The organism is Lysobacter soli (assembly GCF_009755585.1).
Lineage (GTDB): Bacteria > Pseudomonadota > Gammaproteobacteria > Xanthomonadales > Xanthomonadaceae > Lysobacter_J > Lysobacter_J soli.
The window spans coordinates 3235141-3292811 of sequence record NZ_CP046603.1; the positions used below are offsets into that span (position 1 = coordinate 3235141).

46 protein-coding genes, 1 pseudogene and 1 riboswitch (2 of these 48 only partly in view) are annotated in these 57671 nt (G+C 67.7%); of the genes and pseudogenes, 26 read left to right on the plus strand and 21 right to left on the minus strand.

Annotated features, from left to right (window positions below):
- Nucleotides 1-579 carry the 5' portion of a pyridoxamine 5'-phosphate oxidase gene (pdxH, locus tag GOY17_RS14800; RefSeq protein WP_157030971.1) on the minus strand. 24 nt of this gene lie to the left of the window's left edge, so 579 of the gene's 603 nt are visible here — the first part of the coding sequence; it begins with the start codon at nucleotides 577-579; the stop codon falls past the left edge of the window.
- A gap of 17 nt (nucleotides 580-596) precedes the next feature.
- On the opposite strand from pdxH, the gene GOY17_RS14805 reads away from it, so the two are divergent.
- The 5 genes and pseudogenes from GOY17_RS14805 (at nucleotide 597) to hemE (ending at nucleotide 4664) form a co-directional block, all read left to right on the plus strand.
- A complete protein-coding gene (locus GOY17_RS14805; RefSeq protein WP_157030972.1) occupies nucleotides 597-1403 on the plus strand; it encodes a kinase in 807 nt (268 codons plus the stop codon).
- Between the two features lie 22 nt (nucleotides 1404-1425).
- Nucleotides 1426-1950 (plus strand): annotated as a pseudogene (locus GOY17_RS14810) (shikimate kinase); the annotation flags it as partial.
- Between the two features lie 113 nt (nucleotides 1951-2063).
- Entirely contained in the window at nucleotides 2064-3170 is a 1107-nt protein-coding gene (gene aroB, locus GOY17_RS14815; RefSeq protein WP_157030974.1) for a 3-dehydroquinate synthase, read from the plus strand.
- Between the two features lie 38 nt (nucleotides 3171-3208).
- Nucleotides 3209-3463, plus strand: a complete 255-nt coding sequence (locus GOY17_RS14820) for a WGR domain-containing protein (protein WP_115842577.1) — start codon at nucleotides 3209-3211, stop codon at nucleotides 3461-3463.
- 130 nt (nucleotides 3464-3593) lie between these two features.
- Nucleotides 3594-4664, plus strand: a complete 1071-nt coding sequence (hemE, locus tag GOY17_RS14825) for a uroporphyrinogen decarboxylase (RefSeq protein ID WP_157030975.1) — start codon at nucleotides 3594-3596, stop codon at nucleotides 4662-4664.
- A 789-nt stretch (nucleotides 4665-5453) separates the two neighbouring features.
- Here hemE and GOY17_RS14830 read toward each other — a convergent pair.
- The gene (locus tag GOY17_RS14830; RefSeq protein WP_157030976.1) at nucleotides 5454-8990 is read right to left on the minus strand and encodes a ligand-binding sensor domain-containing protein; all 3537 of its coding nucleotides are present in this window, start codon (nucleotides 8988-8990) and stop codon (nucleotides 5454-5456) included.
- A gap of 182 nt (nucleotides 8991-9172) precedes the next feature.
- On the opposite strand from GOY17_RS14830, the gene GOY17_RS14835 reads away from it, so the two are divergent.
- The 4 genes from GOY17_RS14835 to GOY17_RS14850 all read left to right on the plus strand — a co-directional run bounded on the left by GOY17_RS14835 (nucleotide 9173) and on the right by GOY17_RS14850 (nucleotide 11888).
- The gene (locus tag GOY17_RS14835; RefSeq protein WP_425482275.1) at nucleotides 9173-9916 is read left to right on the plus strand and encodes a YceI family protein; all 744 of its coding nucleotides are present in this window, start codon (nucleotides 9173-9175) and stop codon (nucleotides 9914-9916) included.
- Nucleotides 9913-10506, plus strand: a complete 594-nt coding sequence (locus GOY17_RS14840; protein WP_157030977.1) for a cytochrome b — start codon at nucleotides 9913-9915, stop codon at nucleotides 10504-10506. Before GOY17_RS14835 ends, GOY17_RS14840 begins: the two co-directional genes overlap by 4 nt.
- Nucleotides 10506-11075 carry a YceI family protein gene (locus GOY17_RS14845; RefSeq protein ID WP_157030978.1) on the plus strand — a complete coding sequence of 190 codons (570 nt, stop codon included), beginning with the start codon at nucleotides 10506-10508 and terminating at the stop codon, nucleotides 11073-11075. Before GOY17_RS14840 ends, GOY17_RS14845 begins: the two co-directional genes overlap by 1 nt.
- Before the next feature lie 570 nt (nucleotides 11076-11645).
- Nucleotides 11646-11888: a hypothetical protein gene (locus GOY17_RS14850; RefSeq protein ID WP_157030979.1), complete on the plus strand. Its 243-nt coding sequence runs from the start codon at nucleotides 11646-11648 to the stop codon at nucleotides 11886-11888.
- Nucleotides 11889-11910: 22 nt separating this feature from the next.
- Here the strand turns inward: GOY17_RS14850 and GOY17_RS14855 are convergent, their stop codons facing one another.
- Nucleotides 11911-12165: a glutaredoxin family protein gene (locus tag GOY17_RS14855; RefSeq protein ID WP_157030980.1), complete on the minus strand. Its 255-nt coding sequence runs from the start codon at nucleotides 12163-12165 to the stop codon at nucleotides 11911-11913.
- A gap of 104 nt (nucleotides 12166-12269) precedes the next feature.
- Here GOY17_RS14855 and GOY17_RS14860 point away from each other — a divergent pair, with 104 nt between their 5' ends.
- From GOY17_RS14860 to GOY17_RS19095, 3 genes are all read left to right on the plus strand, one after another.
- Nucleotides 12270-13667, plus strand: a complete 1398-nt coding sequence (locus GOY17_RS14860) for an L-serine ammonia-lyase (protein ID WP_157030981.1) — start codon at nucleotides 12270-12272, stop codon at nucleotides 13665-13667.
- 286 nt (nucleotides 13668-13953) lie between these two features.
- A complete protein-coding gene (locus GOY17_RS14865) occupies nucleotides 13954-16350 on the plus strand; it encodes a bifunctional diguanylate cyclase/phosphodiesterase (protein WP_157030982.1) in 2397 nt (798 codons plus the stop codon).
- A gap of 440 nt (nucleotides 16351-16790) precedes the next feature.
- Nucleotides 16791-18887: a glycosyl hydrolase family 18 protein gene (locus GOY17_RS19095; protein ID WP_332310583.1), complete on the plus strand. Its 2097-nt coding sequence runs from the start codon at nucleotides 16791-16793 to the stop codon at nucleotides 18885-18887.
- Between the two features lie 118 nt (nucleotides 18888-19005).
- Here the strand turns inward: GOY17_RS19095 and GOY17_RS14875 are convergent, their stop codons facing one another.
- Nucleotides 19006-19329, minus strand: coding sequence for a winged helix-turn-helix domain-containing protein (locus GOY17_RS14875; RefSeq protein WP_198173704.1), 324 nt, complete (start codon nucleotides 19327-19329; stop codon nucleotides 19006-19008).
- A 178-nt stretch (nucleotides 19330-19507) separates the two neighbouring features.
- Here GOY17_RS14875 and GOY17_RS14880 point away from each other — a divergent pair, with 178 nt between their 5' ends.
- Nucleotides 19508-20515, plus strand: coding sequence for an alpha/beta fold hydrolase (locus GOY17_RS14880; protein WP_157030984.1), 1008 nt, complete (start codon nucleotides 19508-19510; stop codon nucleotides 20513-20515).
- 353 nt (nucleotides 20516-20868) lie between these two features.
- Here GOY17_RS14880 and GOY17_RS14885 read toward each other — a convergent pair whose 3' ends face one another.
- Genes GOY17_RS14885 through metX form a run of 3 tightly spaced genes read right to left on the minus strand, consistent with a single transcriptional unit; the run spans nucleotide 20869 to nucleotide 24205 of the window.
- Nucleotides 20869-21957, minus strand: a complete 1089-nt coding sequence (locus GOY17_RS14885) for a homoserine dehydrogenase family protein (RefSeq protein WP_157030985.1) — start codon at nucleotides 21955-21957, stop codon at nucleotides 20869-20871.
- On the minus strand, nucleotides 21954-23147 hold the full coding sequence (locus GOY17_RS14890) for an O-succinylhomoserine (thiol)-lyase (protein WP_157030986.1): 1194 nt from the start codon (nucleotides 23145-23147) through the stop codon (nucleotides 21954-21956). Before GOY17_RS14890 ends, GOY17_RS14885 begins: the two co-directional genes overlap by 4 nt.
- The gene (metX, locus tag GOY17_RS14895; RefSeq protein WP_157030987.1) at nucleotides 23144-24205 is read right to left on the minus strand and encodes a homoserine O-succinyltransferase MetX; all 1062 of its coding nucleotides are present in this window, start codon (nucleotides 24203-24205) and stop codon (nucleotides 23144-23146) included. Before metX ends, GOY17_RS14890 begins: the two co-directional genes overlap by 4 nt.
- A gap of 73 nt (nucleotides 24206-24278) precedes the next feature.
- A riboswitch (SAM riboswitch) is annotated at nucleotides 24279-24404 on the minus strand.
- A 119-nt stretch (nucleotides 24405-24523) separates the two neighbouring features.
- Here metX and GOY17_RS14900 point away from each other — a divergent pair.
- The 3 genes from GOY17_RS14900 to GOY17_RS14910 all read left to right on the plus strand — a co-directional run bounded on the left by GOY17_RS14900 (nucleotide 24524) and on the right by GOY17_RS14910 (nucleotide 27415).
- Nucleotides 24524-25636, plus strand: a complete 1113-nt coding sequence (locus GOY17_RS14900; RefSeq protein WP_115842591.1) for an NHL repeat-containing protein — start codon at nucleotides 24524-24526, stop codon at nucleotides 25634-25636.
- A 4-nt stretch (nucleotides 25637-25640) separates the two neighbouring features.
- Nucleotides 25641-26570, plus strand: a complete 930-nt coding sequence (locus tag GOY17_RS14905) for a peptidoglycan DD-metalloendopeptidase family protein (protein WP_157030988.1) — start codon at nucleotides 25641-25643, stop codon at nucleotides 26568-26570.
- A gap of 389 nt (nucleotides 26571-26959) precedes the next feature.
- A complete protein-coding gene (locus GOY17_RS14910) occupies nucleotides 26960-27415 on the plus strand; it encodes a hypothetical protein (protein ID WP_157030989.1) in 456 nt (151 codons plus the stop codon).
- Between the two features lie 173 nt (nucleotides 27416-27588).
- Here GOY17_RS14910 and GOY17_RS14915 read toward each other — a convergent pair whose 3' ends face one another.
- Nucleotides 27589-28671 (minus strand): HDOD domain-containing protein, encoded by a 1083-nt coding sequence (locus GOY17_RS14915; RefSeq protein WP_232338444.1) that lies wholly within the window; start codon nucleotides 28669-28671, stop codon nucleotides 27589-27591.
- 355 nt (nucleotides 28672-29026) lie between these two features.
- Here GOY17_RS14915 and GOY17_RS14920 point away from each other — a divergent pair, with 355 nt between their 5' ends.
- Complete coding sequence (locus tag GOY17_RS14920) at nucleotides 29027-30631, plus strand: peptide chain release factor 3 (protein WP_115843358.1); 1605 nt, start codon at nucleotides 29027-29029, stop codon at nucleotides 30629-30631.
- A complete protein-coding gene (locus tag GOY17_RS14925; RefSeq protein WP_157030991.1) occupies nucleotides 30631-30909 on the plus strand; it encodes a DUF1294 domain-containing protein in 279 nt (92 codons plus the stop codon). Before GOY17_RS14920 ends, GOY17_RS14925 begins: the two co-directional genes overlap by 1 nt.
- Before the next feature lie 10 nt (nucleotides 30910-30919).
- Here the strand turns inward: GOY17_RS14925 and GOY17_RS14930 are convergent, their stop codons facing one another.
- Nucleotides 30920-31564 carry an aspartyl/asparaginyl beta-hydroxylase domain-containing protein gene (locus GOY17_RS14930; RefSeq protein WP_157030992.1) on the minus strand — a complete coding sequence of 215 codons (645 nt, stop codon included), beginning with the start codon at nucleotides 31562-31564 and terminating at the stop codon, nucleotides 30920-30922.
- A gap of 2 nt (nucleotides 31565-31566) precedes the next feature.
- Entirely contained in the window at nucleotides 31567-32190 is a 624-nt protein-coding gene (locus GOY17_RS14935) for a sulfotransferase family 2 domain-containing protein (RefSeq protein ID WP_157030993.1), read from the minus strand.
- A gap of 162 nt (nucleotides 32191-32352) precedes the next feature.
- Here GOY17_RS14935 and trhA point away from each other — a divergent pair, with 162 nt between their 5' ends.
- Together trhA and GOY17_RS14945 are read left to right on the plus strand one after the other, a co-directional pair.
- Nucleotides 32353-33087 carry a PAQR family membrane homeostasis protein TrhA gene (gene trhA, locus GOY17_RS14940; protein ID WP_115843366.1) on the plus strand — a complete coding sequence of 245 codons (735 nt, stop codon included), beginning with the start codon at nucleotides 32353-32355 and terminating at the stop codon, nucleotides 33085-33087.
- A 141-nt stretch (nucleotides 33088-33228) separates the two neighbouring features.
- A complete protein-coding gene (locus GOY17_RS14945; protein WP_425482276.1) occupies nucleotides 33229-35193 on the plus strand; it encodes an AsmA family protein in 1965 nt (654 codons plus the stop codon).
- A 24-nt stretch (nucleotides 35194-35217) separates the two neighbouring features.
- On the opposite strand, the gene GOY17_RS14950 is transcribed toward GOY17_RS14945, so the two are convergent.
- The 3 genes from GOY17_RS14950 to mtgA form a co-directional block, all read right to left on the minus strand.
- Nucleotides 35218-35646, minus strand: a complete 429-nt coding sequence (locus tag GOY17_RS14950; RefSeq protein WP_157030995.1) for a CBS domain-containing protein — start codon at nucleotides 35644-35646, stop codon at nucleotides 35218-35220.
- Nucleotides 35647-35758: 112 nt separating this feature from the next.
- Nucleotides 35759-36772 carry a glycosyltransferase family 2 protein gene (locus tag GOY17_RS14955; RefSeq protein WP_157030996.1) on the minus strand — a complete coding sequence of 338 codons (1014 nt, stop codon included), beginning with the start codon at nucleotides 36770-36772 and terminating at the stop codon, nucleotides 35759-35761.
- A 35-nt stretch (nucleotides 36773-36807) separates the two neighbouring features.
- Nucleotides 36808-37551 (minus strand): monofunctional biosynthetic peptidoglycan transglycosylase, encoded by a 744-nt coding sequence (gene mtgA, locus GOY17_RS14960; RefSeq protein WP_232338445.1) that lies wholly within the window; start codon nucleotides 37549-37551, stop codon nucleotides 36808-36810.
- Nucleotides 37552-37666: 115 nt separating this feature from the next.
- Between mtgA and hslO the strand changes: the two genes are divergently transcribed.
- The 6 genes from hslO to GOY17_RS14990 all read left to right on the plus strand — a co-directional run bounded on the left by hslO (nucleotide 37667) and on the right by GOY17_RS14990 (nucleotide 50257).
- Nucleotides 37667-38587, plus strand: coding sequence for an Hsp33 family molecular chaperone HslO (hslO, locus tag GOY17_RS14965; RefSeq protein ID WP_157030997.1), 921 nt, complete (start codon nucleotides 37667-37669; stop codon nucleotides 38585-38587).
- Between the two features lie 141 nt (nucleotides 38588-38728).
- Nucleotides 38729-39553 (plus strand): XOO1806 family protein, encoded by an 825-nt coding sequence (locus GOY17_RS14970; RefSeq protein WP_198173950.1) that lies wholly within the window; start codon nucleotides 38729-38731, stop codon nucleotides 39551-39553.
- Between the two features lie 281 nt (nucleotides 39554-39834).
- Nucleotides 39835-42849 carry a TonB-dependent receptor domain-containing protein gene (locus GOY17_RS14975; protein ID WP_157030999.1) on the plus strand — a complete coding sequence of 1005 codons (3015 nt, stop codon included), beginning with the start codon at nucleotides 39835-39837 and terminating at the stop codon, nucleotides 42847-42849.
- Between the two features lie 342 nt (nucleotides 42850-43191).
- Nucleotides 43192-46248: a TonB-dependent receptor domain-containing protein gene (locus GOY17_RS14980; RefSeq protein WP_157031000.1), complete on the plus strand. Its 3057-nt coding sequence runs from the start codon at nucleotides 43192-43194 to the stop codon at nucleotides 46246-46248.
- Nucleotides 46249-46479: 231 nt separating this feature from the next.
- The gene (locus GOY17_RS14985) at nucleotides 46480-49488 is read left to right on the plus strand and encodes a TonB-dependent receptor domain-containing protein (protein ID WP_157031001.1); all 3009 of its coding nucleotides are present in this window, start codon (nucleotides 46480-46482) and stop codon (nucleotides 49486-49488) included.
- A 109-nt stretch (nucleotides 49489-49597) separates the two neighbouring features.
- Nucleotides 49598-50257 (plus strand): putative 2OG-Fe(II) oxygenase, encoded by a 660-nt coding sequence (locus GOY17_RS14990; RefSeq protein ID WP_157031002.1) that lies wholly within the window; start codon nucleotides 49598-49600, stop codon nucleotides 50255-50257.
- A 93-nt stretch (nucleotides 50258-50350) separates the two neighbouring features.
- On the opposite strand, the gene GOY17_RS14995 is transcribed toward GOY17_RS14990, so the two are convergent.
- The 8 genes from GOY17_RS14995 to GOY17_RS15030 form a co-directional block, all read right to left on the minus strand.
- Nucleotides 50351-51268: a DUF4097 family beta strand repeat-containing protein gene (locus GOY17_RS14995; RefSeq protein WP_181902841.1), complete on the minus strand. Its 918-nt coding sequence runs from the start codon at nucleotides 51266-51268 to the stop codon at nucleotides 50351-50353.
- Between the two features lie 71 nt (nucleotides 51269-51339).
- Nucleotides 51340-51861, minus strand: a complete 522-nt coding sequence (locus tag GOY17_RS15000) for a hypothetical protein (protein WP_157031003.1) — start codon at nucleotides 51859-51861, stop codon at nucleotides 51340-51342.
- Nucleotides 51858-52460 (minus strand): RNA polymerase sigma factor, encoded by a 603-nt coding sequence (locus GOY17_RS15005; RefSeq protein WP_232338446.1) that lies wholly within the window; start codon nucleotides 52458-52460, stop codon nucleotides 51858-51860. The genes GOY17_RS15000 and GOY17_RS15005 overlap by 4 nt, the downstream gene beginning before the upstream one ends.
- A 26-nt stretch (nucleotides 52461-52486) precedes the next feature.
- On the minus strand, nucleotides 52487-54067 hold the full coding sequence (locus GOY17_RS15010; protein WP_157031004.1) for a tetratricopeptide repeat-containing sulfotransferase family protein: 1581 nt from the start codon (nucleotides 54065-54067) through the stop codon (nucleotides 52487-52489).
- Entirely contained in the window at nucleotides 54064-55095 is a 1032-nt protein-coding gene (locus tag GOY17_RS15015) for a hypothetical protein (protein WP_157031005.1), read from the minus strand. The genes GOY17_RS15010 and GOY17_RS15015 overlap by 4 nt, the downstream gene beginning before the upstream one ends.
- A 34-nt stretch (nucleotides 55096-55129) precedes the next feature.
- On the minus strand, nucleotides 55130-55714 hold the full coding sequence (locus tag GOY17_RS15020; protein WP_115843392.1) for a 2OG-Fe(II) oxygenase: 585 nt from the start codon (nucleotides 55712-55714) through the stop codon (nucleotides 55130-55132).
- 7 nt (nucleotides 55715-55721) lie between these two features.
- Entirely contained in the window at nucleotides 55722-57530 is a 1809-nt protein-coding gene (locus GOY17_RS15025) for a phosphoenolpyruvate carboxykinase (GTP) (RefSeq protein ID WP_157031006.1), read from the minus strand.
- 57 nt (nucleotides 57531-57587) lie between these two features.
- Nucleotides 57588-57671, minus strand: the 3' portion of a protein-coding gene (locus GOY17_RS15030; RefSeq protein ID WP_115843397.1) for a TetR/AcrR family transcriptional regulator. The gene runs 579 nt beyond the window's last position; 84 of the gene's 663 nt are visible here — the last part of the coding sequence; the start codon falls outside the window, past its right edge; its stop codon occupies nucleotides 57588-57590.

Genomic DNA, 57671 nt, shown 5'->3' on the forward strand with positions numbered 1-57671 from the left:
CCAGTCGCCGGCGACGTCGCGCTCGTACGCCTGGCGCTCGTGCAGGCGGAAGTTCGCGCCGTACCAGAACTCGATCGTGTCCGGCTTCACGCGCAGTCCCGTCCAGCGCGGCGGACGCGGCACGTCGCGGCCTTCGAATTCGCGTTCTGCCTGCGCAAGTCGCTCCTCGAACTGCTCGCGCGCTTCCAGCGTTTCCGATTGCTTCGACGCCCATGCGCCGAGCTGGCTTCCGCGCGGACGCGATGCGAAGTACGCGTCGGCTTCCTCGTCGCTGACGATTTCCACCGGCCCTTCGATGCGCACCTGCACGCCGTCGCGCACGCGCGGCCAGTGAAACAGCAGCGCGGCGTGCGGATTGGCCTGCAGTTCGCGCCCCTTGCGCCCGTCCAGGTGCGTGTAGAACACGAAACCGCGCGCATCGTGCGCCTTGAGCAGCACCGTGCGCGCCGACGGTCGCGCGTCGAGGCTGGCGGTGGCGACGGTCATCGCGGTGCGGTCGGGCTCGCCGGCGCGTTGCGCTTCGTCGAACAGGGCATCGAACGTGGCGAGGGCTTCTTTGAGCAGGTCGGGCGTGTCCATTGCGCTATTGTGGGCCGATGCCGCCCCGTGTGCACCCCGCCGCCGGATTCGACGCTGCGCTGGTGGCGGACCTCCTCGCCGATGCGTTGGCGCCCGGCGTGAAGGTGTACGGCATCTGCGGCCTGCAGGGCTCGGGCAAATCCACGCTGGCCGCGCAGCTCGCCGCGATGGCGCGTTCACGCGGGCTGCGCGTCGCGGTGCTGTCGGTGGACGACCTGTACTTCGGGCGTGGCGAACGCCGGCGCCTCGCGCGACGCGTGCATCCGCTGCTCGCCACGCGCGGGCCGCCGGGCACGCACGATGTGACATTGGGCTGCGCCACGCTCGACGCGCTGCGCGCGGGCACGCCGGTCGCACTGCCGCGCTTCGACAAGCTCGCCGACACGCGCCTGCCGCCATCGCGCTGGCGACGCGTCGAGGCGGTGGACCTGGTCCTGTTCGAAGGCTGGTTCCTGTGCACGCCGCCGCAGGACGAGGCCGCGCTGCGCGAGCCGATCAACGCCGTCGAACGCGATGAAGATGCCGACGGCACGTGGCGTCGTTACTGCAACGACGCGCTCGCACGCGACTATCCCGCGCTGTGGTCGCGCATCGACCGGCTGCTGTTCCTTCGGCCGCCGTGCTTCGAGACCGTGCCGCAATGGCGCTGGCAGCAGGAGCAGGCGATGCAGGCGCGTCGACGGGCCGAGCATGGCATGTCCCGTGCCGACATCGACCGCTTCGTCGCGCTGTTCGAACGCGTGAGCCGGCAGGCGCTGCGCACGCTGCCCGGCATCGCCGACCGGACGCTGCGGCTCGATGCGCAGCGACGCCCGGTCGGGTGACGCAGCGCTTAGAATCCTCGGGATGAACCCCGCGTCCAACCTCGTCCTCGTCGGCCCCATGGGCGCAGGGAAGACCTGCGTCGGGCGCCGCGTGGCCGAGCGCTTCGGGCTGCGGCTGGTCGATGCCGACCACGAGATCGAGCGCCTTGCCGGCACGAGCATCAACACGATTTTCGAGGTCGAAGGCGAAGCCGGTTTCCGCGCGCGCGAAAGCGCCGTGCTCGCCGCGTTGCTGGCGCAGGACGGCATCGTCCTGTCCACCGGCGGCGGCGCGGTGCTCGATCCGGACAACCGCCGCCGCATGCGCGAACGCGGCTTCGTCGTGCACCTGGTGGTGAGCGTGGAGCAGCAGCTCGCGCGCCTGGCACGCGACCGCAGCCGGCCGCTGCTGGCACGCGGCGATCGCGAGCAGGTGCTGCGCGATCTCTCGACGCGCCGCGCGCCGCTGTACGCCGAAGTGGCCGACCTGGTGTTCGACACCGACGCCCACGACAGCGCCGGTGCGGCCGAGCTGCTCGCCCGCGAGCTCGACGTGCGCTGGCAGCGCGCGACGGACACGCCGGCTTCATCGTCCCCGGCGGGACAATGCGAACTTCAGGATGACGAAGCTGCGGACGGCCAATCCTCGCCCCGCCCGTCGTCCCCCACTCCGGAATTCCCATGAGCACCATGCGCACGGTCAAGGTCGATGGCGAGGCGCGCTACGACATCTGCATCGGACCGAACCTGCTCGGCGATTCGGCGCTGCTCGCGCATGCGCTGCGAGGACGCCATGCGCTGATCGTCAGCGATGGCAACGTCGCGCCGCTGTACGCCGACCGCGTCGAAGCCACGCTGCGTGCCGCGCGGCCGACGCTCTCCATCGCCTGCTTCGTGATTCCGCCGGGCGAACAGGAGAAGACGCTCGCGCGCTTCTGCGAGGCGCTCGACGCGCTGGCGAAGCTCTGCGCGACGCGAGACGCGACGGTAATCGCGCTCGGTGGCGGCGTGGTCGGCGACCTCGCCGGTTTCGCCGCGGCGTGCTGGATGCGCGGCATCGACGTGGTGCAACTACCGACGACGCTGCTGGCGATGGTGGATTCCTCCGTCGGCGGCAAGACCGCGGTCGACCTGCCAGCGGGCAAGAACCTCGTCGGCGCGTTCCATCCGCCGCGCGCGGTGATCGCCGACACCACCACGCTGCGCACACTGCCCGAACGCGAGCTGCGCGCGGGACTGGCGGAAGTCGTGAAGTACGGCGCGATCTTCGACGCCGAATTCCTGACGTGGCTCGAACATCATGCCGACGCGCTGCTGGCCGGCGACGACGCGGCGCTGTCGGAGGCGATCGCGCGTTCGTGCCAGTACAAGGCCGAAGTGGTGTCGCGCGATCCCTACGAACATGGCGAGCGCGCGTTGCTCAATTTCGGCCACACCTTTGGCCACGCGATCGAGGCCGCGCAGGGCTACGCCGGCGCCGGCAGCGCCGCGCTGAACCACGGCGAGGCGGTGGCGGTCGGCATGGTGCTGGCGGCCCGGCTGTCGGCCGCGCTCGGTCTGGCGCACGCGTCGGATACGCACCGTCTGCAGGCGCTGCTGCAGCGGCTGGGCCTGCCGACGGTGATCCCGGCTGGCCTGGAGCCCGAGGCGCTGCTCGACCGCATGCGCCTGGACAAGAAGGCCGAGGCCCACGGCCTGCGCTTCGTGCTGTGGGAACGCGCGGGGCTGGCGAAGATCGTCTCCGGCGTGCCGGACGAGCGCGTGCTGGACGTGCTGCGCGGCCGCTGACGGCGCCTCGTACACCGGCGCTCGTTACAATCCGTACCATGCGACTGCTCCTGCAACAACGGCCCGACGGCCGCGAAGCGCCCCGCTTCGTCCAGCTCATGCTGCAGCCCGACCTGCTCGGCGGATGGACGCTGGTGCGCGAAAGCGGCCAGATCGGCGGGCGCAGCACCCTGCGGCGCGAGCAGTTCCTCGACCAGGCCAGCGCCATGGCCGCGCTGGAATCGGCGCGCGACCAGCAGCTCAAGCGCGGCTTCCAGCTGATGTTCGTGCAGGGCGCCGACGCCCCGAAATAGCCGCCCGCCGAAACAGTCCGGTTCGTCGCGGTCCCGAGCGGGCACGGCGCGAGCCGCGATAATGGCGGCCGTTCGACCCGCCGCTCCGCCGATGCCCCGCGTCGCGCGACCCCGAAAGCAAGGACTCCCGATGACCGCCACGCCCCCGAAGAACGACCGTTTCCTGCGCGCCCTGCGGCGCGAGCCCGTCGACCGCACGCCCGTGTGGCTGATGCGCCAGGCCGGCCGCTATCTGCCGGAGTACCGCGCCACGCGCGCCGCGGCCGGCAGCTTCCTGGGCATGGCGAAGAATCCCGAACTGGCCTGCGAGGTGACGCTGCAACCGCTGCGCCGTTTCCCGCTCGACGCGGCGATCCTGTTCTCCGACATCCTGACCGTGCCCGACGCGATGGGCCTGGGGCTGTATTTCGTCGAAGGCGAAGGCCCGAAGTTCGAGCGCCCGGTGCGCACGCACGAGGACATCGCGAAACTCGCCGTGCCCGACATGGACCGTGAGCTGCGCTACGTCACCGACGCGGTGCGCACGATCCGTCGCGAACTGGACAACGCCGTGCCGCTGATCGGTTTTTCCGGCAGCCCGTGGACGCTGGCCTGCTACATGATCGAAGGCGGCGGCAGCGAGAACTTCTCGAAGGTGAAGGCGCTCGCACTGAACGACCCGGCGGCGATGCACCGCCTGCTCGAGGTCGTGAGCGATGCCGTCATCGCGTACCTCGACGCGCAGCGCCAGGCCGGCGCGCAGGCGCTGCAGGTGTTCGATACGTGGGGCGGCGTGCTGTCGCCGTCGATGTATCGCGAGTTTTCGCTGCGCTACCTGAAGAAGATCGCGCAGGCGCTGCCGCGGGGTGAGGAACAAACCCCGCTGATCCTGTTCGGCAAGGGCAACGGCGCGTACCTGGAAGAGCTGGCCGACAGCGGCGCCGAAGGCGTCGGCATCGACTGGACCGTCGGCCTGGGCGATGCCGCACGCCGCACCGGCGGCAAGGTCGCGCTGCAGGGCAACCTCGACCCGGTGACGCTCTACGCGCAGCCCGACGCGATCCGCCGCGAAGTCGGCCGCGCGCTAGACGATTACGCGCAGGGCAACGGCGGCTCGCGCGAAGGCCACGTCTTCAACCTGGGCCACGGCATGTCGCCCGACATGAGCCCCGACCACGTCGCCGCGCTGGTCGCGGCGGTGCATGAGTTGAGCGCGCGGTAAGGCGATTTAGCCCCTCTCCCACCGGGAGAGGGGTTGGGGTGAGGGGCAACGAAGGTGCGGCGCTCACTAGCCAGTGCAGGGAAAAACTGCGCTGTTGCTTTACCGGATCTCGCCAAGATCAAGATGGATTCCAGCTTTCGCTGGAATGACGAAGTCGTGGTTCGCCGCTGCTGGAGTGCCCGAACGCTGAGGGCCTGGATCCCGGCTTCCGCCGGGAAGACGGCGTTCCTATGGCCGCTCCCGGACTTTCGCTGGAATGGCGACGCTTTAGCCCCTCTCCCACCGGGAAGAGGGGTTGGGGTGAGGGGCAACGAAGGTACTGCGCTCAACCGCGAGTGCAGGGAAAAACTGCGCTATTGCTCTGCCGGATCTCGCGAAGATCAAAATGGATTCCAGCTTTCGCTGGAATGACGAAGTCGTGGTTCGCCGCTGCCGGAGTGCCCCAACGCTGAGGGCCTGGATCCCGGCCTTCGCCGGGATGACGGTGTTCCTACCGCCGCGCCTCCTTTAACGCCGGAATGACGGTGCTCTAGCCCCTCTCCCACCGGGAGAGGGGTTGGGGTGAGGGGCAACGAAGGTGTGGCGCTCACTAACCAGTGCAGGGAAAAACGGCGCTGTTGCCTTTCAACGATCTCGCGGCCACCAGAATGGATTCCAGCTTTCGCTGGAATGACGAAGTCTGGCTCGCCCGCTGCGAAGTGCCCCAACGCTGAGGGCCTGGGTCCCGGCCTTCGCCGGGATGACGGTGTAGAAGAGGGCGTCGGGCCGTCGGCGCTGGTGTGGAAACCCCTACGCCATCTCCACCCGCGGAACGCCCTGCAGCAGCGCGGCCAGCATCGCGCCGGTCACCGGCTTGCGCAGGAAGCCCTGGAAACCCGAGGCCATTGCCTGCGGTTCGGCGTCGGCGTCGGCGCGGGCGGTGATCGCCAGCAGCGGCCGGTCGAAGCCCTGCATCCGCAGGTGCGAGGCGAGCGCGAGGCCGTCCATGCCGGGCAGGTCCAGGTCGAGCAGCGCCGCGTCGAAGGTTCCGGTCGCCGATTCGGCGAGCGCGGCCAGCGCATGCGAGACATGCGTGACGCGATGGCCCTGCGCGCGCAGCAGGCCGCAGATCACCTCGGCCACCGTCGGATCGTCTTCCACCAGCAGCAGCGTCAGCGGGCCGCCGCGCGAGTCGAGCAGCGCCTGCGCGTCGTCGTGGGTTCCGGGCACGACCGCGTGCGGCAACGGCAGCACGACGATGAAGCGCGCGCCTTCGCCGGGCGCGCTTTCCAGCTCGATCGAGCCGCCCATTTCCGCCGATAGTTCCTGGCAGATCGCCAGGCCCAGCCCGCTGCCGCCGTAACGCGCGGCCGTGCGCGCACCTTCGGCCTGTTCGAAGCGGCGGAACAGGCGCGCCTGTTGTTCGCGACTCAGGCCCGGGCCCGTGTCGATCACCTCGAAACGCACGCCGCGGGGCGACAGCGCGCCCACGCGCAGTTCGACGCAGCCTCGCTCGGTGAACTTGATCGCGTTGGCGAGGAGGTTGAGCAGGATCTGGCAGACGCGGCTCGCGTCGCCGCGCATGCCGGCCGGCGCGTCGTCGTCCACGATGACGCGGAACGCGAGGCCTTTCTGCTTCGCCAGAGGCGCCATCAGCGTCGTCGCCTCATCGACGACATCGCGAAGATCGAACGGCTCGTCGGCCAGTTCCAGGCGGCCGGATTCGATGCGCGCCAGGTCGAGCGCGTCGTTCACCAGCCTCAGCAGGTGGCGGCCGGCGCGACGGATCGACTCGACGTGGCTGCGTTGCTGCCCGTCCAGTGGCGTGTCGAGCAGCAGCTCGCTCATGCCCAGCACGCCCGTCATGGGCGTGCGCACTTCGTGGCCGAGCGTGGCGAGGAAGCGCGTCTTGGCGAGCGAGGCCTGTTCGGCGAACTCGCGTTCGCGCTCGGACAACTGCCATGCGTGGCGACGTTTGAGGCGGCGCCGGTACGCGTCGGCGCTCCACCAGCCCACCGCGACGACGATGCCGGCGAAAGCGGTCATCGCGATCCACGTCTGCCACCACGGCGGCTGCACGCTGACGGACAGCGTCTGCGGTGGCGACCAGATGTTGTCGGCCGCGCGCGCGACGATCTGCAGCGTGTAGTCGCCGGGATCGAGCTGCGAATAGACGCGTTCGCCCGTCGAGTCGACGTCGACCCAGTCGGCGTCGTAACCGCGCAGGCGGAAGCGGAACGCGTGGTTGCGCGCGTCGTTGAACGACAGCAGTCGCGCGACCACGCGCAGGTCGCGGTCGCCAGGCTTGAGCACGATCGGCTGCGAGGCATCCAGCGGCGTGCGCAGGTCGGCGCGGCTCACGTCGACGCTCTGCACCAGCAGGCGCGGCGGCTCCACCGAGGGATGCACGTCGGCCGGCGCGAACATCACCAGGCCATCGGGCGAACCGACCAGGATGCGGTCGCGATCGCGCGTCATCACCGGCCGGCTCGGGAATTCCTGGTTGGAAAGGCCATCGCGCACGCCGTATACGCGCACGACGCGGCGCTTGGGCTCCACGCGCAGCAGACCGCGCACCGTGGTGGCCCACACGACGCCGTCGGGATCCACCGCCAGTCCGTTGAGCGCGACCTCCGGCATGCCCGCGAGGCGATCCAGGCGTTCCACGCGCGTGAGCTTGTCGCCGTCCCAGCGATAGGCTTCCAGCACGCCCAGGCGCGCGATCCACATGCGGTCACGACCTTCCTGCGCGAAGCTGAGGATCGTGCCCGACGGGGCGCCCGGCACAGGCACGAAGCGCCGCGCGGTGTAATCCCATTGCGACAGGCCGTCGGACCACGCCAGCCACAGCGCGCCGTTCGGGCCCACGCCGATCTGCTGGATCGTGCCGCCTTCCGGCGGACCGCGCAGGTCGCCGGGAACGATCGATTCGATGCGAACGCCCTCGGCCGTTCGTGCCTGCACCTCGCCGCCCTGCCCCGCCGTCCAGACCAGCCCGTCCGGTGTTTGCGCGAGATAACTGCTGCCGCTTGGGACCGGGTCGCGTTCGTCGTGCGCCGTCCAGCGGCGCGCGTGTCCCGTCCGCGGATCCAGTCGCACCAGGCCGTCGTGGTAGCTCATCCACACGTAGCCGGCGCGGCCTTCGAGCACGGAGTAGACGATGTAGCCCTCGCTGAAATCGCGCGCGACGTGCGTCACCGCGCCGGTGCGCGGATCGAAGCGGTCCAGCACGCCGCCGGTGCCGACCAGCCACATGCTGCCGTCGCTGCTGGGCGCGATGCCGTGGACGGCGGCATTGCCCAGCGACGTCGGGTCGTCCACCTGCCGCGAATACAGCGCGAACTGGCGCCAGTTCGCCGGCAGGTACCACAGGCCGTTGCCGGCGCTGCCGAACCACACGCCGCCTTCGCGATCTTCCAGCGACGAGGTCCACGACGGACGCACGATGCCCTGCGAGGACGCGCTGAACAGTGGCACGTTCTGCAGCCGGCCGTTCTGCTCGATCCCCATGCCCTGCGGCGTGTCGAACCAGTACTGCCCGGCGCGGTCGCGCACGAGGATGTCGAGCACCGTCGCGCCTTCGCCCAACGCGCGGAAAGGTGTCGCGTCGAAGCGACCGTCGCGCCCGCGCGTGCCGACGCCGCGCGGCGTGCCGAACCACAGCGTGCCGTCGGGCTGCACGCCGATGGAATTGATCACCGGCGAGCCGAAGGTCGACGGCGGCACGCGATCGAAGTCGCGACCGTTCCAGCGCGCGGCACCATCGCGCGTGGCGATCCACAGGTCGCCATCGGCCGTGGTGCGCAGCTGGCTCACTTCCAGGCTCGGCAGGCTGCGCGCGTCGTCGGGTCGCGGCACGAAACGCTGCACGCGACCGTCGGGATCCAGGCGATGCAGGCCCGCCGACGCGGTGCCGAACCAGATCGCGCCATCGGGCGTGGAGGTCACCGACCACACGTTGTCGCTGCCGATGCCGGGCGTGTTGTGCGAGTCGTAATGGCGGAACGTGCGACGGTCGGTGTCGAGCATCGCCAGGCCCGCCTGGCTGGTGCCGACCCAGATGCGGTTCTGCGCGTCGACGTGCACCGACCAGAGGTAGTTGTCGAGCAGGCCATCGCCGGCGCGCCAGATCCGGAAGGTGATGCCGTCGTAGCGCGCGAGGCCGTCGCTGGTGGCGATCCACAGGTAGCCGCTCTGGTCCTCGGCGATGCCGTTGATGCTGTTGGACGGCAGGCCGTCGGCGACCGTGAGCTGCCGCGGGCGCGGGATCGCGGGACTGGCCCACGCGACCGACCAGGCGACATGGCACACGGCGCACAACAGCAGCGCCCACGGCAAACGGATCATCGAATTCCCCTGTCTCTACAGGTGCACGTCTTACGTGGGTCGGGCGGGATCGGCAAGGGGAATGGCCCTTTTCCAGCCGTCCCGGGTCGCGTCCGCGGCTGCAACGGTTCGTTACGCCACTCGCCCGCCCTGTTCACCCGGCTGCGCCTAGAATCCCGGCATCGTCCACGCCGGAGAGCCCGATGCCCGACCGCCCCGCTCCGGCGCGGAAGCCTCCCGCCCTCCGACCGCCGTATCGCGCCGCATGGCTCGCCCTCGCCGCGCTGTGCATGGTGCCGGCCGCCCAGGCATTCGAGCCCGAGACCTACGCGATCGACCCGGTCCACACGCGGGTGCTGTTCGCGATCGACCACGCCGGGTTTTCGAAGGCGATGGGCACCGTTTCGGGCAGCACCGGCACGCTGGTGTTCGATCGCGACGACTGGGCCAGCGCGCGTCTGGACGTACGCGTGCCGCTGGAGCGCCTGGACCTCGGCGACGCGAAATGGAACGACGCGGTGCGCGCCACCAACCTGCTCGATACGAAGCGCCACCCCGACGCGCATTTCGTCTCGACGAAGATCGAACCGGCCGACGCCGACCATGCGAAGGTCTGCGGCGACCTCACCCTTCGCGGCGTCACGAAGCCGCTGTGCATGGACGTGACCTTCAACGCGCTCAAGCGCCATCCGCTGCCGCCGTTCCGCCGCACCGCCGGGTTTTCGGCGACCGCAACGCTCAGCCGCAGCGCGTTCGGCATGAGCGCGTGGCCGACGGTCATCGGCGATCAGGTCGAACTTCGCATCGAGGCCGAAGCCGAACGCGCGCGCAACGGAACCGATGCGCAGCAGGCGCCGGAATCGACGGAACCCTCCGCGTCGCCGGAAACGTCCGTCGAATCGCAACCCGAAACACCGCCCGCAACCGAACCCGAGCCCACGCCATGATGTTGAGAAATTCCGCCGACCGTTGGGGTCCCGTCAGCCAGCTGCTGCATTGGCTGATCGTGCTGCTGATCCTCGGGCTCGGCGTGATCGGCCTGGTCATGGTCGAACTGCCGAAGTCGCCGCGCTGGTTCTGGGTCTACGACCTGCACAAGTCTTTCGGCCTGACGGTGCTGGCGCTCGTCGTCGTGCGACTGCTGTGGCGCTGGTTCGCCGGCGCGCCGAAACCGGTGGCCGGCACGCCGCGCGTGCAGGAACGCGTGGCGACGGTCACGCACGTGCTGCTGTACGTGCTGACCTTCGCGGTGCCGTTGTCGGGCTGGATCTACGACTCGCTGAGCGGCCTGCGTCCGCTGCGCTGGTTCGGCCAGTTCAAGGTGCCCAAGCTCGCCGATCCGAGCCAGGCGCTGGCGCCGGTCATGCGCGACACGCACGAATGGCTGTTCTGGGCGCTGATCGCGCTGGTCGCGGTGCACGCGGCGGCGGCGTTCTACCACCACCTGTTCCAGCACGACGACACGCTCGCGCGCATGCTGCCGCGTCGTCGTCGCGCGGCCTCCCCAGATCCGCCCCCCGTTCCGGAGATCCATTGATGTCTACCAAGCCCGTCCTGCTGGCGCCCGCCCTGCTGGCGACCGCGTTGGCCGCGTTCGCCCTTCCCGCCTTCGCCGCCGATTACGTGCAGGCCGCAGGCTCGTCGCTGACCTTCGCGAGCAAGTACGAAGGCGAAGTGTTCACCGGCAAGATCCCCGGCTTCACGACGAAGCTGAGCTTCGATCCGGCGAAGCTCGCCACCTCCAAACTCGACGTGGCCATTCCGCTCGCCGGCGCCAGCACCGCCAACAGCGATCGCGACGACACGCTTCGCGGCGCGGATTTCTTCTCGATCGCCAAGTTCCCGCAGGCGCGCTACACCGCGACGAAGTTCCGCAGCCTCGGCGGCAACCAGTACGCCGCCGACGGCACGCTGACCCTGCGCGGCGTCGCCAAGCCGGTGACGCTGACCTTCACCTGGACCCCCGGCGCGCAGCCGGTGCTGAGCGGCAAGGCGACGGTGAAACGACTGGACTTCGGCGTCGGCGGCGGCGACTGGGCCGACACGGCGCTGATCCCGAACGAGGTCGCGGTGAGCACGAAGGTGGTATTCGCGCCGGCGAAGTAATTCGCCTGTTGCGGTATCGGGATAGGCATTCGCGAAGGACGTAGCTGCGCCGGTTATCCGGGTGCGCTTCGCTTGCCCGGCTACAAGAGCTGCCCGCACCCCAACCCCTCTCCCGCACGCGGGAGAGGGGCTACGCGGCGCACTCGCCGTCATTCCAGCGAAAGCTGGAATCCACCTGCCGTTGCCGTTGCCGTTGCCGTTGCCGTTGGCGTTGGCGTTGGCGTTGGCGTTGCTGTTGCTGTTGCTGTTGCTGTTGCTGTCGAACAGCCTATTCGTCGCTAGCCCCGAAGGGCGCCGCACAGGATGTGCGGCGGTGAGCGCTGAGCCATGGATGGCGAATCGCGAACGCGCCTACTCCTTCGCCGGTCGCAGGATTGATTTGTCGGGGAACTGCCTTTTCTTTTGGTTACTTTTCTTTGGGCAAGCAAAGAAAAGTGACCCGAGCGCCGCAGGCGATCGGAAGCTTGGCGGGTGATTCTTCTTTGCTCTTTGAACGTCGCAGGGAAAGCATGAAACGTCCCTGGATGGTGCCGCCATGCGGCGGCCCAGAAGCGGCCCGCCTTCGCGGGAATGACGAGCAAGAGCAAGAGCAACAGCAACGGCAACAGCAGCGGCAACGGCAACAGCAGCGGCAGCGGCAGCGGCAGCGGCAGTGGCAGTGGCAGTGGCAGTGGCAGTGGCAAGATCAAAGTGGATTCCAGCTTTCGCTGGAATGACGGTGAGGTGGGTCACCGACGCGAGAGTGCCCGAACGATGCGGGCCTGGATCCCGGCTTTCGCCGGGATGACGGGTAACGAGCAGCGCGTCGGTTAAGCCTGATTCAAAAAAAAGGCGACTACGCGCCCGCAAGAAACCGCGACACCGCCGCAACGTCGAACGGCCAGTCCAGTTCGATCCCGCGCGTCTCGTCGCGCAGCACCGGCACGCGCACCCCGTACCGCGACTCCAGCGCGTCGTTGTCGTCGATGAACACGCTCTCGAACTCCGGCGCGCGCGCCAACGCGAGCACCTCCAGCGCCAGGTCGCACAAATGGCAATCGTCGCGCTGGAACAGCGTCAGCGGGGGTGCGACGGTGGGCACGTCCTGCATCGCAATGCGCCGGAGTATGGCGGGGCGGGCCCCGCGGGCCGCGTAGAATAGCGGGAATTCCGGCGCTGCCGTCGTGCGCGTCGTGCCCTCTTCCGGAGCAGTACGTGGCCGTCAGCAGTTTCGACCTCTTCAAGATCGGCATCGGGCCGAGTTCGTCCCACACCGTCGGCCCGATGCGCGCGGCCGCGCGTTTCGTGCAGCGCTGGCTGCTCGAAGGCGGCAACGGCGACGGCAGCGACCTCGCGCGCACCGCACGCGTGCGCGCCGAGGTGTTCGGCTCGCTGGCCCTCACCGGTCGCGGCCACGGCACCGACAAGGCGGTGCTGATGGGACTGGAAGGCCACCTTCCCAACGAGATCGACCCGGACCTGATCCCGGCCGCGCTCGAACGCATCCGCAGCAGCAAGCGGATCCGCCTGTTCGATCGCCACGAGATCGGCTTCGACGAGAAGCACGACCTCATCATGAACAAGCGCCAGAAGCTGCCGTTCCACACCAACGGCATGCGCTTCACCGCATTCGACGCCGAAGGCAACGTGATCGCGACGCGCGATTACTACTCCGTCGGCGGCGGCTTCGTGGTGAACCAGGACGAGGCGGCCGAAGACCGCATCGTCGCCGACACCACCGAACTGCCGCATCCGTTCCGCTCCGGCGACGAACTGCTGGCGCGCAGTCGCGACAGCGGCCTGAGCATCGCGCAACTGATGTACGCCAACGAGCAGGTGTGGCGCACGCCGGAGCAGATCGACGCGGGCCTGGACGAGATCTGGAACGCGATGCAGGCGTGCGTCGCGCGCGGCATCCGCGAGAAGGGCACGCTGCCGGGCGGGCTGCACGTGTCGCGCCGCGCGCCGGCGCTGCACAACGAACTCGCTTCGCGTCCGGAAGCGGCGATGCGCGATCCGCTCACCACCCTGGACTGGGTGAACCTCTACGCGCTGGCGGTGAACGAAGAGAACGCCGCGGGCGGGCGCGTCGTCACCGCTCCAACCAATGGCGCGGCGGGCATCATTCCGGCCGTGCTGCATTACTACGATCGCTTCTGCCCCGGCGCCAACATCCAGGGCGTGCGCACGTTCCTGCTGACCGCTGCGGCGGTGGGCATCCTCTACAAGGAAAACGCGAGCATCTCCGGTGCCGAAGTCGGCTGCCAAGGCGAAGTCGGCGTCGCGTGCTCGATGGCGGCGGCGGGTTTGACGGCGGCGATCGGCGGCACGTCGAGCCAGATCGAGAACGCCGCGGAAATCGGCATGGAACACAACCTCGGCCTGACGTGCGATCCGATCGGCGGTCTCGTGCAGATCCCGTGCATCGAGCGCAATGCCATGGGCGCGGTGAAGGCCATCAACGCCAGCCGCATGGCGATGCGCGGCGACGGCAAGCACAAGGTCTCGCTCGACAAGGTCATCAAGACCATGCGCGACACCGGCCGCGACATGCAGGACAAGTACAAGGAAACCTCGCGCGGCGGTCTTGCGGTGAACGTCATCGAGTGCTGATGCGTCCTCCTTCGTGCACGCAACGGGCCGCACAAGCGGCCCGTTTGTTTTTCGGCGTCTTGACGATGGCTGCCTGACGCCGAGGTGCGCTTCGACCTTCCGGGTGCAAAGCTGCCCTCACCCCAACCCCTCTCCCGCACGCGGGAGAGGGGCTACGGACGCGCCGCTCTTGCCACCAACCACCCCACCCCGCCCAACAAACCGCCAACTTCCGCCCTAAAGTTCCCTCGAACCCGGCCGATAGGCATTGAGACCATCGGTCTGCTTCTCTGGGGAGGGGAGCGGCATGCAGGGCAGTTACGACTTCAGGACCCTCGTCCTGTCGTTCCTCATCGCGTGGTTCGCGGCGTTCGTCGCGATCCAGCTCGCCGGGCGCGTTCGCAGCGCGACGTCGCGCCGTACGCCGCTGTGGGCGTGGGCGGGCGGCATCGCGTTCGGGCTGGGCATCTGGTCGATGCATTTCACCGGGATGATGGCCTTCCGCCTGCCCCTGCCGATGATGTTCGACATCCGCCTCACCGCACTGTCGGTGGTGCCGGCGGTGCTCGCGTCGGTCCTCGCGCTGTACGTGGCCGGCACGCGCCGGCGCAACTTCGGGCAGGTGCTGCTCGCCGCGGCGTTCATGGCCATGGGCATCTGCAGCATGCATTACATCGGCATGGCGGCGATTCCCTTCTCGCCCGCAGCGACGTATTCGACGTTCTGGGTCGTGGCGTCGGTCGTCGTCGCCTTCGCCGTGTCGCTGGTCGCGCTGCACCTGCTCACGCGGTTCTCGTGGATCGGCAACGAACCGCGTTTCGGCGTGCAGCTCGGCGCGGCCGCGCTGATGGCGCTGGGCGTATGTGGCACGCATTACACCGGCATGGCGGCGCTGCAGATAGCGCCCGACGCGATGTGCCTGCTCGCGCCCGGCGCGATACCGGGCGAACGCCTGAACCTGGTGATCGTCGGCATCGCGCTGCTGTACCTGGCGGCGATTACCATCGGCTCGCAGCGCGATCTGCACGCCAGCGAGCAGCGCTTCCGTGCGCTCGTCGACGGCGCGCCCGGCGCGATGATCATCGTCGATGCCGACGGCCGCATCTCGCTGGCCAATGTCGAAGCCGAGCGCCTGCTCGGCTATTCGCGCGGCGACCTGGTGGGATGTGCGGTCGAAGTCCTGGTTCCCGACCGCCTGCTCCCGCGCTGCCCCGCCGAACGCGCGCGTTTCCTGCAGGTGCAACGCCGCACGCACCTGGGCGCCGGCGAGCACGAGCTGCACTGCCTGCGCCGCGACGGCGTTGAAGTGCCGGTCGAACTGGGCCTGAGCCCGATCACCGTGCAGGGTCGCAACCTCGTCGTCGCGTCGATCATCGACCTCACCGAGCGCAAGCAGGCGCAGGACCGCATCGCGCACCTGGCGTACTTCGACACGCTCACCGGCCTTCCCAACCGCAGCAAGTTTGAAGTCAGGCTCGAGCAGGCGCTGGCGCAGCGCGATCCCGAAGGCTTCGGCCTGATCTTCGCCGACCTGGACGGATTCAAGGAGATCAACGACTCGCTGGGGCACAGCGCGGGCGATCGCGTGCTGGCACAGATCGCCCATCGCCTGCGCGAAGGCGTCGGCGAGCGTGGCGAGGTGTTCCGCTTCGGTGGCGACGAATTCATCATCCTGCTGCCCAGCGGTTCGCCGTCGCGCGACGCGGGCATCGCGGAGGAACTGATACGCCGCGTCGCGGTGCCGCTGTGGATGGAAGGCGAACAGCTCGGCGTCACGCTGAGCCTGGGCAGCGTGCGCCATCCCGAACACGGCCGCGACCACGACCAGCTGCTCAAGCGCGCCGACATCGCGATGTACCAGGCCAAGGGCGCCGGCAAGAACGTGCACCTGCGTTTCCTGCCGGACATGGAAGCCTCGGTGACGCGCCGCTTCGCGATGCTCAACGAACTGCGCAACGCGCAGGAACTCGGCCAGCTGGTGCTGCTGTACCAGCCGATCATCCAGCTGCGCGACCGGCGCGTCATCGGCGCCGAGGCGCTGGTGTACTGGGATCACCCGCGGCACGGGCGCATCACGCCGTCCACGTTCATCCCGGTGGCCGAGGAACATGGCCTGATCGAACAGCTCGGCGAATGGGTGCTGGAAGAAGCGGTGCGCCAGTCGGCCGCGTGGCGCACGCGCGGGCTGATGCAGATGCGCATGGCCGTGAACGTCTCCAGCGCGCAATTCCGCGATGCGAACCGGCTGCGCAACGCGGTCGATCGCGTGCTGCGCCGGCACGGCTATCCGGCCGACGGACTGGAGCTGGAAATCACCGAGCGCCAGATCATGACCGATCCGGCCTCAAGCATCGCAACGATGGTCGCGCTGTCCGACCTCGGCGTCGCGATGGCGCTGGACGATTTCGGCACGGGCTATTCCAGCCTGAGTCACCTGCGCGAGTTCCCGCTGCGCAAGCTCAAGATCGACCGCGCCTTCACCGACCAGATCGACCGCGATCCAGCCGGGCTGGCGATCGTGCGCGCGGTGGTCGAACTGGGGCGCAACCTCGGCATGCAGGTGGTGGCCGAAGGCGTCGAGCGCGAGGCGCAGGTCGCGCCGCTGCTGGCGTCCGAATGCGCCCAGGTCCAGGGTTTCCTGTTCGGCGCGCCGATGCTGGCCTCCGAATTCGAAAGGCGCCTGCTGCGTCCGATTCCCGCCTGACAACGCCGGTCCCGCGAAGATTCGTGCGGCAGTGCAACATGGCGCGCGCGGGCCGGCGCCGTGTCCTGCAGCGTTTAACGAATGTCTTGCGGACTTTCATTAAACCCGCGTGACGCGGGCACATTTTCGTGCGATCCATCGCTTCGTTCGTCGGCGCCCGACGGCGCTGCCAGCGAAATGTGGACATGATCACGGATCGACCCCAGACCAGCTGACAACGTTGTCAGTCATCGACCGGGCCACTGTCCGCGGCAAGACGCCGCCGGCCTCCGGTTCCGTCCTGCGGAGGTCAGCGTGTCGGATTCGCGCCTGTACGCCTTCAACGCCGACCAGCGCCTCGCGCGCGGCTCCCCGCGCTGGCGGGCATCGTCCGGCGGCATTCCCGAACAGCTAAGGAGCCGGGCCCGGTCGGGTCCGGCATGTGTGGCGGTCAATCTCGTATCGGAGGGAAGCTCGTGAGAGATGCAAACAGGAGTGCCGCAAGACCGGTCGCGTTCGCGCTTTCGTCGCTGCTCGCATTGATGGGGACGATCCCCGCGGTGCAGGCGCAGACGGTGTCGTGCGCCGCGATACCCGCGTGGACCGCGTCCACCATCTACAACCCCGGCGACAAGCTGGTGTATCAGAACCGCCTGTACCAGGCGAACATCCAGATCTGGAACGCGCCACCGACGCACTGTCCGACCTGCGGCTGGTACACGGACCTCGGCGCATGCGGCACGGGCGGGCAGAATCAGGCGCCGACCGTGACGCTCACCTCGCCCGCCAACGGCGCCACCTACAACGCCGGCAGCAGCATCGCCGTCACCGCCAATGCGAGCGACAGCGACGGCACCGTCGCAAGCGTCGAGTTCTTCCGCGGCTCGGTGTCGCTCGGCGTCGATACCAGCGCGCCGTACGCGGTGACCTGGAGCAACGCCACCGCCGGCAGCCACAGCTTCACCGCGAAGGCCACCGACAACCAGGGCGCGACGACCACGTCCAGCGCGGCGAACATCACCGTCAACGGAACGCCGCCGACCGACACCACGCCGCCGAGCGTGCCGACGGGCCTGTCGGCGACGGCGCTGTCGACCAGCAGCATCGCGCTGAGCTGGAACGCCTCCACCGACAACGCCGGCGGCGCGGGTGTCGCGGGCTACGACGTGTATCGCGGCGGCACGCTGATCGCCTCGCCGACGACCACCAGCTACACCAACACCGGGCTCACGGCGAACACCACCTACAGCTACACCGTGCGCGCGCGCGATGCGGCCAGTCCGTCCAACGCGTCCGCGCAGAGCGGCGCGGTGAGCGCGAAGACGCTCGACGGCGGCACCGGCGGCAACAAGCGCGTGATCGGCTACTTCGCGCAGTGGGGCATCTACGCCCGCAACTACCGCGTGAAGAACATCGACACCAGCGGCTCGGCGTCGAAGATCACGCACATCAACTACGCCTTCGGCAACGTGCGCAACAACCGCTGCCAGGTCGGAGTGACGATCCCGACGAACGAAAGCACGGGTGAAGGTGGCGATGCGTTCGCCGACTACACCAAGGCGTTCCAGGCCGGCGAAAGCGTGAGCGGCGCGGCCGACACCTGGGACCAGCCGTTGCGCGGCAACTGGAACCAGCTCAAGCAGCTCAAGGCGAAGTATCCGAACCTGAAGGTGCTGATCTCGCTCGGCGGCTGGACCTGGTCACGCGGCTTCGCGAGCGCGGCACGCCCGGAAAACCGCGTGGCGTTCGTGTCCTCGTGCATCGACGCATACATCCGCGGCAACCTGCCCGTCACCGACGGCGCGGGCGGTGCGGGCGCGGCAGCGGGCGTGTTCGATGGCATCGATTTGGACTGGGAATACCCGTCCGCCTGCGGGCTCACCTGCGGCACGCCGGAGGAAAGCGCCAACTTCACCGCGCTGCTGGCCGAGTTCCGCCGCCAGCTCAACGCGGTGCGTCCGGGCCTGCTGCTGACCATCGCCGCCGGTGCGGGCGTGGACAAGGTGCGCGTCACCGATCCGGCTACGTACCACCAGTACCTGGATTACATCAACGTGATGACGTACGACTTCCACGGCACGTGGGATGCGCGCACGAACCATCACTCCGCGCTGTTCGATTCGCCCAACGATCCGTCCACGGGCGATCAGAAGCTCTACAACAGCAACGATGCAATGGAAGCCTTCCTCACCCGCGGCGTGCCGGCGTCGAAGCTCAACCTCGGCATCGGCTTCTACGGCCGCGGCTGGACGGGCGTGGCGAACGTCAACAACGGCCTGTACCAGAACGGGTCGGCGGCGCCGGGTACGTACGAGGCGGGCAACGAGGACTACAAGGTCCTGAAGGATCGCCCCGGCACGATCTACACCGACGCCAACGCGCGCGCGACGTGGAAGTACGACGGCAACACGTTCTGGAGCTACGACACGCCGGCGATGGTCACCGAGAAGATGAGCTACGTGAAGGCGCAGAACCTGGGTGGCGCGTTCTTCTGGGAGTTCAGCGGCGACGACGCGGCCGGCACGCTGGTCAACACGATCAACAACGGGCTGAAGTGATGCGCTGACATCGCGGGCCACAACCGACTCTCCAGACCCGTCAACGGGTTTTGCCCTCGGCGCCGATCCACTGGTCGGCGCCTTTTTTATGCGGCCTGTCGTACGACAAAGCGCGCGCTTAACGCAGCGTGTCGAGCATGTAGCCCTCGCCGTGGATCGCCTCCAGCGGCAGGCTTTCGCCACAACCGTCCGCCACCTTGCGTCGCAGGCGATACACGAGCGAATCGAGCCGGTGCGAATCGAAGGACGGATCGGCCAGGGCGTCGGCTAGCGCGTCGCGCGTGACCAGCCGCCCCGGCGTGAGCAGCAGGCGTTCGATCACCAGCCGTTCGGCGCGCGTGAGCGGAACCTCGCTGCCATCCGGGCATCGGAGCGACCAGCCGTCGCCGTCGAGTCGCCAGCGCGTCTGCGATTCCGCGTCGTATGAGGTCGATCGATCCATCGGACGGCCCATGGCGTGCAGTGCGTTCGATCCTAGCGAGCGCCGAAATCAGGCCGCATGGGCCAAACGTTGGTGATCCGTGTTCACCCCGCTGGCCGTGTCGAGACGGCAGGCAGCGCCTCATGGTCGTCGCACGCGCTGCGGTATGGTCGGGCATCCCCTCGAATGGAGCCTGTTCATGCGCTCGTCGTTGCTCGCCTGCGCGCTGTCGCTGGTCCTCTCGCCCGGCCTCGCGTTTGCCGCCGAGGTCCCTTCCTATGGCATGGAACTGGAAGGCTTCGACTATCCGTTCCCGGTGAAGCACCACGCGTTCACCTCGCAGGGCGAGGCGCTGCGGATGGCGTATCTGGACGTCGCGCCAGCCGCGCCGAACGGACGCACCGTGGTGCTGCTGCACGGCAAGAACTTCTGCGCGGCGACATGGGAGTCGGCGATCCGCGCGCTCACGGGCGCGGGCTATCGCGTCATCGCGCCAGACCAGATCGGCTTCTGCAAGTCGAGCAAGCCCGAGCACTACCAGTACAGCTTCCAGCAGCTTGCAGCGAACACGAACACGTTGCTGGAATCGCTAGGTATCGAACGCGCCTCCATCGTCGGCCACTCGATGGGCGGCATGCTCGCCACGCGCTACGCGCTGATGTACCCGCAGCGCACCGAGGCGCTGATGCTGGTCAATCCGATCGGCCTGGAAGACTGGAAAGCGGTCGGCGTACCGTGGGCAAGCGTGGACGCGAACCTCGCGGGCGAGCTGAAGACGAACTTCGATTCGATCAAGCGTTACCAGCAGCAGGTGTACTACAGCGGGCAGTGGAAGCCCGAGTACGACCGCTGGGTGTCGATGCTTGCCGGCCTGTATGCGGGCCCGGGCAGGCAACGCGTCGCGTGGAATCAGGCGCTGACGACGGACATGGTCTTCACGCAGCCGGTCGTGCATGAGTTCCCGCAGATCGGCGTGCCGACGACGCTCTTCATCGGCCAGCGCGACCGCACCGCCATCGGCCGCGACCGCGCCTCGCCGGAGCTGCGCGAACGACTGGGCGATTACCCGGCGCTCGGCAAGCGCGCGGCGAAGGCGATCCCGGGTGCGACGCTGGTGGAATTCGACGACCTCGGCCATTCGCCGCAGGTGGAAGCGCCGGCGCGCTTCGAGAAGGCGTTGCTGGAGGCGTTAGCGCGAACGCGCTGATTCGCGAATTGCTGATGGCTTGAGGGCCTGGATCCCGGCGTTCGCCGGGATGACGGCTTTGAGCCCCTCTCCCTCCGGGGGAGGGGTTGGGGTGAGGGTCGGCGCGTGCGGTGCGTCCGCGCTCGCGGCGGGTTGCTGCTCTTCGCATGCAGTGACCGACGAAAAGCAAAAACAAATGGATTCCAGCTTTCGCTGGAATGACGAATGATGTGGTTCACCGGCACGAGAGTGCCCGAGCGTTACAGGCCTGGGTCCCGGCCTTCGCCGGGATGCCGAAATGGCGTGCGGCAAATGACGGGAACTTGGGCACCGTCAGCGTTCAAGCGAGCGACCGCCACGCGACTGCCAACGCCTCAGCGCACGAACCTCAACACATCGTCCAGCAGCCCCGCAGCGGTCACTTCCGCGCCCGCGCCCGGCCCCTGGATCACCAGCGGCTGCGTCGAATACCGATCCGACCAGATCGCCACGCGATTGTCGGTGCCGGCGCCGCCGGCAAGCGGATGGTCGGCCGGCAGCGAATCCAGTCCCACGCTTGCGCGGCCGTCCTGGAGACGCGCGATGAAACGCAGCTTCTCGCCGCGCTTGTAGGCCGACTGGAAACGCTCGCGCAGCGGTGCGTCCAGTGCGGGCAGCGCCGCGTCGAGCGCCTCCTTCGACAGGATGGCCAGCTCCGGCGGCACCAGCGACGCGACCTCGACATCGCCCGCTTCGAGCTCGACGCCCGCGGTGCGCGCGAGGATCAGCAGCTTGCGGCGCACGTCTTCGCCCGACAGATCGTCGCGCGGGTCCGGCTCGGTGTAGCCGGCGTCGCGCGCCTGCCGCACCAGCGCGGAGAACGGACGCATGCCGTCGTACTGGTTGAACAGCCACGCCAGCGAGCCCGAAAGCACGCCGGCGATGGCGTGGATGCGATCGCCGCCGTCCTGCAGTTCGCGCAGCGAGCGCAGCAGCGGCAGACCTGCACCGACCGTCGCACTGTCGCCATAGCGCGCATCGCCCGCGCACGATGCCGCACGGATCGTGCGCCATCGCGACAACGACGTGCCCTGCCCGATCTTGCATGCGGTGGCGACGTGGATGCCCTGCGCGAGCCAGTGCGCGTGGCGCTCGGCGACGATCTCGCTCGCGGTCGCATCGATCACCACGCGCGGGCCATCTCCGCGCAGCGCCGCATCGACGGCGTCGAGCGAACTTCCCTGCGGCGCGAGCGCGAGACGACGCAGCGCATCGCCTGCGACAAGGCCCGCGCGATCGCCCGCGCAGGCCCTCGAATTGGCTACATGTACCAGCGACACGCGTTCGCCCAGCGGCGAACCGCGCCACGTCGCGAGCCGCGCCAGCACCGCGCTGCCCACCGTGCCCGTGCCGAGCAGCGCCACGCGCGCCGGTGCGACCTGCGCGGCCGAAGCGCGCGCGACTTCGACCGCGGCGACGCTCATCCTTTGATGCGCTCGGCGATGGCGACCGCCTGTTCCGCGCGTTCCAGCGCGGCGGCGATGTCGGCCACCAGGTCGTCGACGTGTTCGATGCCCACCGACAGGCGCAGCAACCCGTCGCCGATGCCCGCCGCTTCGCGCGCCTCGGGCGACATCGCCGCGTGCGTCATCGTCGCCGGGTGCGCGACCAGGCTTTCCACGCCGCCGAGCGACTCGGCCAGCGTGAAGCACTGCAGGCCGTCGAGGAACGCGCGGACCGCGTCGACGCCGCCATCGAGTTCGACGCTCAGCATCGCGCCGAAACCTTCCTGCTGGCGCGCGGCGATCGCATGGCCCGGATGCGATTCCAGGCCCGGGTAATGCACCACGCGCACGGCCGGGTGCGCATCGAGCAGCGACACCAGCGCCTGCGTGTTTTCCTGATGCGCGCGCAGTCGCGCGTCCAGCGTGCGCAGGCCGCGCAGCGTGAGGAACGCATCGAACGGCGAGCCGGTCAGGCCCAGCGCGTTCGCCCACCAGACCAGCTGCTGGTGCGCTTCGGCGTCGCGCGCGACCACCGCGCCGCCAACGACGTCGCTGTGCCCGTTGATGTACTTGGTCGTGGAATGGACGACGTAATCGGCGCCGAACGCGATCGGCTGCTGCAGCGCCGGCGACAGGAACGTGTTGTCGACCACGGTCACCGCGCCCTTGGCCTTCGCCGCTTCGATCACGAAACGCAGGTCGGTGATGCGCAGCAACGGGTTCGACGGCGTCTCGATCCACACCACCGTCGGATCGCTCGCCAGCGCGTCGGTCAGCGCGCGCGGATCGGTGAGGTCGGCCGTGATCAGCTCGAACGCGCCCTTTTTCGCCAGCGCGTTGAACAGGCGCCAGCTGCCGCCGTAGCCATCGTGCGGCACGACGAGGCGATCGCCCGGCTTGAGCAGCGCGTGCAGCAGCAGCGTGATCGCGCCCATGCCCGTGGCGGTGACCACGCCGCCGGCGCCGCCTTCGAGCTCGGCCAGCGCCTCGCCCAGCAGGTCGCGGGTCGGGTTTCCGCTGCGCGTGTAGTCGTACTGCCGCTTCTCGTTGAAGCCGGCGAAGCTGAAGTTGGACGAGAGCACCAGCGGCGGCGTGACGGCGCCGAAGGCGGTGTCGCGATCGATGCCGGCGCGGACGGCGGCGGTACAGCGGTTGCGCGTGGTGCTCATGCCGCCACTTCCAGCACGTCGTCGAGGGCTTCGCAGAGCAGCTCCGCGATCGCGCGCTCCTCCTTCAGGAAGGCGTCGTGCCCGTACAGCGAGCGCACCACGCGCAGGCGCGTTTCGCCGCGAAGGCGTTCGACGAGGTCGTAGGCGTCCGACACCGGCACCAGGCGGTCCTCGGCGACGGCGACGACCGTGACCGGCAGGCGGATCGCGGTCGGATCCACGTCCTGCAGGTCGATCGATTCGGACAGCCGCAGGTAGGCCGTCGGCGACGTGCGCTGCACGTAAGCGGCACCGCAATGGTCGAGGTAGTCCTCCGCGCCCACGCGCACGCGGCCTTCGCTCACCTGCGCCGGCTCGAAGCGCGCGGCGAATTCCTCCGGCGTGCGGTAGCTCAGGATCGCCAGCTGGCGCGCCAGCGCGAGGCCGTGCGTTTCATCGCACTGCAATGCGCCCAGCGCGACGGCGCGACGCTGCAGCGCGCGCCACGCGCTGGCATAGGGATGCGCGCGATGCACGCCGCTGATCGCCACGAGCTGCTCCAGGCGCGAACCGTGCCGCGCCGCGAACTGCAGGCCGACCATCGCGCCGTACGAGCAGCCGACGAACGCCTGCAGGCGCGATACGTGCAGCACGTCGAGCAGCGCGGCGATGGCGTCGGCCTGGTCGGCCGGATCCAGCGGCGCATCGAGCGAACCGTCGGCGCCGATCCAGTCGAAGGCGATCAGGCAGCGTTCGCGCGGATCCAGCGCCTTGCCGACGCCGATCTGCTGTTCCCACCAGCCGTTCTCCGGGAACGTCGCGCTGGCGGCGAGATGGCGATGCGCCGAGATGCCGCCCGCGACGAACACCGCCGGCAGCGTGCGGTCGCCGAGGATTTCGTACCGCAGCGCGATGCGGCGCGTACCGGCGTGGCGCAGGTCGAGTTCCACGGTGCATTCGCCGCGCTGCGCGTGGAGCGCATGGGAGAAGACGGCAGCATGCACGACGGGATCGAAGGCGTCCGCGCGTTCGGCGGTCGCGGCATCGGAAGTGGCAGCGGAGACGGGGGCGAAGCTCATGGCGGCATCCTTGAAGACATAAGGGCCACCGAGCCTGCGAGTCGCAGTGCACGCCCACGTGGGGCGCGCATCACAACCATCTTTCGACCGGCGCCTGACGCGCCCCGTCGCAGGAGTTGGCACCTTCGCCCGCGCTTGCGCGCTGGGTTGGGTTGCCCCGGCTTCAAAGGGCCTGTCCCTCAGCCGGTCTCGATGGATGGCCGCAGTCTGCCCCCGCCCCGGAGCGGTGTCAATCGCTTCATCCGCATATAGCGATTTATTATGTCCGTCACGTCCCCGGCTCCCCGCGCAAAGGCGGCCCGAATACACTTCGGCTCCATGACCTTCCGCCTTTCGGCCCCCGCCGCCATCGCGATCGCGCTGGCGGCCCTGGCCCCCGCCTGCACCACCACCCGCCCCGTCGCGCCCGCAAGCACGCCCGTGCCCGCCGCGACGCCCGAAGTCCGCACCGTGCCCGAACGCTTCGTCTCGGCCGAAAGCCCGCAGGACGAGCTGGACTCCCTCGCCACCTGGACGACCGAAGACGGCGCGACGTGGCTCATCGCCACCGCCAAGTCCACGCATCGCCTGGTCGTGTTCGATGCCGACACCGGCCGGCGCCTGCGCGATGTCGGCGGCGAAGGCAGCGAGCCGGGGCAGTTCGACCGTCCCAACGGCATCGCCGTGTACGGCGATTACGTGTTCGTCGTCGAACGCGACAACCATCGCGTGCAGGTGCTGTCGCTGCCGGACTTCGCGCCGGTCGGCACGTTCGGCACGAAGGAACTGCGCAGCCCGTACGGCATCTGGCTCACCGAGACCGAACCGGGCGAGCTGGAGATCTACGTCACCGACAGCTTCATGTACGGCAAGAAGTTCGACGAGGTACCGCCGCTGGCCGAACTCGACCAGCGCGTGCGCCGCTACCGCGTGCAGTTCGACCAGGCCGGCCGCCTGCGTGCGACGTATGCGGGTTCGTTCGGCGACACCTCGCAGGAGGCCGCGCTGCGCATGGTCGAATCCATCGCTGGCGATCCGGGCAACGACCGTTTGCTGATCGCCGACGAGGACCGTCGCCACGAATCCACGCTGCGCGAGTACAGCTTCAGCGGCAAGTACACCGGCCGCAGCCTGCCGGAGAAGAGCTTCGGCGCCGAGGCCGAAGGCGTCGCGTTGTGGAGCTGCGCCGATGGCGGCGGTTACTGGATCGCCGTCGACCAGCTCGCGCCGCTGACGATCTTCCATCTGTTCGATCGCGCCACGCTCGCGCCGCGCGGCAGTTTCGAGGGCGAGACCACCGCGCATACCGACGGCGTCGCGCTGCATGCGGCGTCCACGCTCGCGTTCCCGAACGGCGCGCTGTTCGCGGTGCATGACGACAAGTCGGTGTCGGCCTTCGACCTCGCCGAAGTCGCGCGCGTGCTGCAGCTCTCGCCCGGCTGCGCGCAGTAACGCGATGCCCCGCGCGCGCCGCCCTGCGGTCTGGATCCTCGGCAGCGTCGCGCTGCTGGCGGCGTTCGGCGCGGGCGCGGCGAAGGTGTATCGCTGGACCGACCGCGCCGGCATCACGCATTACGGCGACCATGTGCCGGACGTCGCGCCTTCACAGATGAAGGATGCGCTGAAGGTGATCCCGGTCGAGGGCGAGCCCAGCGCGATCGCGCGGCTGCGCATCGAGAACGACGGCGATCGTTTCCTCGCTTTCGCCGACAACCGCTTGTCCGGCCCGGTGCAGGTGCAGCTGGATTTCAGCCGCAGCGACAACGTGATCGGCAACCCGGTGCTGCCTGCGCGCGCGACCGTGGCGCCGCAGGGCAGCGCGCTGGTCGCGGTGCTCAGCTCGGCCGATCCGGATCGCGGTTTCGATTTCGAATTGCAGATGGACAGCCTCCCGGGCGATCCGTCGGCGCGCCCGCGCGATGTCGAATACCTCTTGCCGTTGCAGCAGGCGCAGTTCCGCATCGACCAGGGCTATGGCGGCCATTTCAGCCATCGCGACGAACAGAACCGTTATGCGGTGGATTTCGCCGCCGACATCGGCACGCCCGTCCTCGCCGCGCGCGATGGCGTCGTGATGCAGGTGGAATCGGATTTCGACAAGGCGGGCCTGAACCTGGAGCGTTTCGGCGGACGCGCCAACTTCGTGCGCATCCTGCACGAGGACGGCACGATGACGCTGTACGCGCACCTCAAGGCCGAAGGCGCGCTGGTGCGCGTCGGACAGCGCGTGCGCGCGGGGCAGCAGATCGGGCTGTCGGGCAATACCGGTTTCACCACCGGCCCGCACCTGCACTTCGCGGTGCAGGTCAATCGCGGGATGAAGCTGGAGTCGATCCCGTTCCGCATGACCGGCCCGCAAGGACCCCTGCGAATTGCTGGGGGGTGAGGCAGGCCGCTTGCGCGGCACTGCCGCGCGGCCTGCCGAACGCCCGACCACGGAGGGTCGGGCCGGGCGTTCCGAAGCCGGGCGCGCGACGCCATGGATGGCAGCCGTGTCCGTTTCGAAGACGGTGCCCGCGGCACTGCCGCGCGGCCCTGCCGAACGCCCGAACACCTTGATACACCGTCATCCCGGCGAAAGCCGGGATCCAGGCCCATAACGTTCGGGCCTAGCGGCCAACCGCATCACCTGCGTTGTGGAGCACCAAGCAACAGCGCAGTGCTGCGCGGCAACGTTCGTTCACCACTACGGCTTCGTTGCCCCTCACCCCAACCCCTCTCCCGATGGGAGAGGGGCTCAAGCGCGCCGTGATTTCAGTGAACACTGGAATCCTGTTGCTGTTGCTGTTGCTGTTGCTGTCGAACAGCTTGTTCGTCACTAGCCCCGAAGGGCGCCGCACAGGATGTGCGGCGGTGAGCGCTGAGCCATGGATGGCGAATCGCGAACGCGCCCTTTCTCTTTCCGGTCGTGGGACTGGGTTGGGCAAATGGAAGGCCCTTTCTTTTGGTTACTTTTCTTTGGGCAAGCAAAGAAAAGTGACCCGAGCGCCGCAGGCGATCGGAAGCTTGGCATGTGATTCTTCTTTGCTTTGCCGGGCTACGGGTAAAGCATGGAAAGTCCATGGATGGTGCCGCCGTTCGGCGGCCCAGAAGCGGCCCGCCTTCGCGGGAATGACGAGCAACGGCAACGGCAACGGCAACGGCAACGGTAACGGCAATGGCAATGGCAATGGCAAGATCAAAGTGGATGCCAGCTTTCGCTGGAATGATGCCGAGGTGGTTTGCCGTTGAGGGAGTGCCCGGTCGGCACGGGCCTGGGTCCCGGCTTTCGCCGGGATGACGGCAGGTTCTTTGCCACGGGCGACATCAGTCCGCGGCCACTCCATGCATTGCGTGCGCAGCAACAAAACAAAAAGGGCGCGTCACCGACGCGCCCCTCCGCAAAACACTTCAATCCGAACCGCTTACGCCGCCTGCGCCGCCGACGGCTCCACCATGTCGCGCCACTGCGGCAGGCGGTCCAGGACATTGACGCCTCGCAGGTAACCCTCGTCCACCGGCGCACCGGCGACCAGCGAGGAGGCCACGTGCACGGCACCGGCCACCCAGAAGCCGCTCGCCTTCAGGCGGCCCGGGCGGTGCTGGAACGCGACGCCTTCGACGATCGGCATCGGCAAGCCCCACAGGCCCAGCAGGTACGCACCGGCTTCGGCGTAATGCGGGCCGGTCGAGCCTTCCGAACCGTCGGACACGCCCGGCAGCAGCTTGCCGACTTCCGCCAGCAGGCCCGCGGTCGCGGCAAGTTCGGCGCTCGGGCCCGCGAGCAGGCGACGCGCCAGGCGCGAGGTGCGCAGCGCGCGATCCTGGATCGCCTCGCGTTCCTTCCCGGCCAGCTGGTTCGGGCCGAAGGCCTCGCTGGCCAGCACCAGACGCAGCAGCTGCTGATGGCCCAGTCGCGTCACTGCAGCGCGGATGTCGGTGATCTCGCGACCACCGGAGAAGTACGCCGAATTGCACAGGCGCAGCACCTTGGCGACGATCGCCGGGTCCTGCGAGAGCATCTGCGCGATGGCCGCGTTGCTCGCATCCGGATCGCGCAGCAGGCGCGAGAGTTCCAGGTACAGGCGCGGCGGCGGCGGCAGCGAGCCGACGCGGCCGACGGCCTGCTTGAGTTCCTCGCTGCCCAGCACGTTGCGCAGTTCGGCCACGCTGTCGATGGCCTCGATCAACTCGCCGGCATCCAGCGGCCGCGACAGCAGCCGGTGCGCGCAATCCAGGCCCTGCATGCTGCCGCTGTCCTCATCCGGATCCAGCAGCAGGATGCGCACCGCTTGCGGGTGCAGCGCCGCCACCTGGCTCAGCAGGACCGGACCCGGCATGACGCCCAGGCGCAGGCCGCAGATGAAGACGTCGACGGGCTCGCCCGACGACAGTGCCGCATCGGGTTCGGCCAGCCACTGCACATTCCAGCCCAGATCGAAATAACTCAGCGACTCCTCGAATTCGCCGGCGCGGCCGGCGTCCTCACCCACGATCACGATGCGCACTGCAACCCCCGGAAATACGGAATGCGAATATCCATGACGGGTAGCGGCACGCATAGGCCGGGCTTTAGGAACTGCTGAACGGGGATGTTCTGAATTGGGAGCGGGCGCACACTTTCGGTTCCGCGCCGTCCATGCGGGCTGGGGCACCGAGTCCGGAGCTCGGACCGCCGAGCCTCAAGCCCCGGACGCCGAGCCCGGACCTCGGATCGCCAGGCCTTTAGCCCGGATATCGCGCGCCCGAACGCCGGCCGCCCTGCTCCCGACGGCCGCCGGGGCCAGCCGCGTATAATTCCCGCCCTTCCCGACTACCGACCCGCGGACCGCCGTCTCCGGCCTGTCCGCGCCCGCCGTTGCCATGTCCGACGTTTCCCTCGAAGCCGCCCGCCGCCGCACGTTCGCGATCATTTCGCACCCCGATGCGGGCAAGACCACGCTCACCGAAAAGCTGCTGCTGTTCGGCGGTGCGATCCAGATGGCCGGCTCGGTCAAGGGCCGCAAGGCCGCGCGCCATGCGACCTCCGACTGGATGGCGCTGGAAAAGGAGCGCGGCATCTCGGTGACCAGCTCGGTGATGCAGTTCCCCTACGAGGGCAGCATCGTCAACCTGCTCGACACCCCGGGCCACGCCGACTTCGGCGAGGACACCTACCGCGTGCTCACCGCGGTGGACTCGGCGCTGATGGTCATCGACGTCGCCAAGGGCGTCGAGGAGCGCACGATCAAGCTGATGGAGGTGTGCCGCCTGCGCGACACGCCGATCATGACCTTCATCAACAAGCTCGACCGCGAAGGCAAGAACCCGATCGAGCTGCTGGATGAAGTGGAAAGCGTGCTGAAGATCCAGTGCGCGCCCATCACCTGGCCCATCGGCATGGGCCAGCGCCTGAAGGGCGTGGTACATCTGGTCACCGGCGAGGTGCACCTGTACGAACAGGGCCGCAACTTCACGCGCCAGGATTCGACGATCTTCCCGTCCATCGACGACCCGGCGCTGGAAGCGCGCATCGGCGCGCAGATGCTGCAGGAGCTGCGCGACGAGCTGGAACTGGTCGAAGGCGCCTCGCATCCGTTCGACGTCGCGAAGTATCTGGCCGGCGAACAGACGCCGGTGTTCTTCGGCTCGGCCGTGAACAACTTCGGCGTGCAGCTGCTGCTGGACTTCTTCGTCGAGCACGCGCCTTCGCCGAAGCCGCGCGCCACCACGTCGCGCGAAGTCGCCGCGTACGAGCCCAAGCTCACCGGCTTCGTCTTCAAGATCCAGGCGAACATGGATCCGCAACACCGCGACCGCGTGGCGTTCATGCGCGTGTGCTCGGGCAAGTTCAGCGCCGGCATGAAGGCGTTCCACGTGCGCAGCGGCAAGGAAGTGAAGCTCGCCAACGCGCTGACCTTCATGGCGAGCGATCGCGAGATCGCCGAAAGCGCGTGGCCGGGCGACGTCATCGGCATCCACAACCACGGCACGATCTCCATCGGCGACACGTTCACCGAAGGCGAGAACCTGAGCTTCACCGGCATCCCGAACTTCGCGCCCGAGCTGTTCCGCCGCGCGCGCCTGCGCGATCCGCTGAAGCTCAAGCAGCTGCAGAAGGGCCTCGCGCAGCTGTCGGAAGAAGGCGCGACGCAGTTCTTCCGCCCGCTGATGAGCAACGACCTGATTCTCGGCGCGGTCGGCGTGCTGCAGTTCGATGTCGTCGCGTACCGCCTGAAGGACGAGTACGGCGTGGACGCAAGCTTCGAGCAGGTCAGCGTGGCGACCGCGCGCTGGATCCGCTGCGACAACGAGAAGAAGCTGGAAGAGTTCCGCGACAAGAACGCGATGAACCTCGCGCTCGACGCGGCCGGCCAGCTGGTTTACCTCGCCCCCACGCGCGTGAACCTGCAGCTGGCGCAGGAACGCGCGCCGGACGTGACGTTCCTGGCCACGCGCGAGCACGCGCACGCGGCGGCGTTCGACTGATGTCGCCGGTGGCGCTTTCGTGGCTGGCCGCGTGGCTGGCGCTCAACGTCGCCACCGTGCTCGTGTTCGCCTACGACAAGGCGATCGCCGGCGGTACCCGCCGGCGTGTGCCGGAGCGCACGCTGCTGACGCTCGCGCTACTCGGCGGCTCGCCGGGCGCCCTGCTGGCGATGGCGTTGTTCCGGCACAAGACGGCGAAGGCGGCGTTCCGCCGCGCCATGATGGCGATCGTCGCGCTGCAGGTCATCGTGCTGGGACTGTTCTACCTGTCCCGCTGACGCGCGCGCGTCACTTCCGCGCCGGCAACTTCCCTACCCAGTCGGGGATCGGCTGGTCCGCGTCGAAATACTCGAAGATCAGGTGGATGCGGTCGGTGTCGCCGTTGTTCTCCACGGCGTGCACGGCCATGTTGCTCACTTCCACCGCTTCGCCTTCGACGAAGTGGTAGCCGGTGCCGTCGATGAAGAAAACGACGCGGTCGTTGGTCAGCAGCGGCACGTGGATCTTGTGCGGCCACTTCGCGGCCGGGTTCGCGTCGCGATGCGGCTTGATCACGCCACCCGGGGCCATGCGCGCGAGCATCACGCGCGGGAATTCCGCATTCGCGTAGCCGTACGGTGCCACGGCCTGTGCCATGACGGGCTCGAGCAGCTCGCGCCATGGCGACCACAGCGGCCGTTCGTAATGCTTGCGCCAGTCCTGGAAGTCGCTGACGAAGCGGAACACGATGTGGCGCGTGCGATCGAGCGCCTCGAAGCGGTTGGGCTTGTCGGCGTTCTCCGCGTCCCACGTCGCCTCGGGCAGCGCGAGCACCGCCTCGCGCAGGCGTGCGATGTCGACATGGCCCAGGCGTCGCACCGATGTCGTCTTGCGCGGATTGGGCTGGATGTCTTCCGGTTTGAAGCCGGCGGGCGGGAACGTCGTGGTGGCCATGGTCAGAACTCGTAGCCGAACAGTTCGAGGTCGCGCCTGTACACGGACGCAACGTCCTGGATCAGCGCATCGTCGTAGTAGTCGCGGTAGCTGCCGCGGCGCGAGCTGTTGACCTGCCCGAGCGTCGCCCCGGGGATCTTCAGGCGTTCGCAGATCAGATCGTACGACCCCTGCATGTCCTCCACGCGCCCGACGTGGTCGGCGAGCACCGTGCCGTCTTCGCCGGTGACGAAGGTGTGCTGCGGCTGGAACAGGATGTGCTGGCGGGCGCGCGGGTCCTGCAGGATGTAGCGCATCACCTGCTGCGGATTCTGCAGGAACGCTCCGTCGGCGCGCGTCATGAACGCGCAGTACGAGATGAAGCGGTCGAACGGGTTCCGCACGAAGGCGAACTTGAAGTACGAGGCGAATGCCTCGTCGCCGAGGAACGGGCGGATCTGCTGCAACGTGATGTGGCCGTGCTTGATCGCGGCGAGTTCCTCGAACGGGAACCGCTTGTTGACGAACAGGCCGACCTGTTCGAGATCGTCCTCGCTCATGTGCTCGCGCAGCGCCTGCCGCACCGAATGCGTGCCGGTCTTGGGAATGGCGGCGAAAACGAAGCGGTGCTGGTGCGAGATGATCATCGGTCCCCGACGCGATTGGCTCTGCCGGCCATCATAGAGCGCGGCGCGGCGCACAAGCCGGTCGCGGCGGCGTGCGCATCCTGCGCGCCGCGTCACAGCCCGGGCCAACCGAACGGCCCACATCAGAGCAAATACTCCAGCCTGCGCTAGGATGCTCGAACCATGCCCCCCGCACGCTCCGTCCACGACGGCTCCGCTCCTGTCGAGCCGCCCATTGCGCCCTCCGCGCGGCCTTCCGCGGCGGACGAGCCGCATTCGGTCCGGGAGGAACTGGTCAACGCGCTGACCCACGGCCTGGGCGCGACCGCCGCGCTCGCGGGCGGCGCGGTCCTGATCACCCTTGCCGCGCTGTTCGGCGACGGTTGGCAACTGGGCAGCGCGATCGTGTTCGGCATCTGCCTGCTGGCGCTCTACCTCGCGTCCACGCTGTACCACGCGATCCAGCATCCGGTCGCCAAGGCCCGGCTGAAGGTGGTGGATCACTGCGCGATCTACCTGCTGATCGCGGGCACCTACACGCCCTTCACGCTCATCGGCCTGCGCGGGCCGTGGGGCTGGGGACTGTTCGCGGCGATCTGGACGCTGGCGCTCGCAGGTGTCGTGTTCAAGCTGTTCTTCACCGGGCGCTTCAAGTTGCTGTCGACCGGCATCTACATCGCGATGGGCTGGCTGGTGCTGGTCGCAATCAAGCCGCTGATCGGCGCGCTCGACGGCTGGACCATCGGTTGGCTGTTCGGTGGCGGCCTCTTCTATACGCTGGGCACGGTGTTCTATCACCGGCCTTCGCTGCCGTACTCGCACGCGATCTGGCATCTGTTCGTCGTCGCAGGAAGCGTGTGCCATTACGTCGCCGTGATGGCGCAGGTCGTCACGCCGGGAACCCTGCTTCCGACCTGAACTGCTCGCAAACGCATTCACTTTCGCTTTACCGCGCGCCGCCGATGGTGGGGGCGATCCTTTCGGAAGCGTGCAGTGAACCGATTGCGTCGCCCATCCATTCCCCAGCTTCGCGTGCGCTTCGGCGCGCGTGCGTGACGCATGCCCTGGCGCAGCGCACACGCAGCGGGACGGGACGAGGCGAACGGCCGCGCGTGGCCGCATCGCCATCCGGTCATGACGGCACTGGCGATCGTGGCGGTGCTCGTCGCCATCCTCATCGCGATCTGGGACTGGAACTGGTTCAAGGCCCCGGTCGAGCGCCAGGTCAAGGCGCGCACCGGCCGTGAGTTCCACATCGGCGGGAACCTCGACGTCGACCTGGGCTGGACGCCGGTCGTCTCCGCCGAAAAGGTCAGCTTCGGCAACGCCGAATGGTCGCGCGCGCCGCAGATGGCGACCGCAGACCGCGCCGAGATAGGTATTGCGCTGTGGCCCCTGCTGCGTCGCCAGGTGCTGCTGCCGCTGATCCGGCTCGACAACCCGCGCCTGCTGCTCGAGACCAACCCGAAGGGCGGCGACGGCAACTGGATCTTCGGCGAGAAGGGCGGCGACACCGACGTGCAGTTCCGTCGCGTGGATATCCAGCGCGGCTTCGTGCAGTTCCTCGACGCACCCAACCGCACGGACATCCGCGTCGGCGTCAGCAGTCAGCGCAACGCAACGCGCGATGCCTCCGCGCCGGTGTCCGTGGTGGGCGGCGGCCTGTGGCAGAACAACCGGTTCGTGCTGCAGGGAAATGCCGCCTCGCCGCTGTTGCTGCGTGATCGCACCGCGCCGTACCGCATCAACGTGCGCGCCTCCGCTGGGGCGACGCACGCGCATGCGCGCGGCACGCTGCTCGATCCGCTCCGCCTTCGCGGGTTCGACCTGCAGATGAAGCTGTCGGGGCGCGACCTGGGCGACCTGTATCCGCTGCTCGGCCTGGCGATTCCACACACGCCGCCGTACTCGCTCGACGGGCGCTTCAGCCGCGAGGGCGAGGTCTGGCACTACCGCAAGTTCGACGGCCGCATCGGCGACAGCGACATGCACGGCGATGCGAGCGTCGACACCTCCGGCAAGCGTCCGTACCTGCGCGCGGACCTGACCTCGCGCCGCCTGGACTTCGACGACCTCGCCGGTTTCGTCGGCGGCACGCCGCAGACCGGTCGCGGCGAGACCGCAAACGCCGAGCAGGACAAGGATGCGGCGCAGCAGGATGCGAGCGGGCGCCTGCTGCCGCAGACGCCGTACAACCTCACCAAGCTGCGCGCGATGGATGCGAACGTCCGCCTGCGCGCGATGCGCATCAACGCGCCCAGCCTGCCGCTGGACGACATGGACGCGCACCTGCTGCTCGAAGGCGGCATGCTCAAGCTCGACCCGCTCAATTTCGGCGTGGCCGAAGGCGACATCCGCTCGCGCATCCGCATGGACGCGCGCACCGACACGATCCGCACGCGCGCCGATGCGGACATCGCCGGATTGAACCTCGGCAAGCTGCTCCCCAAGGTCGAGATCACGCAGAACGCGATCGGCAAGATCAGCGGCAAGGTCGGCATCGAAGGCACCGGCAATTCCATCGCCGCGATGCTCGGCAGCAGCGACGGCAACATCGCCGTCGGCATGGGACAGGGCCGCATCAGCAACCTGCTGATGGAAATGGCCGGCATCGATCTGGCCGAGATCATCAAGTTCAAGCTCGGCGGCGACAAGCAGATCCCCGTGCGCTGCGCGTTCGCCGACTTCGGCGTCGACAACGGCCTGATGACCACGCGTTCGCTCGCCTTCGATACGAGCGATACGATCCTCATCGGCTCCGGCACGGTGAACCTGCGCGACGAGAAGCTCGATCTCACGATCCGGCCGCGTCCGAAGGACCGCAGCCTGCTTGCCTTCCGCACGCCGCTGCGCGTGGATGGCACGTTCAAGAAGCCTGCGGTGCATCCGGACCTGGCGAAGGTCGGCCTGCGTGGCGCGATCGCGCTGACGTTGGCGACGATCACGCCGCCGGCGGCCTTGCTGGCGACGCTCGAACTGGGTCCGGGCGAAGACTCGGGGTGCGGCGGGAAGTACGCGAAGTAGGCGCCGGCCGCCGTATCGCTCGCGTCAACTGGCGATATAGCGCTGCAGCTGATCCAGTTCGAGCTGCTGGTCTTCGATCACCGCCTTCACCAGATCGCCGATCGACACCACGCCGAGCACCTGCCCGTTGTGCACGACCGGCAGGTGGCGGATGCGGCGGTCGGTCACGATCTGCATGCAGCGATCGGTGGTGTCGTCCAGGCCGATGCTGATGACTTCGGGCGTCATGATCGTGCGCACCGGCGTATCGGCGGAGGAGCGACCCTGCAGCACGATCTTCCGCGCGTAATCGCGTTCGGAAAGGATGCCTACCAGCCGTCCGCCCTCGAGCACCAGTACCGCACCGATGCGCTTTTCGGCCATGAGGCGGATCGCGTCGATGACGGGCGCGTCCGGGCCGATCGCGAACACTTCCGGCGCCTTGGCTTCCAGCAGTTGCCGCACGGTACGCATGGCCGACTCCATGTTCCTGGGGCTCGCGGCCGAGCATACTCCAGCGCGGCGTCAACGCATGCGAAGGCGTGAACGCGCGACGGGACCCGCATCGAGCGCTCTCGAAGCCCGCTCAGTCCACCGCGGAACCGTGCAGACGGTGGACGCGATCGCCATCGCCGGCTGCATGCGCCGGCTGTGCCGGGCGGGCCGGCTGCCAACTGTCCACCAAGTAGAGCGGGCGTTGCTTGGCTTCGTCGTAAAGGCGACCGAGGTATTCGCCGATCACGCCCAGCGCGATCAGTTGCACGCCACCGAGGAACAGGATCACCGACATCATCGTCGGCCAGCCTGCGACCGGATCGCCCCAGAACAGCGCCTTGAGGATGATCGCCAGGCCATAGAGGAACGCGACCAGCGCCGACAGCAACCCCAGGTACGTCGCCAGCCGCAGCGGGGCCGTGGAAAAACTGGTGATGCCCTCCAGCGCGAGGTTCCACAGGCGCCACAGATTGAACTTGCTGCGTCCGGCGACCCGCGGTTCGCGGTGATAGGGGATGGCGACGCGATTGAAGCCGACCCAGCCGAACAGGCCTTTCATGAAACGATGGCGTTCGCGCAGTTGTTGCAGCGCGTGCAGCGCGCGTGGCGACAGCAGGCGGAAGTCGCCCGTGTCGGCAGGAATCGGCGTCTTCGAAAGCGCGCCTATCACGCGATAGAACGAATGCGCGGTGGCGCGCTTCAACCATCCTTCGCCTTCGCGTTCCATGCGCGTGCCGTGCACGTCATCGAAGCCCTCGCGCCATTTCGCCACGAACTGCGGGATCAGCTCCGGCGGATCCTGCCCGTCCGCGTCCAGGATCAGCGCGGCACCCTCGTCGACGCGGTCCAGGCCTGCGGTGAGCGCCAGTTCCTTGCCGAAGTTGCGCGACAGGCGAAGCAGGGCGATGCGCCGATCGGCGGCGGCAAGCTGCTGCAGCACCGACCACGTGGCATCCGTGCTGCCATCGTCGACGTACAGCACCTGCCCCTCGATGCCGTCGACCGCGAGACCGTCGAGCACGGCGCCAACGCGCGGCTGCAACGCGGGCAGGCTGTCGGCCTCGTTGTAAGCGGCGATGACGACGGTCAGGCGTTGGCGGCTCATGGCGCGATGTTAGCCGGTGGCCACGCCCGGTGCGGTCATTCCAGGCGCTGCAGGTATCCGGTGCCGCCCATGTAGCGCATCTGCCGCTGGATCGCCTGCGCCCGGCGCTGCACGTACGGACCGGGCTTGGCGATGCTGTAGCGACGCGGGCTCGGCAGCACGGCGGCCATGCGGGCGGCCTCGGCCGCGGTGAGGCGTGCGGCGTCCTTCCGGAAATACGTGCGGGCGGCAGCCTGCGCGCCGTACACCCCGTCACCGAACTCGGCGACATTGACGTACACCTCCACGATGCGGTGCTTGGGCCACATCGTCTCGATCAGCACGGTGTACCAGGCCTCGATGCCCTTGCGCACCCAGCTGCGTCCGCTCCACAGGAACAGGTTCTTCGCCGTCTGCTGGCTGATGGTGCTGCCGCCGCGCACTTTGCGGCCGCGCTCGTTGTTCTTGCGCGCGCGCTCGATGGCCTTGAGGTCGAAGCCGTAGTGCTCGGCGAAGGTCTGGTCTTCCGAGGCGATCACCGCCAGCGGCACGTAGGCCGAGATCTCGTCCAGATCGCGCCAGTCATGGGCGATGCGGAACGACCAGTCGCCATCGCCCCATGCTTCGAGCTGGCGCCACACCATGAAGGCACTGAAGGGCGGATCGACGAAGCGAAGCGTCGCCACCTGCACCACGCTCAGCACCAGCGCCGCAAGCGGAAGCGCGATCAACCAGCGCAGCCAGCGACGGCGTCGGCGCGGCAGCGCGTGCCCTTGCGCCGGCGATGCCGCGGCGGCCAACTCTTGCAGGGGCGATGCTCCGTCCCCATGGTGGTGTCGACTTTTCAAACTTGACGCCTCTTCACACGACCGCGCGCATTATTCCAATGACGCGCGCCAACCGCACGAGTTCCGCATGCCCCAGACCGATACCGCGCCCGTCGGCGACCGCGACCAGTTGACCCGCTTCCTCATCGAGACCGCCGGCGTACGCGGCGTGCGCGTGCACCTGGCCGATACGTGGACGCAGGTCCGCGAACGCGCCGAGTACCCGCAGGCCGCGGCCGAACTGCTCGGCGAGGCGCTCGTCGCCGCTGCGGCGTTCACCGGCCACGCCAAGGTCGACGGCCGGCTGTCGGTGCAGCTGCGGGGCCATGGCGCGCTGCGCACCCTGTTCGCCGAGTGCACCGCCGCCGGCACCTTGCGCGGCATCGCGCAGGTCGACGAGGAGGCCGGGACCGTTTCGCGCGACCTGCGCGACCTCGGCGAAGGCGCGCTGCTGGCCATCACCATCGAGAACCCGTCGCTCGATGGTCGCGAACCCATGCGCTACCAGGGCCTGGTGTCGCTGGAGTCGGACTCGCTCGCCGGCGCCTTCGAGGACTACTTCCGCCAGTCCGAGCAGTTGCCGACGAGGCTCCTGCTCGCCGCCGACGAACGGCAGGCCGCGGGGCTGATGTTGCAGAAGCTGCCGGGGGATCATGGCGACGACGACGGCTGGTCGCGGGTGGGTGCGCTGTTCGACACGCTCACCACGCGCGAGCTGCTGGAATGGTCCGCGGATGACCTGCTGACCCGTCTGTTCCACGAGGACGGGGTGCAGGTGCTGGGGCAAAAGCCGCTTCGCTTCGCATGCTCGTGTTCGCGCGAGCGGGTGGAGTCGATGCTCGTCTCCCTCGGCCAGGTCGAGGCGGAGGCGGCGGTCGAAGCGGCCGGTGGCGCCGCCGAGATCCGTTGCGAGTTTTGCGGACAGAGTTACCGTTTCGACGCAGAGGAAATCGCTAGCTTGTTCACCGTGGCAACGACGGAACTGGCGGCCCCGGACAGGGTCCAGTGACCGTCCGGGACGCCCCGGGGAATTGTTAAATAAACATAAACGGTCTATAGTCGCGGTCCTCAGGAGAGGGGAACTCCGCCCGGTCAAACCGGTCGTATCCAAGACATGAACACGCGCCTGCTTCGACTGCCGTTGACCCTGATGCTCGCCATTGGCGTGGCGGCAGGCGTGCACGCGCAGTCCCGCACCACGGCCGCGGATACGACCTACCTGCCGGTCTGGAACCAGAGCAGCGGCAAGCTCGAATACCTCCTTCAGCTCGAACCTACCGGCGCGCCGGTCGCAGGCGCCCGCTGGCGGGTGGGCAGCAACACGCTCGATGCGGCCTTCGGTCTGGAAGCAGGCGACACGCTCGGCCTGGTCTGCGATCGTAAGACCGGTCTTGCCGGTGCCATCGGCAATCTCGCCAACCATTGCGCGCTCGCCTCGCTCGATGAGGACGACGACCGCACCGCCGCCCGTAGCGGCACGCTTGGCGCAAGCCTGAGCCGTGCTGGTGGCAAGGTCGGCTTGGCGCTCGGCACCGGTCGCGACACCCTGCCCGCCTGGCTGAGCCCGAACGCGAAGTTCAGCAAGGTCGACCAGAACACGCTCACCGTCTACGGCCAGAAGAACATCGGCCGTGAAGCCACGGTATCGATCGGCGGCACCTGGGCGCGTGCGAAGCTCATCCCGGCCGGCGAAATGCCTGCGCTGGCCGATCGCTGGAGCAGCCACAGCCTTACCGTCGGCGCCGGAATGGGCAATTTCAGCGCCAACATTGTCGGCCGCGTGGTGGACACGCCGGGCGAACCCGGCCAGTGGGAAGGCTTGGGCGTCGGACTGACCTGGCGCACGCCGTGGAGCGGACAGCTCACGGTCGGTGCAGAGAACGTCGTCACTCGCGGCAAGAATCCGTTCGCGCCGGAGAACGTCGACAAGGACGAAGGCACCGTGCCCTACGTCCGGTACGAGCAGGACCTCTGACGCCACCTGTCCTGCGTCGGCGCGAACTCGCCGGACTCCGATACGAAACCCCGACGGCCGCGCACCAGCGCGGCCGTTTTGCATTGTCCGGACCGCCTCGGCCTTCCGTACGGCGCAGTACCAAGGCGTATGGATTTCACATGTTCGAAACTGCTTATTAACGACACTTTCACTTCTCGCGCAAGCTGGTTAGGATCGGGTTGCCTTGCCGTTTTTGGCGTTCGGTTTGACGCCACCGGCCAGGTCCCATGGGATCCATCGACTCACGCTTGGAGAGAGAGATGAACTTGAAGACCACCCCGCTCCGCGACGCGATCGTCTATTCGCTCGCGGTCGGCGCTACCGCGGTTGCCGGTACCGGCATCGCCGTCGCACAGGAACAGCAGCAGACCACCACGCTCGACCGCATCGAAGTCACCGGCTCGCGCATCCGCCAGGTCGACATCGAGACCGAAGCGCCGGTGCTCACCATCAGCCGCGCGGACATCGAACAGCAGGGTTTCCAGTCGGTCGCCGACATCCTGCAGAACATTTCCGCCGTCGGCGCCCCGGCCATCAGCCGCGCCTCCCCGCTCAGCGCGGGCGAGAACGTCGGCGGCCAGTTCATCAGCATGCGTAACCTCGGCACGACGCGCACGCTGATCCTGGTCAACGGCAAGCGCCTGGGCATCAGCACCAGCGGCCTGCAGGACGTGTCGCTGATCCCGACCGTCGCGGTCGAGCGCGTCGAAGTGCTGAAGGACGGCGCCTCGTCGATCTACGGCTCCGACGCCATCGCCGGCGTGGTGAACATCATCACGCGTTCGAACTTCGAAGGTGCAACGGTCGACGCGTACTACGGCCAGTACAGCGAAGGCGACGGCGAGACCACGCGCGCTTCGGGCATCCTCGGCTTCACCGGTGACCGCGGTTCGCTGACGGCGGCCGTCGAATACCGCAAGGAAGAGGAAGTCTTCGCGCGCGATCGCGAGTACTCGGCGTATCCGCAGAGCTACAAGCACCCGACCCGTGGCTGGACGACCGCCTCGCAGTGGGGCCAGGTCACCGACACGCGCAACGCCACCACCAACCCGTTCGGCGTGGGCAACCTCGTGCTCAACGAGGGTGCGGACTGGCGTCGCATCGCCAACTACCACACGCAGAACACCAACACCGGCACCACGGCTGCGGACCCGAACGGTTCCACGGTCGACAAGAGCAACACCAACCAGCAGACGCACCTGCGTACGCCGCTGGAAAGCAAGTCGCTGTTCGTCAACGGCCTGTTCGACATCACCGAGAACGTGCGTTTCCGCGGCGACGTGCTGTACACCGATCGCACGTCCGAGCGTCAGGTCGCCGGCTATCCGTTCCAGAGTGCCTCGGCCGGCGTCGTGCCGGGCGGCTTCAAGATGGCGGCCGACAGCTATTACAACCCGGTCGGCACCCAGCACGGTTTCGCCAATCCGCACGCGATCAACTTCACCCGTCGTACGTGGGAAGTGCCGCGCGTCGACCAGCCGCAGTCCACCACGTGGCGTTTCGCCGCGGCCGTGGAAGGCAGCTTCGGCGTCGCCGATCGCATGTTCGACTGGGACGTCAACTACCTCTACAACAACAACAAGGTCCACCAGGAAAACTACGGCAACCTCAACATCGAGCGCGCCAAGCAGTCGACCGGTGCCTCGTTCGTCGATACCAACGGCCAGGTCGTCTGCGGTACGCCGGACAACCCGGCGACGGCGGGCGTCAACGAGCGCAATGTCATCCTGGGCTGCGTGCCGTGGAATCCGTTCATCCCGTACGGTCGCGTCGGCGACGGCGGCCTGACCGGCAACCAGGCCCTGCAGGACTGGCTGTTCCAGCGCCTGAACTCGTCGGGCGAAACCGAAACGACGGTGTACGCGGCGAACATCAGCGGTTCGCTGGCGACGCTGCCGGGCGGCGACCTGGGCGTGGCGGTGGGCGTTGAAAACCGCAAGGAAGAAGGTCGCTTCATTCCCGACGCGCAGGCGGTGACGGGCAACTCGACCACGCTCGCGAGCGGCCCGACGCAGGGCAGCTACACCGTGGACGAAATCTACGCGGAGCTGTTCATCCCGGTGCTGGCCGACCTGCCGGGCGCTAAGGAACTGAGCTTCAGCGTCGCCTCGCGCTATTCGGATTACGACACCTTCGGCGACACGCTCAACAGCAAGTTCGGCTTCAAGTGGAAGCCGCTGGACTCGCTGCTGTTCCGCGGTACCTATGCTGAAGGCTTCCGTGCGCCGACGATCTCCGACCTGTACGGCGGCGGCTCGCAGACGTTCTCGTTCTTCACCGACCCGTGCGACACCAGCTTCGGTGCCGCGGCGTCCAACGCCACCGTCCGCGCTGCGTGCGGCACGCAGGCGCCGGTGGTTCCGAACCCGAACACCTTCCGTCAGCTGGCCCAGGGCTTCACCCCGGCGACCGCGGCCGGCGCACAGTCGCCGGTGGCGTTCTTCTCCGGTTCGAACCCGAACCTGATCCCGGAAACCTCGGAGTCCAAGACGCTGGGCACCGTGTGGAGCCCGGGCTTCATCGAAGGCCTGAACGTCAGCCTGGACTGGTGGAACATCCGCATCGACGACACCATCGTCGCCGACTCGCCGACGCAGATCCTCAACGACTGCTACATCCAGAACGATCCGACGCGCTGCGCCCTGTTCACGCGTGATGCGACCCAGGGTTACGTCAACAGCCTCGCCTTCGCCAGCATCAACGCCGGCTACCGCGAGGCCGAGGGCTGGGACATGGACCTGAGCTACCGTCTGGCGACGGAAGGCTTCGGTACGTTCAACCTGTCCTGGCAGACGACGTACACCACCAAGGACGAGATCAAGACCGACACCAACCCGACGACCAAGGCGCAGCAGCTGGTCGGTTATGCGACCTCGCCGGGCTTCGTGGGTACCTTCCGCGTCCGCTCCAACACCAGCCTGACGTGGGACCTGGGCATGTGGAGCGCGACCTGGGGCATGCGCTACTACTCGGGCATGAAGGAAACCTGCTTGTCGGCCGCGCTGTTCCCGGATGAGTGCTCGAATCCGGAATTCGCCGCTGCCAATCCGGTGCCGGCGCAGGCGCGCGCGATCAACGAGATCGGTTCCAACACCTTCCACGATCTGGAATTCCGCTGGAAGGCGCCGTGGAACGCGACCGTCGCGCTGGGTGCGAACAACGTGTTCGACCACCAGGGTCCGGTGGTGTACAGCCAGCCGAACGCGAACGTGTCCTACCAGGGCCAGTTCGACATCGGTCGTTTCTTCTACATGAAGTACCAGCAGCGCTTCTGATCCATCCCCGGATGGAGCAATCGAGCGGCCCCGAAAGGGGCCGCTTTTTTTTGCGCGGTCGATGTCTGTCGGGATGGCCCCCGATTGCCGATCCGAGGGCGCCGGCGCATCGAACCGGCTCCCCCGTATGCCGGTTTTCGCCGGAGCCTTTCACTGTGCCGATTCAGGTGTTCCGCGGTGCAGCATCGGGTTGTCACGATCCGATAACCGGTCATTAACGTCTCTTTCACTTTTCTGTTGAGGGGGTTAGGATCGGGTTAAGCCTTGCCGCTTTTGGCGTCTGATTTGACTCCGTCGGCTGGGCCCCATGGGAAGTACCACCTGAGTTTTTCGGAGAGAGAGATGACCTTGAAGACCACCCAGCTCCGCGACGCGATTACCTTCGCGCTCGCCGTGGGCACCACCGCGGCGGCCGGCACCGGCGTCGCCTTCGCCCAGGAAGGCGAGAAAGCCACGACCCTCGATCGCATCGAGGTGACGGGTTCGCGCATCAAGCGCGCAGACATCGAAACGTCCCAGCCGATCTTCTCGCTCAGCCGCGACGACATCACCGCGCAGGGCCTGACCTCCGTCGGCGATGTGATCCAGAACATCACCGCCAACGGTTCGACGCTCAACAGCACCTACAACAACGGCGGTAACGGCGAGACGCGCGTCAACCTGCGCAACCTCGGTTCGAACCGCACGCTGGTGCTGGTGAACGGTCGTCGCTGGGTCGGTGGTACGGGCCTGGGCGGCGCGGTCGACCTCAACACGATCCCGACCGCCGCGGTCGAGCGCATCGAAGTGCTGAAGGACGGCGCGTCGACGATCTACGGTTCGGACGCCATCGCCGGCGTGGTGAACGTGATCCTGCGCCAGAACTTCGAAGGCGCCGAAGCCAACGCCTACATCGGCCAGTTCGACAAGGGCGACGGTACGCGCCAGGCCTACGACTTCATCATCGGCACGAGCGGCGACCGCTTCTCGGCGATGCTGGGCTACGGCTACGTCAAGGAAGAGCCGGTCATGGCCGGCGACCGTTACATCTCGAAGGAGCCGACCTACACCACCGGCAACTTCTTCGGCTCGGGCACCAGCCCGAACGGCCGCTTCGGTGCGGGCGAAGGCTGCGACCGCGTCAATGCCGCGGGTGCTCCGCTGTACGTCACCGCCGCCGGCAACCTGACGACCACCAACACCGGCACCCGTGCCCGCGTGGCGCGCGGCGCCAAGCTGCCGGGTTCGGCGCTCTGCGTCCCGGGCACGCTGACCTACGACGGCGCCGGCACGCCCGCCCGTCCGTACGTGCCGGGCCAGGACGCGTACAACTTCGCTCCCGAGAACTACCTGCTGACGCCGCAGGAACGTCGCTCGGTCTTCGGCAATGCGTCGGTCGACATCACCGACGACATCCGCTTCAAGACCACGATGACCTACAACGAGCGCGTCTCCGAGCAGTTGCTCGCGGCGATGCCGGTCACGCTCGGCCAGCCGGTCGCCGGCACCCGCTCGGGTTCGGTCGTCATCGATGCGGACAACGCCTACAACCCGTTCGGCGAGGACATCACCCGCATCAGCCGTCGTACGACGGAGACGGGCGGTCGCTCCTTCAACCAGGACGTGCGCACGTTCGCGATGTCCGCCGGTTTCGAAGGCACGCTGAACTTCGCCGAGAAGTACTTCGACTGGGAAGCGGGCTATTTCCGCGGCCAGAACAAGGCCAACAACACGACCTACGGCCTGTTCAACGTCGAAGCGCTGCGTAGCGCCCTCGGTCCGTCGTTCCGCGACGCCGATGGCACCCTGCGTTGCGGCACCTCGGCAGCGACCGTGGTCAGCGGCTGCGTGCCGATGAACTTCCTCGGCGGCGTGGGCGGCATCACGCAGGAAATGCTGGACTACTCGACGTTCACCGCGCACGACGAGTACAGCTACACCCAGCAGTCCTACTACGCCAACATCAGCGGCGACCTGTTCGCGCTGCCGGGCGGCCCGCTGGGCTTCTCGTTCGGCCTGGAACACCGCACTGAAGAAGGCTACGACTCGCCGGACGCGCTGATCAATTCGGGCAGCACGACGGGTAACGCCCGCACCGCCACGGCGGGTGCGTACGACCTGGACGAGGCCTACCTCGAACTGGCCATCCCGGTGCTGGCCGACGTGCCGGGCGCGAAGCTGCTCGACTTCTCGGTGGCCACGCGCTACTCCGACTACTCGAACTTCGGCGACACGCTCAACAGCAAGTTCGGTTTCCGCTGGAAGCCGATCGAGGACCTGCTGGTCCGCGGCAACTGGTCGGAGGGCTTCCGCGCTCCGTCGATCGCCGAGCTGTTCTCGGGCCAGGCCGACTCGTTCCCGAGCCTGAGCGATCCCTGCAACACGGCCAACTACAACACGCTCGCGCCGCAGGCGCAGGCGCGTTGCCGCGCCGAAGGCGTTCCGGCCGGCGGCTACCGCCAGGACAGCCAGCAGATCCGCATCACCGTCGGCGGCAACCCGAACCTGCAGCCGGAGAAGGCCGAAACCACGACCTTCGGTTTCGTCTACAGCCCGAGCTACGTCGAAGGCCTCGACGTCTCGCTGGACTGGTGGAAGATCAAGCTGGATGACGCGATCACCACGATCGGTGGCCAGACCATCATCGAGCAGTGCGTCGATTCCGGCGGCACCGGCCCGACCTGCGATCTGTACACCCGCCAGCCCGACGGCAACATCCTGACGCTGCTCAACACCACCACCAACATCGGTGGCACGAAGGTGGAAGGCTACGACCTGACCGTCGGCTACCGTCTGCCGGAAACCGCGTGGGGCAAGTTCAGCTTCACGTGGGATACCACGTACCTGGCCGAACAGAAGGACGACGTCGACGGCGATGGCATCTTCGGCGAAGACGAGCAGCAGGCTCCGGCGATCGGCCAGCCGCTGAACTACAACGAAGGCGGCAACCTGGTTGGCGAGTACGCGCAGAACGACAACAAGTGGCGCATCCGCTCCAACCTGTCGACCCGTTGGGAGATGGGCGACTGGGGCGCGACCTGGAACGTCCGCTACTACTCGTCGCAGGACGAGGTGTGCGATCCGGGCTTCGAGGAATACGGCTTCGGCTACCTGTGCACGGAAACCGACCGTTTCATCGGCATCCCGACCGACGCCAACAACAACGGCGTATGGGACGGTACGGCCGGCGGCGATTCGATCACCTCGATCAAGGAATCGCAGCACCACATCGGCGCCACGACGTACCACGACGTGAGCGTGTACTGGAACGCGCCGTGGAACGCCCGCGTCACGGTCGGCATCAACAACCTGTTCGACAAGAACCCGCCGATCGTTCTCAACGCGTTCGCCAACACGTTCGATCCGCAGTACGAGCTGCCGGGCCAGTTCTTCTACTTCCGCTACTCGCAGAAGTTCTGATCGGTACCAACGGCACTTGCAACACAGCTACGGCCCCGAAAGGGGCCGTAGTTTTTTGCGAGCGTTTCAGAAATGAAACAATGCGCGTTCATACTGTTGAAGATTAACAACACTTTAAGTATTCGCTCCGCAGGTCTACCATCGGGCCCGACCTTGCCGGACTTGGCGTGGTTGTTTGCTCCGCCCGGCGTGGTTCCCATGGGAACAACTTAGACCGACTTGGAGAGAGCGATGATCTTGAAGACAACAAAGCTCCGGGACGCAATTCGCGTAACGCTCGCACTGGGCACCACGACTGCGGCCGGCATGGGCGCAGCACAGGCCCAGGACCCTGCGCCCGCCCCCGCCCAGGAAACGACCACCCTCGACCGCATCGAAGTCACCGGTTCACGCATCAAGCGTGCCGACATCGAGACTTCGCAGCCGATCTTCTCGCTCAGTCGCGATGACATCACCGCACAGGGCCTCACTTCCGTCGGCGACGTGATCCAGAACATCACCGCCAACGGTTCCACGCTCAACACGACCTTCAACAACGGCGGCAACGGCGACACCGGCGTCAGCCTGCGCAACCTCGGCGCGAACCGGACGCTGGTGCTGGTCAACGGACGCCGGTGGGTCGGCGGCGCATCGGGTACGGGCCTGGGTGGCCAGGTCGACCTCAACTCGATCCCGACCGCGGCCGTCGAACGCGTCGAAGTGCTGAAGGATGGCGCCTCGGCGATCTACGGTTCCGATGCGATCGCAGGCGTGGTCAACATCATCCTGCGCCAGAACTTCGAAGGCGCCGAAGCCAACGCCTACATCGGCCAGTTCGACAAGGGCGACGGATTCCGCCAGTCGTACGACTTCACCATCGGCAGCACGTCCGACCGCTTCGCGGTGATGCTGGGCTTCGGTTACGTCAAGGAAGATCCGGTGATGGCGGGCGACCGCTACATCTCCAAGGAGCCGATCTACACCACCGGCGCAGCGCTCGGCGGCAGCTCGACGACGCCGAACGGCAATTTCTCGGTGCGTTTCGGCGAGTGCTTCACCGCATCGGGCGCGCCGTCGCGTTGCCGTCCCAACGGCACCACCGGCAGTTTCACCTACGATCCGGGCGCGGGCGCGGCGAACTGGCGCAACTTCACCGGCGCCGACATCTACAACTTCGCGCCGGACAACTACCTGCTGACCCCGCAGGAACGTCGCTCGGTGTTCGGCAATGCGTCGGTGGACATCACCGACAACGTGCGCTTCAAGACCACGCTGACCTACAACGAACGCCAGTCCGAGCAGCTCCTGGCGGCAATGCCCATCACGCTGGGCGTGCCGGTCGCCGGCACCAACGCCGGCAACGTCGTCATCAGTGCCGACAGCATCTACAACCCGTTCGGCGAGGACATCGACTGGGTGCAGCGCCGCGCGGTCGAAACCGGCGGTCGTCGCTTCAGCCAGGACGTGCGCACCTTCGCGATGAACGCGGGCTTCGAAGGCACGCTGAACTTCGCCGACAAGTACTACGACTGGGAAGCGGGCTACTTCTACGGACGCAACAAGGCCAACAACACCACCAACGGCCTGTTCAACGTGATCTCGCTGGGCAATGCGCTTGGACCATCGTTCATCGACGGCGCCGGCGTGCCGACCTGCGGAACGCCCGACGCGCCGATCGCCGGCTGCGTGCCGATGAACATGCTCGGTGGCGTGGGCAGCCTGACGCAGGAGATGCTCGACTACACGACCTTCGTCGCGCATGACGAGTACAGCTACACGCAGAAGACCTACTACGCCAACATCGGCGGCGACCTGTTCGACCTGCCCGGCGGTCCGCTCGGATTCTCGGTCGGCCTCGAACACCGTACCGAGGACGGCTACGACTCGCCCGATGCGCTGATCAATTCCGGCAACACCACCGGCAACGCACGCACCGCCACCAACGGCGGTTACGACGTGGACGAGGCGTACCTCGAACTCGCCATCCCGGTGCTCGCCGACGTGCCCGGCGCGAAGCTGCTCGATTTCTCGGTCGCCACGCGTTATTCCGACTACAGCAACTTCGGCGACACGCTCAACAGCAAGTTCGGTTTCCGCTGGAAGCCGATCGAAGACCTGCTGGTCCGCGGCAACTGGTCCGAAGGTTTCCGCGCGCCGTCGATCGCCGAACTGTTCGCCGGACAGGCCGACTCGTTCCCGCAGGTCAGCGACCCCTGCAACCAGGCCAACTTCGGCAACCAGACGCCCCCGGCACAGGCACGCTGCGTGGCGGAGGGCGTCCCCCCCGACGGTTACGCGCAGAACAACACGCAGATCCGCATCACCGTCGGCGGCAATCCGAACCTGCTGCCCGAGAAGGCCGAATCGACTACGGCAGGCCTGGTCTACAGCCCGAGCTTCGTCGAAGGCCTCGACGTTTCGCTGGACTGGTGGAAGATCAAGATCGAGGACGCCATCACCACCGTCGGCGCGACCGCGATCATCCAGCAGTGCATCGACTCCGGCGGCACCGGCGCGACCTGCGACCTGTACAGCCGCCAGCCCGGTGGCGAAATCCTCACTTTGCTCAACACCACGACCAACATCGGCGGCACGAAGGTCGAAGGCTGGGACATGACGGTGAGCTATCGCCTGCCCGAGAACTCGTGGGGCAAGTTCAGCTTCACGTGGGACACGACCTATCTGTCGGAATTCCTCAACGACAACGACGGCGACGGCATCTACGGCGAGGACATCTTCAAGGAGCCCGCGATCGGTTCGGCGATGGCGGCGAACGAAGGCGGCAACCTCGTCGGCGAATACGACGGTCCGAACCTGCTCAACTACTGGCGCATCCGTTCGAACCTCGCGGCACGCTGGGAAAAGGGCGACTGGGGCGCGACGTGGAACGTGCGCTACTACTCCGACCAGACCGAGCCTTGCCAGACCTTCGAGGACTACGGCTACGGTTGGCTCTGCACCACCACCGACCGCTTCCGCAGCATCCCGACCGATGCCAACGGCAACGGCACCTGGGACGGTACGGCCGGCGGCGACGACTTCACCGTCGTCGCGGCGAACGAGCACCATGTGGGCGCCTCGACCTTCCATGACGCGAGCCTCTACTGGAACGCGCCGTGGAATGCGAAGGTGACCGTCGGCATCAACAACATCTTCGACAAGAACCCGCCGATCGCGTACACCGCCTTCGCCAACTCGTTCGATCCGCAGTACGACGTGCCGGGACGCTTCTTCTACTTCCGGTATTCGCAGAAGTTCTGATCCTTCCCCGCGAAGGTTCATTCGCAGCGGCCCCGCAAGGGGCCGCCGCTTTATCCGGGACGCGCCGACCGGGCTAAACTCGGCATTCCCAACGCGCCGCAGCGATCGCATGAGCTTCGAGATCAGCCCCGTCTTTTCGGTCCCCTTCGCGCAGGACATGCTGCCCGACGCTGCCGCGCTCAACCCGCAGCTGCGGGCGCTGATCCTGTCGCGCGAAGCCGAAGGCGCGCGCTACGCCAATCCGAATCCGTCGCTGCAGCAGCAGCCTGGCGTGTTCGAGAGCGACTTCAACCTGTTCGCCTGGCCGGACGCGTGCATCCAGCAACTTCGCCAGTTCTGCTGGTCGGTGCTCGGCCGCACGATCGCCGACCTCAACGGCTACAGCGCCGAGGAAATGAAGCGGCTGCAGATCTTCTCGCACACGTGGTTCCACGTGACGCGCAACGGCGGCTTCACCATCAACCACACGCATCCGATGGCGTCCTGGTCCGGCGTGTACTGCGTGGATCCGGGCACCACGCCAGCCGATCGCCCCGAGTCGGGCGTGCTGCGGTTTCACAATCCGCACCACTACAGCAACTATTTCCTCGACGCCGGCAATGCGCGCTTGCGCGCCCCGTACCATCACGGCACATGGAACATCCGCTTCCAGGCCGGGCAACTGGTGCTGTTCCCCTCGTGGTTGCAACACGAGGTGATGCCGTTCTTCGGCGACGACGAACGCATCACCATCGCGTTCAATTGCTGGTTCGGGATGAAGAACGGCTGACGTCGCGCACTGTCGCTGCTGTCTGTCACAGCCATAAAAAAGCCGCCAAAAAGGCGGCTTTTTTTGCATTTTTTCGCAGGCGTTTTGACGCGCTCATTCCAGGCGAAGCGTCGCATCTCCGGAGAAGCTTTCGATCGACACGTCGCCATCGCCGTTGCCGTAGCGGTGGTCGAAGCTCGAACCCGGACCATGCTTCGGACGATTGATCTGCGCGCCCGGTGCGGCCAGGTCGCCGCTGAAGCTTTCGCCGCGCACGTTCGCCGACAGATTCTTCGGCAGCGTGAGGTCGAGGTCGCCGCTGACGGTTTCCAGCGTGACGCGTCCGTTGTTCGCCAGCGCGGTGTTGATGCGGATGTCGCCCGACACCGTGGAGCCGGACAGCTTCTGCACGCGCGTGTTGAGCGTGCTCACGTCGACGCGGCCCGACACGGTTTCCACGCGCACCTCGCCGTCGAGGCGGCCGCGCAGGTTGAGGTCGCCGCTCACCGTTTCCGCGCTGACGCGGCTGGAGTTGACGGTGAGCATCAGGTCGCCGCTGACGCTGTCGAAGTCGGCTTCGCGCGGCGCGGCGGCGACGGTCACCTCGCCGCTGACCGAGTCGATGGACAACTCGTTCGACGCGACGCCTTCGACGTTGACGTCGGCGGAGACCACGTCGATGTCGAGGTCGGCGCGGATCGGCACCATCAGGCGCAGGTCGGTCGGCTCGCTCTTGTCGCCACCGCCGAACACGCCCATGCCGCTGCGGTTGGGGTACTTCACGCGGATGCTGAGGTGTTCGCGGTCGCCGTCGATCTCCAGTCGCTCGACGCCTTCGCCGAGGCTGCCTTCGATCTTCACCTCCGGCTTGTCCCAGGCGCGCACTTCGACGCTGCCCTTGACGTTTTCGATCTCGACCCGGCCACGCGGGTCCAGCGGACGCGACTCGTTGATCGGCGTGGCGGCGAAGGCGCCGTGCGCCGTCAGCAGGGCCAGGCCGAATGCGAGGCGTTGGATGTGGGCGCGGGTCATGGACGTTCTCCGGGAATCAGGCTTCGGTTCTTGGGTGGTGAAAGTGGTCAGCGGCATCTGGATGGCACCGGTCATGCGTAGGCGACGCGTTGCGCCAGTGCCAGGCGCCGTGCGTAGGTCTTGCGAAGCTGTTCGAGCAGCAGGCGCGAGTTCGGATCGTGCGCCAGCGCGTCGAGGATCAGCGCGGCGTTGCGGTCGAGTTCGTCGAACGCCGGCTGCAATTCCGCCGGCGGCCGGCCCGTACCGACTTCGATCATCGCGGCCTGGTACTGGCGGCGCATGCCCTGCGCTTCCAGTTGCACGAGCGTGTCGCGCTGCGCGGTCGCGTTGCCGGGAAGCGCCGGGCCTTCGCCACCGCTGCGCCACAGCCCGATCACGCCGACGGCGAGCACGAGGGTGGCGGCCATCGCGACCGGCGCGATCCAGCGCGGACGCTGCTTCTGCACCTGGCGCGGCTGCGCCTGGATGCGCTCGGCGATGCCGGCCCAGAGGTCGCGCTCGGGCGCTTCGTCGCGGCGCATCGCCCGCAACTGCCAGCGCAGCGCATCGGGGAGGTCGTCGCGACCGGTGTTTTCGGTGTGGTTCGTGTTCATGCGTGTGCCTCCAACCGGTCGCGCAGCAGGTTGCGCGCGCGGTGCAATTGCGCCTTCGAACTGCCGACCGCCATGCCGAGTTCGGCGGCGATCTCCTCGTGCTTCCAGCCTTCCACGTCGTACAGGACCAGCACCGCGCGGGCGCGCGGCGGCAGGCTGGCGACGGCGCGTTCCAGGTCCATGGACAGCGCGGTGGTATGTCCGGCCGAATCGGCACTGCCGATCAAGTCGAAAACTTCTTCGTCCGAGTCGCCCTCGTCCTGCGGGCGGCTGCGGCGGCTGCGCAGTTCCATCAGCGCGGTGTTCACGGCCAGCCGGTGCAGCCAGGTCGAGAACGCCGACTCGAAGCGGAACGCCGGCAGCGCCTGCCATGCGCGCACGAAGGCTTCCTGCGTCAGGTCCTCCGCACGGGCGCCATGGCCGCCAACCAGGCGGGCGATGACGCCGTGGACGCGCCCGGCATGGCGGCGATACAGCGCCTCGAAGGCGCGCATCTCGCCGCGCGCGGCCGCCGACACGAGGCTGCGTTCCTCGCTGCCGTCGTCCGGGACGGCGGGGGCATCGGTCAGGCTTTCGGTCACGACGGTCAGCATGTCCATATGGATGCGCCGGACGGGGCGCGGGTTTAAGGGGACGCCTGCGGCTCGCGCCAGGGCGCCAGGGCCTCGAGCAGCGGACCCAGCCTGTCGGCGTACGGGGCCCAGGCCGCCTTGCGGTCCTTGATGATGCCCCCGCGCATCTGCGGGCTGCTGGCGGTGGCCACGGCGCCGGGGCGGTCGAGCGTGGTCGCGGCCGTGTCCCAGGGCAGCTCGCAGAAGGCGAGCACCCGGCGCATCACGCCTTCCGGATCGGCGACCAGCTCGTCATAGCGCACGTCCATGATCCGGCCCGGCATCACCGCGTGCCAGTGGGCCATCAGGCCCCTGTACTGGCCGTACCACTCGGCCAGCTCGCGCTGGTCGTAGGAGAACGTGTTCACGTCGGAGAACATCGTGCGCAGGTTCGAGAAACACGTGTCGACCGGATCGCGCACCATGTGCAGGATCCGCGCATGCGGCAGCGCGCGGGCGATGAACCCCAGGTGCAGGAAGTTCGACGGGAGCTTTTCGGTGAGCACCGCCCTGCCCTTCGCGCGCGCCGCCGTGTGTTCGAGGAAACGACGCCCGAGCGCGGCGTAATCGACCTTGTCCGCCCGGCGCACGAGTTCGGCGTCGAGCACGCCGCGGCTGCGGTAATCGGCGAAGTAGCGCATCTGCGAGGCGAACGAATACGTCTCGCCGCCGTCGGTGACGTCCGGATGCCCGCCGAGCAACTGTTCCAGGAGCGTGCTGCCGGAGCGGTGCATGCCGACGACGAACACCGGACGGTACGGCGCCGGTTCGTCTGCGTGCGCATGCCCTGCGGCGACGAAGCCGGCATCGCACAACTTCGCCAGGCCTTCGTACATGCGTCGCGCATCGGTCCGGTCGTGCGGCGACAGCTGGCGCTTGGTGCGGCAGGCATGTTCCAGCGCCTGCCACGATTCGTCGTACGCGCCGATGTCGTGCGCCTCGTTGTGCACGGCGTAGGCCAGGTACACGCGGCTTTCGCTGCCGGCCGGGACGCGCGGGATGAGCGCCTTCATGCGCGCGACGTGATTGTGCTCGGGGGTCTGCTTGCGCAGGCGCGAGAGCACCCAGTGCGCCTGCGCGTACGTCGGCAGGATCGCGATGCACTGTTCGAGTTCGTCTTCCGCCTGCTCCATCTGGCCGAAGAACATGTGCACCACGCCGCGGAAATAGCGCGCCGGCGCGTGGCGGGGATCGCGTTGCACGGCGAGGTCCAGCAGCTGCATCGCCAGTTCGTTCTCGCCGCTGGTGCTGACGAGCATCGCCACTTCGGTGAGCCATGCCGCCGAACGGCGTTCCTGCCAGCGCGAATGCACCAGGCACTCCATCAGCAGCGCAGGCTCGTTGAACAGCCGCAGCGCACGCGCGAGGTTGAGCACGGCCTCGTCGCCCTGCGGACGTGCGGCGAGCGCGCGAACGGCGTACTCGCGCGAATCGCGATAGCGCCCAAGCGACAGCGCCATGCGCGAGGCGCGGAGCATCGCCATGACGTGGTTCGGATCGTGTTCGAGCACGCCGTCGTACGCCGTCAGCGCGGCCGCCCATTGGCCCTGCTTCGCGTAGGTCTCGGCGCGCTGCCAGAGCGTTGCGGCGTTCATGTCCAGTCCCGTGGCGGTTGCATGGGCAGTGGCGATCCCAGGTGCGGCAGCACGAAGCGCTGCGCCCAGTCGCGGGCGCGTGCGAGTTCAGCCCCGAAGCGTTCCTGGACCATGCGCGCTTCCCGTGCGCGTTGCTCCGCACTGTATTCCACCGACATCGCCTTCGCATTGCGGTGAGCGACCTCGCGCGCGCGAAGGCGCAGCGCGTCTTCCGGCGACGGCATCCGCCACCAGCGCGCGCAGGCGACGACGACGTTCTCGGGATCGTCAGCGAGGGTCGCGAAATCGAGCACGCGCACGCGTTCGCCAAAATCGCGCACGAGCCCGGCGAGCAGGTCGCGCTGCGCCGCCCATTGCAGTGCGACCGCGCACAGCAGGTCCGGCGGCTGCAACGCCTGCGCCGGAAGGCGCTGATGGAGCGTTCCGGCGCTCAGCGCGCGCTCGGCGAGTTCCGGTACTTTTGCCTGCGTTTCCGTGGTTTTCTTGATGTTGGAGACAAGGAAATCGTCCAGCGTCGAAGTCAGCAGCACCGCGCGGCTTTCGGGGGATGCACGCAGCAGGTCCGGCGCGATGTTGAGCGCCGCGTGCGTGGCCTTCACCAGCACACTGCCATCGGGCGTCCACGGACGCGAGAGCAGGCGTACCGTCGTGTCGCACAGCCCGTCGATCGACCAGCCCGAATGACGTGCATCGCCGAGGCGCCGCAGCACCAGCGGTTCCTTCAGCGCGACCTGGAGATCGGGCACGTGCGCGGCGCGCGCGAGCAGCGTCGAGCCGCAGAACGAGGTGTGGAACAGCCAGGCCGGCGCGCGCTGCGACGGCAACCCGGCGAAGCGGTCGGCTGTCACGTGCTCGATCGACGCGAGCGTCGCGTCCAGACGCGTGTCGAGGAAGGTCGAGCGTTCGAGCACTTCGACGTCGAGTGTCGCCATGTCGAAGCGACGCTCCGGCACGTGAAGGTCGACGGGAAACCAGCGCGCATCAGGCGCACGCACCGGCAACGTTGCATCGAAGCTCGCCGTCTCCACGCGCCCTCCCGGGATGGTTGCCTGCTCGGGTGCGTCAGGCGGGAGCGCGCTGGCGCTCGAACTTGATCGCGAACGTGTACCGCGGCGCGTAGCAGATGCGGTTCGGCGGGCGGCCGACATGCTTGATCGCGCCGTCGAAGATCACCAGCCTGCCCGGGCGCGGCTGCACTGCCGCAGCGACTTCGTCGTTGGCGTCGAAAAACATCGTCTCGCCGCCCCATTCCAGGTCCCAGTGCTCGCACAGGTACCACAGCGCGGTGAGGTCGTGCTGGTCCGGGAGGCAGTCGGTGTGGCTGAAAAGCATGTCGCCGAAGGTCGCGACGTTGGTGTACGCGCGGTACGGGCGGTAGCCGTACTCGCGCGTGGTGAAGCCGAGCACCGCACGCGCGGTGACGTCGAAAATCGGCTGCTGCACGAGCGCTTCGAGCTTGATTTCGGTCGCCCAGTGCTTGTGCTCGGCAGTTTCCGGCCGGGCGACCTCGGTGCGCGTGAACGCGGCCTTGGCCAGGCCGCGCACGTAATCGGCCACATTGGGCAGGTGGCCGTCGAACACCCGCAGCGGGCGGCCGTCGATCTCGAATTCACGACTGGCCGCGAGCGCGGCGGGGTTCGGTGTCATGCAGGCCTCAGTTCTGCAGCGCCTTCACGATGCGCTGCTGTTCGTCCTTCAGCGCCTGCGGCATGCGCGGACCGTATTCGTCCAGGTACTCGCCGATGCTGGCGAATTCGGCCTGCCAGCCTTCGCGTTCGAAACCGAACAGCTTCGCGCGCGCTTCGTCAGTGAGTTCCACGCCGTCGAGGTTGATCTCGTCGTCCTTCGGCAGGTGGCCGATCGGCGTTTCGACCGAACCGGCCTCGCCCTTCACGCGCTGGATCATCCACTCCAGCACGCGCAGGTTCTCGCCGAAGCCCGGCCACAGGAACGAACCGTCGTCGCCCTTGCGGAACCAGTTGACGTGGAAGATCTTCGGCAGCTTCGCGCCCGCCTGGTCGAAGGAGAGCCAGTGCGTGAAGTAGTCGGCGAAGTTGTAGCCGCAGAACGGCTTCATCGCCATCGGATCGCGGCGCATCACGCCCACGGCACCGGTTGCGGCAGCGGTGGTTTCCGAGCCCATCGCGGCGCCGACAAGCACGCCGTGCGTCCAGTCGCGGGCTTCGAACACCAGCGGCACCAGCGACGGACGACGACCGCCGAAGACGATCGCGCTGATCGGCACGCCGGCGGGGTTTTCCGCTTCAGGCGAGTAGCTCGGGCACTGCCTGGCGCTCACGGTGAAGCGCGAGTTCGGATGCGCCGCCGGGCCCTTGGCCGCCTCGTACGGGTTGCCGCGCCAGTCGGTGGCCGGCTGCTGGCCGTCGTCGAGGCCTTCCCACCACGGCTGGTTGTCGGCGGTGACGCCGACATTGGTGAAGATCGTGTTGCTCTGGATCGACTTGAGCGCGTTCGGGTTCGACTTGGCCGACGTGCCCGGCGCGACGCCGAAGAAGCCGGCCTCCGGATTGATCGCGTACAGGCGGCCATCGGCGCCCGGGCGCATCCAGCAGATGTCGTCGCCCACCGTCCAGACCTTCCAGCCATCGGCGCGGTAACCTTCCGGCGGAATGAGCATCGCCAGGTTGGTCTTGCCGCACGCGGACGGGAATGCCGCGGCGATGTAGTGCGTTTCGCCCTGGGGGTTTTCCAGGCCGAGGATCAGCATGTGTTCGGCGAGCCAGCCTTCCGAACGGGCCTGGTGCGAGGCGATACGCAGCGCATGACACTTCTTGCCCAGCAGCGCGTTGCCGCCGTAGCCCGAACCGAACGACTTGATCGTCAGTTCTTCCGGGAAATGCATGATGAAGCGGCGTTCCGGATCGAGCTCGCCGATCGAATGCAGGCCGCGCACGAACTTCCCTTCGCGCTCGATGCGCGCCAGCGGAGCCGCGCCCATGCGCGTCATGATGCGCATGTTCGCCACGACGTACGGGCTGTCGGTGATTTCCACGCCGCAACGCGACAGCGGCGAATCGATCGGACCCATGCAGTAGGGGATCACGTACATCGTGCGGCCCTTCATGCAGCCGTCGAAGAGCGCGTCCATCTTCGCGTGACCATCTGCCGGCGCCATCCAGTGGTTGTTCGGGCCGGCGTCGTCCTGCTTCGTCGTGCAGACGAAGGTGAGGTGTTCGACGCGGGCGACGTCGTCCGGATGCGAGCGGTGCAGGTAGCTGTTCGGGTGCGTGGTCTCGTTGAGCTTGATCAGCGTGCCGTCGGCCTGCATCTGCGCGATGAGCGCGGCGTTCTCGGCATCGCTGCCATCGCACCAGTGGATGGCGTCGGGCTTGGTCAGCGCGGCGACTTCGGCGACCCACGCATTGAGCGCGGCGAGCTTGCTGCCTTCGCTCCCCGGGGCGACGGCAGGTTGTTTGGCGACGTCATGGGAAATGGCATTCATTGCGGAACTACCTCCAGCGGGGGCCGGCTTTATGGGAAATCTGGCTGACGATCGGGCTCATGCTGAAGGAATCAGCGTGGCCATCATGTGCTCGACATAGGCCTCGAATTCGTCGTGCTGCATGCGCGCCTGGTGCAGCTG

What these genes read in the sequence shown, in the direction of transcription:
- GOY17_RS14805 (WP_157030972.1), top strand. Translation starts at nt 597, where the DNA reads ATGCCGCCCCGTGTGCACCCCGCCGCCGGATTCGACGCTGCGCTGGTG.
- aroB (WP_157030974.1), top strand. Translation starts at nt 2,064, where the DNA reads ATGAGCACCATGCGCACGGTCAAGGTCGATGGCGAGGCGCGCTACGAC.
- GOY17_RS14820 (WP_115842577.1), top strand. Translation starts at nt 3,209, where the DNA reads ATGCGACTGCTCCTGCAACAACGGCCCGACGGCCGCGAAGCGCCCCGC.
- hemE (WP_157030975.1), top strand. Translation starts at nt 3,594, where the DNA reads ATGACCGCCACGCCCCCGAAGAACGACCGTTTCCTGCGCGCCCTGCGG.
- GOY17_RS14830 (WP_157030976.1), bottom strand. Translation starts at nt 8,990, where the DNA reads ATGATCCGTTTGCCGTGGGCGCTGCTGTTGTGCGCCGTGTGCCATGTC.
- GOY17_RS14835 (WP_425482275.1), top strand. Translation starts at nt 9,173, where the DNA reads ATGCCCGACCGCCCCGCTCCGGCGCGGAAGCCTCCCGCCCTCCGACCG.
- GOY17_RS14840 (WP_157030977.1), top strand. Translation starts at nt 9,913, where the DNA reads ATGATGTTGAGAAATTCCGCCGACCGTTGGGGTCCCGTCAGCCAGCTG.
- GOY17_RS14845 (WP_157030978.1), top strand. Translation starts at nt 10,506, where the DNA reads ATGTCTACCAAGCCCGTCCTGCTGGCGCCCGCCCTGCTGGCGACCGCG.
- GOY17_RS14850 (WP_157030979.1), top strand. Translation starts at nt 11,646, where the DNA reads ATGACGAGCAAGAGCAAGAGCAACAGCAACGGCAACAGCAGCGGCAAC.
- GOY17_RS14855 (WP_157030980.1), bottom strand. Translation starts at nt 12,165, where the DNA reads ATGCAGGACGTGCCCACCGTCGCACCCCCGCTGACGCTGTTCCAGCGC.
- GOY17_RS14865 (WP_157030982.1), top strand. Translation starts at nt 13,954, where the DNA reads ATGCAGGGCAGTTACGACTTCAGGACCCTCGTCCTGTCGTTCCTCATC.
- GOY17_RS14875 (WP_198173704.1), bottom strand. Translation starts at nt 19,329, where the DNA reads ATGGATCGATCGACCTCATACGACGCGGAATCGCAGACGCGCTGGCGA.
- GOY17_RS14880 (WP_157030984.1), top strand. Translation starts at nt 19,508, where the DNA reads ATGCGCTCGTCGTTGCTCGCCTGCGCGCTGTCGCTGGTCCTCTCGCCC.
- GOY17_RS14885 (WP_157030985.1), bottom strand. Translation starts at nt 21,957, where the DNA reads ATGAGCGTCGCCGCGGTCGAAGTCGCGCGCGCTTCGGCCGCGCAGGTC.
- GOY17_RS14890 (WP_157030986.1), bottom strand. Translation starts at nt 23,147, where the DNA reads ATGAGCACCACGCGCAACCGCTGTACCGCCGCCGTCCGCGCCGGCATC.
- metX (WP_157030987.1), bottom strand. Translation starts at nt 24,205, where the DNA reads ATGAGCTTCGCCCCCGTCTCCGCTGCCACTTCCGATGCCGCGACCGCC.
- GOY17_RS14900 (WP_115842591.1), top strand. Translation starts at nt 24,524, where the DNA reads ATGACCTTCCGCCTTTCGGCCCCCGCCGCCATCGCGATCGCGCTGGCG.
- GOY17_RS14905 (WP_157030988.1), top strand. Translation starts at nt 25,641, where the DNA reads ATGCCCCGCGCGCGCCGCCCTGCGGTCTGGATCCTCGGCAGCGTCGCG.
- GOY17_RS14920 (WP_115843358.1), top strand. Translation starts at nt 29,027, where the DNA reads ATGTCCGACGTTTCCCTCGAAGCCGCCCGCCGCCGCACGTTCGCGATC.
- GOY17_RS14925 (WP_157030991.1), top strand. Translation starts at nt 30,631, where the DNA reads ATGTCGCCGGTGGCGCTTTCGTGGCTGGCCGCGTGGCTGGCGCTCAAC.
- GOY17_RS14930 (WP_157030992.1), bottom strand. Translation starts at nt 31,564, where the DNA reads ATGGCCACCACGACGTTCCCGCCCGCCGGCTTCAAACCGGAAGACATC.
- GOY17_RS14935 (WP_157030993.1), bottom strand. Translation starts at nt 32,190, where the DNA reads ATGATCATCTCGCACCAGCACCGCTTCGTTTTCGCCGCCATTCCCAAG.
- trhA (WP_115843366.1), top strand. Translation starts at nt 32,353, where the DNA reads ATGCCCCCCGCACGCTCCGTCCACGACGGCTCCGCTCCTGTCGAGCCG.
- GOY17_RS14945 (WP_425482276.1), top strand. Translation starts at nt 33,229, where the DNA reads ATGCCCTGGCGCAGCGCACACGCAGCGGGACGGGACGAGGCGAACGGC.
- GOY17_RS14950 (WP_157030995.1), bottom strand. Translation starts at nt 35,646, where the DNA reads ATGCGTACCGTGCGGCAACTGCTGGAAGCCAAGGCGCCGGAAGTGTTC.
- GOY17_RS14955 (WP_157030996.1), bottom strand. Translation starts at nt 36,772, where the DNA reads ATGAGCCGCCAACGCCTGACCGTCGTCATCGCCGCTTACAACGAGGCC.
- hslO (WP_157030997.1), top strand. Translation starts at nt 37,667, where the DNA reads ATGCCCCAGACCGATACCGCGCCCGTCGGCGACCGCGACCAGTTGACC.
- GOY17_RS14970 (WP_198173950.1), top strand. Translation starts at nt 38,729, where the DNA reads ATGCTCGCCATTGGCGTGGCGGCAGGCGTGCACGCGCAGTCCCGCACC.
- GOY17_RS14975 (WP_157030999.1), top strand. Translation starts at nt 39,835, where the DNA reads ATGAACTTGAAGACCACCCCGCTCCGCGACGCGATCGTCTATTCGCTC.
- GOY17_RS14980 (WP_157031000.1), top strand. Translation starts at nt 43,192, where the DNA reads ATGACCTTGAAGACCACCCAGCTCCGCGACGCGATTACCTTCGCGCTC.
- GOY17_RS14985 (WP_157031001.1), top strand. Translation starts at nt 46,480, where the DNA reads ATGATCTTGAAGACAACAAAGCTCCGGGACGCAATTCGCGTAACGCTC.
- GOY17_RS14990 (WP_157031002.1), top strand. Translation starts at nt 49,598, where the DNA reads ATGAGCTTCGAGATCAGCCCCGTCTTTTCGGTCCCCTTCGCGCAGGAC.
- GOY17_RS14995 (WP_181902841.1), bottom strand. Translation starts at nt 51,268, where the DNA reads ATGACCCGCGCCCACATCCAACGCCTCGCATTCGGCCTGGCCCTGCTG.
- GOY17_RS15000 (WP_157031003.1), bottom strand. Translation starts at nt 51,861, where the DNA reads ATGAACACGAACCACACCGAAAACACCGGTCGCGACGACCTCCCCGAT.
- GOY17_RS15005 (WP_232338446.1), bottom strand. Translation starts at nt 52,460, where the DNA reads ATGGACATGCTGACCGTCGTGACCGAAAGCCTGACCGATGCCCCCGCC.
- GOY17_RS15010 (WP_157031004.1), bottom strand. Translation starts at nt 54,067, where the DNA reads ATGAACGCCGCAACGCTCTGGCAGCGCGCCGAGACCTACGCGAAGCAG.
- GOY17_RS15020 (WP_115843392.1), bottom strand. Translation starts at nt 55,714, where the DNA reads ATGACACCGAACCCCGCCGCGCTCGCGGCCAGTCGTGAATTCGAGATC.
- GOY17_RS15025 (WP_157031006.1), bottom strand. Translation starts at nt 57,530, where the DNA reads ATGAATGCCATTTCCCATGACGTCGCCAAACAACCTGCCGTCGCCCCG.